At 65.2% G+C, this 57113-nt stretch carries 53 protein-coding genes and 1 pseudogene (1 of these 54 cut by a window edge); 25 read left to right on the plus strand and 29 right to left on the minus strand.

Annotated features, from left to right (window positions below):
- Window positions 1–845 precede the first annotated feature (845 nt).
- Genes flhF through FAZ95_RS00470 form a run of 3 tightly spaced genes read left to right on the plus strand, consistent with a single transcriptional unit; the run spans window position 846 to window position 4426 of the window.
- Window positions 846–2798 (plus strand): flagellar biosynthesis GTPase FlhF, encoded by a 1953-nt coding sequence (gene flhF / locus FAZ95_RS00460; protein ID WP_137330627.1) that lies wholly within the window; start codon window positions 846–848, stop codon window positions 2796–2798.
- Window positions 2791–3672 (plus strand): MinD/ParA family ATP-binding protein, encoded by an 882-nt coding sequence (locus tag FAZ95_RS00465; protein ID WP_137330628.1) that lies wholly within the window; start codon window positions 2791–2793, stop codon window positions 3670–3672. Before flhF ends, FAZ95_RS00465 begins: the two co-directional genes overlap by 8 nt.
- A 22-nt stretch (window positions 3673–3694) precedes the next feature.
- A complete protein-coding gene (locus FAZ95_RS00470) occupies window positions 3695–4426 on the plus strand; it encodes an RNA polymerase sigma factor FliA (protein WP_137330629.1) in 732 nt (243 codons plus the stop codon).
- A gap of 194 nt (window positions 4427–4620) precedes the next feature.
- Here the strand turns inward: FAZ95_RS00470 and FAZ95_RS00475 are convergent, their stop codons facing one another.
- The 3 genes from FAZ95_RS00475 to flgA all read right to left on the minus strand — a co-directional run bounded on the left by FAZ95_RS00475 (window position 4621) and on the right by flgA (window position 7139).
- Window positions 4621–5055 carry a flagella synthesis protein FlgN gene (locus FAZ95_RS00475; RefSeq protein WP_137330630.1) on the minus strand — a complete coding sequence of 145 codons (435 nt, stop codon included), beginning with the start codon at window positions 5053–5055 and terminating at the stop codon, window positions 4621–4623.
- Between the two features lie 139 nt (window positions 5056–5194).
- Entirely contained in the window at window positions 5195–5542 is a 348-nt protein-coding gene (gene flgM / locus FAZ95_RS00480; RefSeq protein WP_137330631.1) for a flagellar biosynthesis anti-sigma factor FlgM, read from the minus strand.
- A gap of 160 nt (window positions 5543–5702) precedes the next feature.
- Window positions 5703–7139 carry a flagellar basal body P-ring formation chaperone FlgA gene (gene flgA, locus FAZ95_RS00485; RefSeq protein ID WP_137330632.1) on the minus strand — a complete coding sequence of 479 codons (1437 nt, stop codon included), beginning with the start codon at window positions 7137–7139 and terminating at the stop codon, window positions 5703–5705.
- A gap of 234 nt (window positions 7140–7373) precedes the next feature.
- Between flgA and flgB the strand changes: the two genes are divergently transcribed.
- From flgB to flgJ, 9 genes are all read left to right on the plus strand, one after another.
- Window positions 7374–7871, plus strand: a complete 498-nt coding sequence (gene flgB, locus FAZ95_RS00490) for a flagellar basal body rod protein FlgB (RefSeq protein ID WP_137330633.1) — start codon at window positions 7374–7376, stop codon at window positions 7869–7871.
- A 124-nt stretch (window positions 7872–7995) separates the two neighbouring features.
- A complete protein-coding gene (flgC, locus tag FAZ95_RS00495; RefSeq protein ID WP_137330634.1) occupies window positions 7996–8421 on the plus strand; it encodes a flagellar basal body rod protein FlgC in 426 nt (141 codons plus the stop codon).
- A gap of 13 nt (window positions 8422–8434) precedes the next feature.
- The gene (locus FAZ95_RS00500; protein ID WP_137330635.1) at window positions 8435–9172 is read left to right on the plus strand and encodes a flagellar hook assembly protein FlgD; all 738 of its coding nucleotides are present in this window, start codon (window positions 8435–8437) and stop codon (window positions 9170–9172) included.
- Between the two features lie 30 nt (window positions 9173–9202).
- On the plus strand, window positions 9203–10438 hold the full coding sequence (gene flgE, locus FAZ95_RS00505) for a flagellar hook protein FlgE (RefSeq protein ID WP_137330636.1): 1236 nt from the start codon (window positions 9203–9205) through the stop codon (window positions 10436–10438).
- 26 nt (window positions 10439–10464) lie between these two features.
- The gene (gene flgF, locus FAZ95_RS00510; RefSeq protein WP_137330637.1) at window positions 10465–11223 is read left to right on the plus strand and encodes a flagellar basal-body rod protein FlgF; all 759 of its coding nucleotides are present in this window, start codon (window positions 10465–10467) and stop codon (window positions 11221–11223) included.
- 58 nt (window positions 11224–11281) lie between these two features.
- On the plus strand, window positions 11282–12070 hold the full coding sequence (gene flgG / locus FAZ95_RS00515; RefSeq protein WP_137330638.1) for a flagellar basal-body rod protein FlgG: 789 nt from the start codon (window positions 11282–11284) through the stop codon (window positions 12068–12070).
- A 62-nt stretch (window positions 12071–12132) separates the two neighbouring features.
- Complete coding sequence (locus FAZ95_RS00520; protein ID WP_137334371.1) at window positions 12133–12846, plus strand: flagellar basal body L-ring protein FlgH; 714 nt, start codon at window positions 12133–12135, stop codon at window positions 12844–12846.
- A 4-nt stretch (window positions 12847–12850) separates the two neighbouring features.
- Entirely contained in the window at window positions 12851–14044 is a 1194-nt protein-coding gene (locus FAZ95_RS00525; protein ID WP_137330639.1) for a flagellar basal body P-ring protein FlgI, read from the plus strand.
- A gap of 9 nt (window positions 14045–14053) precedes the next feature.
- Complete coding sequence (gene flgJ / locus FAZ95_RS00530; RefSeq protein WP_137330640.1) at window positions 14054–14989, plus strand: flagellar assembly peptidoglycan hydrolase FlgJ; 936 nt, start codon at window positions 14054–14056, stop codon at window positions 14987–14989.
- A 4-nt stretch (window positions 14990–14993) separates the two neighbouring features.
- Here the strand turns inward: flgJ and FAZ95_RS00535 are convergent, their stop codons facing one another.
- Window positions 14994–15416, minus strand: a complete 423-nt coding sequence (locus FAZ95_RS00535) for a type VI secretion system amidase immunity protein Tai4 (RefSeq protein WP_137330641.1) — start codon at window positions 15414–15416, stop codon at window positions 14994–14996.
- Window positions 15413–15907, minus strand: a complete 495-nt coding sequence (locus FAZ95_RS00540) for a type VI secretion system amidase effector protein Tae4 (RefSeq protein WP_137330642.1) — start codon at window positions 15905–15907, stop codon at window positions 15413–15415. Before FAZ95_RS00540 ends, FAZ95_RS00535 begins: the two co-directional genes overlap by 4 nt.
- A 330-nt stretch (window positions 15908–16237) precedes the next feature.
- Here FAZ95_RS00540 and FAZ95_RS00545 point away from each other — a divergent pair, with 330 nt between their 5' ends.
- The 5 genes from FAZ95_RS00545 to FAZ95_RS00565 all read left to right on the plus strand — a co-directional run bounded on the left by FAZ95_RS00545 (window position 16238) and on the right by FAZ95_RS00565 (window position 24985).
- Window positions 16238–16993, plus strand: coding sequence for a flagellar brake protein (locus FAZ95_RS00545; protein ID WP_137330643.1), 756 nt, complete (start codon window positions 16238–16240; stop codon window positions 16991–16993).
- 231 nt (window positions 16994–17224) lie between these two features.
- Window positions 17225–19159, plus strand: coding sequence for a flagellar hook-associated protein FlgK (gene flgK / locus FAZ95_RS00550; RefSeq protein WP_137330644.1), 1935 nt, complete (start codon window positions 17225–17227; stop codon window positions 19157–19159).
- 11 nt (window positions 19160–19170) lie between these two features.
- A complete protein-coding gene (gene flgL, locus FAZ95_RS00555) occupies window positions 19171–20415 on the plus strand; it encodes a flagellar hook-associated protein FlgL (protein ID WP_137330645.1) in 1245 nt (414 codons plus the stop codon).
- A gap of 621 nt (window positions 20416–21036) precedes the next feature.
- Window positions 21037–24663, plus strand: coding sequence for an AAA family ATPase (locus tag FAZ95_RS00560; protein ID WP_137330646.1), 3627 nt, complete (start codon window positions 21037–21039; stop codon window positions 24661–24663).
- Between the two features lie 64 nt (window positions 24664–24727).
- A complete protein-coding gene (locus FAZ95_RS00565) occupies window positions 24728–24985 on the plus strand; it encodes a DUF4242 domain-containing protein (protein WP_137330647.1) in 258 nt (85 codons plus the stop codon).
- Between the two features lie 323 nt (window positions 24986–25308).
- Here FAZ95_RS00565 and fliR read toward each other — a convergent pair whose 3' ends face one another.
- The 13 genes from fliR to fliF form a co-directional block, all read right to left on the minus strand.
- Complete coding sequence (fliR, locus tag FAZ95_RS00570; RefSeq protein WP_137330648.1) at window positions 25309–26091, minus strand: flagellar biosynthetic protein FliR; 783 nt, start codon at window positions 26089–26091, stop codon at window positions 25309–25311.
- A gap of 52 nt (window positions 26092–26143) precedes the next feature.
- Complete coding sequence (fliQ, locus tag FAZ95_RS00575) at window positions 26144–26413, minus strand: flagellar biosynthesis protein FliQ (RefSeq protein WP_137330649.1); 270 nt, start codon at window positions 26411–26413, stop codon at window positions 26144–26146.
- Between the two features lie 68 nt (window positions 26414–26481).
- Window positions 26482–27318 carry a flagellar type III secretion system pore protein FliP gene (fliP, locus tag FAZ95_RS00580; protein WP_137330650.1) on the minus strand — a complete coding sequence of 279 codons (837 nt, stop codon included), beginning with the start codon at window positions 27316–27318 and terminating at the stop codon, window positions 26482–26484.
- The gene (fliO, locus tag FAZ95_RS00585; protein ID WP_137330651.1) at window positions 27319–27930 is read right to left on the minus strand and encodes a flagellar biosynthetic protein FliO; all 612 of its coding nucleotides are present in this window, start codon (window positions 27928–27930) and stop codon (window positions 27319–27321) included. It abuts the gene before it with no gap.
- Window positions 27927–28418, minus strand: a complete 492-nt coding sequence (fliN, locus tag FAZ95_RS00590; protein WP_175425483.1) for a flagellar motor switch protein FliN — start codon at window positions 28416–28418, stop codon at window positions 27927–27929. Before fliN ends, fliO begins: the two co-directional genes overlap by 4 nt.
- Window positions 28411–29409, minus strand: coding sequence for a flagellar motor switch protein FliM (fliM, locus tag FAZ95_RS00595; protein WP_137330652.1), 999 nt, complete (start codon window positions 29407–29409; stop codon window positions 28411–28413). The genes fliN and fliM overlap by 8 nt, the downstream gene beginning before the upstream one ends.
- Before the next feature lie 74 nt (window positions 29410–29483).
- Window positions 29484–29987: a flagellar basal body-associated protein FliL gene (gene fliL, locus FAZ95_RS00600; protein ID WP_137330653.1), complete on the minus strand. Its 504-nt coding sequence runs from the start codon at window positions 29985–29987 to the stop codon at window positions 29484–29486.
- Between the two features lie 250 nt (window positions 29988–30237).
- The gene (locus FAZ95_RS00605) at window positions 30238–31758 is read right to left on the minus strand and encodes a flagellar hook-length control protein FliK (RefSeq protein WP_137330654.1); all 1521 of its coding nucleotides are present in this window, start codon (window positions 31756–31758) and stop codon (window positions 30238–30240) included.
- Between the two features lie 75 nt (window positions 31759–31833).
- Entirely contained in the window at window positions 31834–32286 is a 453-nt protein-coding gene (gene fliJ / locus FAZ95_RS00610) for a flagellar export protein FliJ (protein ID WP_137330655.1), read from the minus strand.
- A 15-nt stretch (window positions 32287–32301) separates the two neighbouring features.
- Complete coding sequence (gene fliI / locus FAZ95_RS00615; RefSeq protein WP_137330656.1) at window positions 32302–33990, minus strand: flagellar protein export ATPase FliI; 1689 nt, start codon at window positions 33988–33990, stop codon at window positions 32302–32304.
- The gene (fliH, locus tag FAZ95_RS00620) at window positions 33984–34601 is read right to left on the minus strand and encodes a flagellar assembly protein FliH (protein WP_254699878.1); all 618 of its coding nucleotides are present in this window, start codon (window positions 34599–34601) and stop codon (window positions 33984–33986) included. Before fliH ends, fliI begins: the two co-directional genes overlap by 7 nt.
- 124 nt (window positions 34602–34725) lie before the next feature.
- Window positions 34726–35721, minus strand: coding sequence for a flagellar motor switch protein FliG (gene fliG, locus FAZ95_RS00625; RefSeq protein ID WP_137330658.1), 996 nt, complete (start codon window positions 35719–35721; stop codon window positions 34726–34728).
- Window positions 35722–35800: 79 nt separating this feature from the next.
- Window positions 35801–37597, minus strand: a complete 1797-nt coding sequence (gene fliF, locus FAZ95_RS00630; protein ID WP_137330659.1) for a flagellar basal-body MS-ring/collar protein FliF — start codon at window positions 37595–37597, stop codon at window positions 35801–35803.
- Between the two features lie 215 nt (window positions 37598–37812).
- Here fliF and fliE point away from each other — a divergent pair, with 215 nt between their 5' ends.
- The 7 genes from fliE (at window position 37813) to FAZ95_RS00665 (ending at window position 42242) form a co-directional block, all read left to right on the plus strand.
- Window positions 37813–38142, plus strand: coding sequence for a flagellar hook-basal body complex protein FliE (fliE, locus tag FAZ95_RS00635; protein ID WP_137330660.1), 330 nt, complete (start codon window positions 37813–37815; stop codon window positions 38140–38142).
- Between the two features lie 115 nt (window positions 38143–38257).
- Window positions 38258–38692 (plus strand): flagellar export chaperone FliS, encoded by a 435-nt coding sequence (gene fliS, locus FAZ95_RS00640; protein WP_137330661.1) that lies wholly within the window; start codon window positions 38258–38260, stop codon window positions 38690–38692.
- Window positions 38689–39018 carry a flagellar protein FliT gene (locus FAZ95_RS00645; protein WP_137330662.1) on the plus strand — a complete coding sequence of 110 codons (330 nt, stop codon included), beginning with the start codon at window positions 38689–38691 and terminating at the stop codon, window positions 39016–39018. Before fliS ends, FAZ95_RS00645 begins: the two co-directional genes overlap by 4 nt.
- Before the next feature lie 116 nt (window positions 39019–39134).
- Window positions 39135–40721, plus strand: a complete 1587-nt coding sequence (fliK, locus tag FAZ95_RS00650; protein WP_137330663.1) for a flagellar hook-length control protein FliK — start codon at window positions 39135–39137, stop codon at window positions 40719–40721.
- Entirely contained in the window at window positions 40718–41059 is a 342-nt protein-coding gene (locus FAZ95_RS00655; RefSeq protein WP_175425484.1) for an EscU/YscU/HrcU family type III secretion system export apparatus switch protein, read from the plus strand. The genes fliK and FAZ95_RS00655 overlap by 4 nt, the downstream gene beginning before the upstream one ends.
- 156 nt (window positions 41060–41215) lie before the next feature.
- Window positions 41216–41938 (plus strand): PepSY-associated TM helix domain-containing protein, encoded by a 723-nt coding sequence (locus tag FAZ95_RS00660; protein ID WP_137330665.1) that lies wholly within the window; start codon window positions 41216–41218, stop codon window positions 41936–41938.
- A 61-nt stretch (window positions 41939–41999) separates the two neighbouring features.
- Complete coding sequence (locus tag FAZ95_RS00665) at window positions 42000–42242, plus strand: AbrB/MazE/SpoVT family DNA-binding domain-containing protein (protein WP_137330666.1); 243 nt, start codon at window positions 42000–42002, stop codon at window positions 42240–42242.
- Between the two features lie 40 nt (window positions 42243–42282).
- Here the strand turns inward: FAZ95_RS00665 and FAZ95_RS00670 are convergent, their stop codons facing one another.
- The 8 genes from FAZ95_RS00670 to FAZ95_RS00705 all read right to left on the minus strand — a co-directional run bounded on the left by FAZ95_RS00670 (window position 42283) and on the right by FAZ95_RS00705 (window position 51445).
- The gene (locus tag FAZ95_RS00670) at window positions 42283–43305 is read right to left on the minus strand and encodes an XdhC family protein (RefSeq protein ID WP_137330667.1); all 1023 of its coding nucleotides are present in this window, start codon (window positions 43303–43305) and stop codon (window positions 42283–42285) included.
- On the minus strand, window positions 43278–43892 hold the full coding sequence (locus FAZ95_RS00675; RefSeq protein ID WP_137330668.1) for an SRPBCC family protein: 615 nt from the start codon (window positions 43890–43892) through the stop codon (window positions 43278–43280). The genes FAZ95_RS00670 and FAZ95_RS00675 overlap by 28 nt, the downstream gene beginning before the upstream one ends.
- A 182-nt stretch (window positions 43893–44074) precedes the next feature.
- Window positions 44075–45331: a vWA domain-containing protein gene (locus tag FAZ95_RS00680; RefSeq protein ID WP_137330669.1), complete on the minus strand. Its 1257-nt coding sequence runs from the start codon at window positions 45329–45331 to the stop codon at window positions 44075–44077.
- 3 nt (window positions 45332–45334) lie between these two features.
- Entirely contained in the window at window positions 45335–46231 is an 897-nt protein-coding gene (locus tag FAZ95_RS00685) for an AAA family ATPase (RefSeq protein WP_137330670.1), read from the minus strand.
- Window positions 46232–46251: 20 nt separating this feature from the next.
- Window positions 46252–47052 carry an FAD binding domain-containing protein gene (locus FAZ95_RS00690; protein WP_137330671.1) on the minus strand — a complete coding sequence of 267 codons (801 nt, stop codon included), beginning with the start codon at window positions 47050–47052 and terminating at the stop codon, window positions 46252–46254.
- Window positions 47053–47062: 10 nt separating this feature from the next.
- On the minus strand, window positions 47063–49450 hold the full coding sequence (locus FAZ95_RS00695; RefSeq protein WP_137330672.1) for a xanthine dehydrogenase family protein molybdopterin-binding subunit: 2388 nt from the start codon (window positions 49448–49450) through the stop codon (window positions 47063–47065).
- Window positions 49451–49461: 11 nt separating this feature from the next.
- Window positions 49462–49953, minus strand: a complete 492-nt coding sequence (locus tag FAZ95_RS00700; protein ID WP_137330673.1) for a (2Fe-2S)-binding protein — start codon at window positions 49951–49953, stop codon at window positions 49462–49464.
- 232 nt (window positions 49954–50185) lie between these two features.
- Entirely contained in the window at window positions 50186–51445 is a 1260-nt protein-coding gene (locus FAZ95_RS00705; RefSeq protein WP_137330674.1) for an IS256 family transposase, read from the minus strand.
- A gap of 384 nt (window positions 51446–51829) precedes the next feature.
- On the opposite strand from FAZ95_RS00705, the pseudogene FAZ95_RS00710 reads away from it, so the two are divergent.
- Window positions 51830–52958 (plus strand): annotated as a pseudogene (locus FAZ95_RS00710) (IS110 family RNA-guided transposase).
- Between the two features lie 930 nt (window positions 52959–53888).
- Here the strand turns inward: FAZ95_RS00710 and bcaP are convergent.
- The 3 genes from bcaP to FAZ95_RS00730 all read right to left on the minus strand — a co-directional run.
- A complete protein-coding gene (gene bcaP / locus FAZ95_RS00720) occupies window positions 53889–55289 on the minus strand; it encodes a branched-chain amino acid transporter BcaP (protein WP_137330676.1) in 1401 nt (466 codons plus the stop codon).
- Window positions 55290–55582: 293 nt separating this feature from the next.
- Complete coding sequence (gene rqpR, locus FAZ95_RS00725) at window positions 55583–56239, minus strand: response regulator transcription factor RqpR (RefSeq protein WP_137330677.1); 657 nt, start codon at window positions 56237–56239, stop codon at window positions 55583–55585.
- Window positions 56236–57113: the 3' portion of a sensor histidine kinase gene (locus FAZ95_RS00730; RefSeq protein WP_137330678.1), read on the minus strand. It continues 13 nt past the right edge of the window; 878 of the gene's 891 nt are visible here — the last part of the coding sequence; the start codon falls outside the window, past its right edge; it ends in the stop codon at window positions 56236–56238. Before FAZ95_RS00730 ends, rqpR begins: the two co-directional genes overlap by 4 nt.

Raw genomic sequence — 57113 nt, forward strand, 5'->3', positions numbered from 1 at the left:
CGTCCTGGGCGGACGGCCTGGCCCGGAGGCACTCAACCCTGTTAGTACGGGCGTTCCAAGGGCAAGCGTGGGAAACCGTTATTGCTCGCCGTGCGTCCCGTCAGTCCGCGGCACAGAATTGTGCAGAGCCGAACCAAATCGAAGCTACCGGTTTGCGCGCACCCCCCGTTGCCTACGATTGGAAGCAAGCCCAAGCCCAAGCCCAAGCCCAAGCCCAAGCCCAAGCCCAAGCCCAAGCCCAAGTGCATGGGCCCACCGCAAGACAACTTTCAGATCTTTCCTGACCTCCATCGCCGATTTGACGCGAACGGACGAAATACTGTGCCGCGTGTAAACGGGACGTACGGCGAGCGATAACGGTTTCCCACGGTAGCGCTCGGGATATCGGTACTAACAGGGTTGAGTGCCTCCGGGTAGGCCGTCCGGCGAGGACGCGCTTTTGGTTACTTTTGGCAAGGACAAAAGTAACCCCGGTCCCGGGGAGGGACGGACCATACGGAACGGCGCGAAATCAAAGTTGCACGACAAACCAAGTCGAACGACAAAAACGCGCCGCAGGCAAAAGCCCCGAAACGCCGAAACGCCGAACAGCAAAAAACCCCAGCGGGCCGCCTAGGCCCCATACCCCGAATTACACCCCTTTCCCCGCCTTTATCCGCCGATCGTCGATAGACCTCTCCGGGAATAATTGCTCTCAGTGGAAATCGGCAAGTCACGGCGCCCGCATCGAGGGCCGAGTGGCAGACCGCAGCGGCTTCGAAGGACCGGACCAGCCGCCGCAGCGCAGCAAGGCAACAGTGCCGGATAAGCGCACAAAAAAGTCGTCAACCTCATCGGGGGCTAGCTTGAACATTCGTAAATTCATCGGTGCGACGAGCCGCGACGCACTGCGCCTAGTACGCGAAGCCCTGGGCGCCGATGCGGTGGTGCTGTCCAACCGCACGATGGACGACGGCAGCGTGGAGATCGTCGCGCTAGCCGACAGCGAATTGGCATCGATCGCGCCCAAGGCCGGCAACGGCGCCGCCGCCGCGCTGCCCGCCCCGCGCTCCCAGCTCTCGCAAGCCAATCCCTATGCGAGCGGGATGCCCGATGTGTTCTCCGCCGTGTTCGGCGCGAGCCCGGAAGTGCGCGTGGAAGAGTCGGGCGTCGCCGGTAAGTCGGCCGCTTCGGACTTCGCGAAGCCGGCAGCCGTATCGTCGGGCATCGACTCGCCCGGTGTCGCCACCGCAGCCGCCTTGGTCCGCGCCCTCGATGCCTCCGATCACGATTGGCAAGAGCCGGTCTCGCTCGACGCGCGCGCCGACCGCGCGCAGAACGCCATGCGCCGCGACGCTGCAGCGGATTCGGACGCCGCATCGCGCGGCGAGCAAGGCGCCGACGCGCACACCGGCGATATCACACCGCGCCTGGACGCCGCCGGCGGCCAGGCTTCCTTCGCGCCGACCCGCGTCCTGCCGCCCGTCGGCCCGCGCGCCGAGCAAGCGCCGCGCACGATGGCCGAAACGAACCCCTGGCTTATCGATCACGCCCGCCGCATCGCGGCGCAGAACCAGGGCGCGCACGTTTCGAAGCAGCACACGATGACGCCCGCCGCGGCCGCCGCGAAGGGTCTCGGCGCGCCGGGCAAGGTCCTGACCACCGACGAACTCGCCGCCGCCGCGCAGCCCGATTGGGCGCGCGAAGCGACGCAATCGGCCGCACGCCGCGCCGCTGCGCGCCTCGGCCTGCCGCCGACCGCCGTCGTGACGCCGGCAGGCGACATCGACAGCGCCACGAACGCGATGGCCGAAGCGGTCCGCTCGCGCATGGAGCAGATGGTCGCCGAGACGGTGATGACCGAGCTGTCGGCGATGCGCGGCATGATGGAAGAGCAGTTCGCGGGCTTGCTGTGGGGCGACCGCCAGCGCCGCAGCCCGACGCACGGCGCGCTCACCAAGCATCTGTTCGCCGCCGGCTTCTCCGCGCAGCTCGTGCAGATGATGATCGACAAGATGCCGGCGGTCGACAGCATGGAAGCGGGCATGGATTGGGTCCACACGGTGCTCGGGAACAACCTGCCCGTGATGGAGAACGAAGACGCGCTGATGGAGCGCGGCGGCGTGTTCGCCCTGATGGGACCGACTGGCGTCGGCAAGACGACGACGACCGCGAAGCTCGCCGCGCGCTGCGTGATGCGCTTCGGCGCGAGCAAGGTCGCGCTCCTGACCACCGACAGCTACCGGATCGGCGGCCACGAGCAGCTGCGCATCTTCGGCAAGATTCTCGGCGTCTCCGTGCACGCGGTGAAGGACGCCTCCGACCTCCAGCTCGCGCTCGCCGAGCTGCGCAACAAGCACATCGTGCTGATCGACACGATCGGCATGAGCCAGCGCGACCGCACGGTCTCCGACCACATCGCGATGCTGTGCGGCGCGGGTCAGCCGGTGCAGCGCCTCTTGCTCCTGAACGCGACGAGCCACGGCGACACGCTGAACGAAGTCGTGCAGGCGTACCAGAGCGCACCGGGCCAGCCGGAGCTCGCGGGCTGCATCCTCACCAAGCTCGACGAGGCGACCAATCTGGGCAGCGTGCTCGACACGGTGATCCGCTACAAGCTGCCGGTCCACTACGTGTCGACCGGCCAGAAGGTGCCGGAGAACCTCTACGTCGCAACGAAGAAATTCCTGATCAAGAGCGCGTTCTGCATTCCGCGCGACGGTTCGCCGTTCGTGCCGGACGACGACGATGTTCCCGCGTTGCTGTCGGCGCTGTCCGCGCGCTCGACGGCTGAGCTCCACGAGGTTCGATTTGGATAAGGTCATGGTCGACCAGGCAGAAGGACTGAGGCGGTTACTGAGCAAGAGCGGTTCGCGCGTGGTGGCGGTCACGGGCGGGTCGAGCCATGTCGGTCGCACGTCGACCGTCGTGAATCTCGCGGCGGCGCTGGCGGGGCAGGGCAAGGACGTGCTCGTCGTCGACGAATGTCTCGGCGCGAACTCGGTGTCCGCGATGCTCGGCGGCGTGCGCGGCACGGGCAATTTCAGCGCGGTGATGAAAGGCGAGATGCCGCTCGACGAGGCGGCAGCCCGTCATCCGCTCGGCTTCTCGGTGCTTGCGGCGTCGCGCCATCACAGCGACACGTACAGCGCCGAGCAGCTTGGCGTGGTGCTCTCGGGCCCGGCCGACATCGTGCTGATCGATGCGCAGCTCGATCGGCGCGGCGCGCTGTCCGCGCTGGCGGTGCAGGCGCACGACGTGTTGATCGTCACGCGCGTGGCCGCGCAGGCGATCACCGAGGCGTACGCGTGCATGAAGCGGTTGCACTACGAACACGCGATTGCGCAGTTCCGCGTGCTCGTGAACCACGTGTCGAGCGTGGCGGACGCGCACACCGCGTTCGAAAACCTCGCGCAAGTCGCGGGGCGTTATCTGACGGTGCAGATCACGGATGCCGGTTTTGTGGCCTCCGATCCGCTGATGGAGCGCTCGTTCGAACTATCGCGCTGCGTGGTCGACGCGTTTCCGTCGACGCCCGCCGCGCGCGATTACCGGCATCTCGCCGCCGAGATGCTGTATTGGCCGATGCGGGCCGTGGCGGGCTCGCGTGCGCACAACGACGTGGCGCCGGCGGTGCCTGCCGGCATGCCGCCAACGCGTCATGCCGGCAAGCCGTCCGCGCACCCCGCGTGAGACGAAGGGACAGGAGGACACGATGTACAACGCTCAAGGCAAGATGTCCCAGGAGGACGTGCTGACGCAGTACGCACCGCTCGTGCGTCGGCTCGGCTTGCAGCTCGTCGCGAAGATGCCGGCGAGCGTGGACCTGGACGATTTGATCCAAGCCGGGATGATTGGTCTTCTCGACGCGGCGGGCCGCTACAAGGAAGACCAGGGCGCGCAGTTCGAGACCTACGCGAGCCAGCGTATTCGCGGCGCGATGCTCGACGAACTGCGCAGCAACGACTGGCTGCCGCGCAGCTTGCGCAAGACGTCGCGCGAGGTGGAGTTCGCGGTGCATCAGGTCGAGCAGCAACTGGGCCGCTCGGCGAGCGAGACGGAAATCGCCGAGCAGCTCAAGATGCCGCTCGACGCGTATCAGTCGATGCTGCAGGACTTGCACGGCAGCCAGCTCATCTACTACGAAGACTTCGACCGTTCCGCCGACGACGAGCCGTTCCTCGACCGCTACTGCGTCGATCATTCCGATCCGCTGTCGGCGCTGCTCGACGAGAGCCTGCGCAGCGCGCTGATCGAGGCGATCGAGCGTCTGCCGGAACGCGAGAAGCTTTTGATGTCGCTCTACTATGAGCGCGGCATGAACCTGCGCGAAATCGGCGCGGTGATGGAAGTCAGCGAATCGCGGGTGTGTCAGTTGCACAGCCAAGCCGTGGCACGTCTGCGCACGCGGTTGCGCGAGATGGCGTGGGCGGGCGTCGAAAACTGATTTAGACGGCGTGCCGCACGCGGGGCGATGCGACGTCGATGCCCGATGTGTTGGAGCAGGTGAATTCCCAAATCAACGCATGACAAACAAAGAGCGCGGCGAATGGCCGCGCTCTTTGTTTTTATTCACACGCCGGTGAGCTTCAACACCGCGGCGAACGGGCGCCGCCGCGGTTCAGCGCAAAGCGGCGGGGCTTAGACGCCCGCCATCCGCCCGTCCGGGCCGTACACGGAGGCTTTGCTGGCCGCCCCGCGCAGGATCGCGAGCGCGCTCTGGTTGTAGTTCATGCGCACGCGGATCATGAGGCCGTTGTTGGTGTTCGCGCGCCGTGCGCGCTGCACCACTGCCTGCAAGAGTTTCCAATGCTCGGCGAGGCGCGCGTCTTGAGCGGCCGCGAGCTCCATGCCCTTCCAGCCCGGCGGCAAGCCGAGGTCGCGCAACTGCGCGTCGCGCGATTTTTCGAGCGACGCGAGCTGCTCGGTCAGCTCGGTTTTCTTATCGATGATCGAAGGCAGCACCTCGAGCGGCGAGGCGGCCGTGAGCGCCTTCTCTTCGTAGGCGAGCAGCGAGGCGAACGCCTCGACCGTCGCGTGTTCGTCGATCACAGTGGCAAGCAGGGCATCTTTCATAACGACTCGCTTTCAAGAAAACGCCGGGCGCGAAGACAGGTCTTTCGGCCCTTGTAAAAACAAAAGGGTTCGCGTGTTTGCTGCACGCGAACCCTGGCGCCGGAATGCCGCCCAACAGCTGCTGCGATCAGTGCATGGCTCAGCCGCCGGTCGACGGATTCTTCTGCAACAGGCCGCGCGCCGTTTCCAGCACGCCGTCCGCAATCTTGCTCGTGTCGATCGTCAGCGTGCCGTTCTGAATGGCCTGCTTGATCGACTCGACTTGGCCGACGTCGATATCGGCCGCGCCGGATGCCGCCAGGCTGCGCAACGACGACGACAGCCCCGACAAGTTCACGTTTGCATCGCCTGCGGAACCGCCCGCGCCTTGCGCCGGCGCCGTCGAGGCGCTCGCTGCCGCAGCCGCGGCGCTGTCGCCCTGCTGCGTGCGCTGCGCGCCGTCCTTCAGCGACGACACGCTCGACTTGGTGGTGGAATCGATTTTCACGATTGGCTTCCCGAATGATTTGAGTGTAATAACGGCACACCCCAATCAAACTTTAGCGCAATCGTCCATTCCCTTTTTTCCCGCCTGGCTGGCATTCCAGCGATCCGGCCCCGCTAATTTGCGAACACCGCTGGCTTTGCCGCCGTCGCCGTAACCGTTTTCATAGCTGGATCTCGACCGTGCCGCCGTCCTTCACGACGCCCTGGATGATCTGGCCCGCCGCCGTCTTCACCCGCACCGTCTGCCCGGGCGACGCGTTGTTCATCGCGCTGCCTTCCGACGAAATCGAAAATCCCTGCCCGTTCGCGACGATCCGCACCGTCTGTCCGACCGTCACCGCCGAGGCGCTCCGGATCATGTCCCGCCGCAGCGGCATGCCCTCCGACACGCGCATGAGCGCGACCGAGCCGACCGCCTGCGAGGGATCGATGATGACGGCCATCGGCAGCGTGGTCAGGTCGCCGTCGCGCGCGACGAGGTCGGCGGCCGACAGCACGTCGCCGGGCGCGAGGGCGCGGGCGGAGACGTAGTAGGTGGCCTGCACCGACACGCGCGCTTGCACGTAGAGCGTCCACGGACGGTCGCCGACGCAGCGCACGCCGATCGTCGTGCGGCCCCACATGCGCGAGCCGGTCGGCATGAACGGCGTGAGCGACGCGCAGGCGGCGAGGCCGCGCGGGAAGACTTGATTGACGGTGATGCTGACGTTGCCCGGCAGCCCTTGTGCCTGCTGCTGCAGGAACGCGAGCGCCGCTTGGCGGATCGATTCGCCGTCTTCCTGGCCGGCTGGGGCGGCGGGGTTGGCCGCGCCGGCGGCGGTGACCGGCACGGAGGCCGCTTGCACGGCGCGGACCGGTTGCACGGCGACGCGCGTGACGGCGGCGCTCGCGACCTGAGCGACCTGTGCCGTTTGCGCCGCTTGCGGCAGCGAAGCCGGCGCAGCGTTGACGGCATTGGTGCCGCGCACGTTGCGCACATAGCGCGGGCTCGCGCCCGACGCGAGCTCGGGCGGCTCGCCGCGTGCGGAAAGCGGATCGATCGAGGCGCCGGCGGGCGTGTTCATCGCGACGGCCTGGGCGTTTTGACGCGAGACCTGTGGCGCCGAAGCCACCACGACCGGAATCACCTGACGCGGATTGGCGGCGGCGTTCGCGTTGCCCGCGTAGTTTCCTGGGTTGTTGCCCGTGTAAGCATTCGCGGCGGCGGTTTGCGCCGGATGCTCACCCGGACCTGGGATGACGATCGCGCCGCTTGCGGCGGCGGCGTGAGCGAACTCGTCTTCATGGGAAGCGCTGCGCGTGACGGGGACCGCGGCGGGCATGGCCGGCATCGCTGCCGGCGCGGCAGTTTGCATCCCGGCGCTCTGTGCCATCGCGAGCGCGGCGGCCGGATTCGTTTCGCCGGGCCCGGGAATCACGATCGGGCCGCTGCCGGCCGTCTGCGCGTGAACGAGCGGAGCAGCGGCGACGCATCCCAGGAAGCACGCACCCGCGAGTGCCCAGCGCCTGAGCGCGGGCCACGCGGCCGCCCGCCCACGCCCCGTGCCCGCGCCTTTGGCGCGAACACAGCGCGTGACTTCGGAAGCGGGCCAGGACATCGCGAATCTCCATCGGAATACATCGGTACGCCTCGCATTCTAGAGATCGCCCCTCGCGCGCAAACGTTGAATAGAGGGGCGCTTCCCTGGTTATTCGTCCGATTGCTTCTTGCGCCGTCCTCCTAAGATGCAGTCCATGTAAAAAGGCCTTCGTGCCGGTGCGCCTTTGCCACGGCGCGAACCGGCCGGGTCCCTGCAAACCGCTTGCGCTTGCTTTCGACGGAGAAATGCCCGATGGACAAACTCGATGCCGAATTCGCCTTTGGCCGCCAGTCGCTCGATGTGCGCGCCTACCGGCAGGAATTGCTGTCGTCGAACATCGCGAACGCGGACACGCCCGGCTACAAGGCGCGCGACGTCGACTTCTCGTCGGCGCTTTCGAGCGCGCTCAAGCAGAGCGGCGCGGCAGGCGGCACCGGCATGGCGACGAGCAACGCCCAGCCGCTCGCGCTCGCGCAGCCCGCGGGCGTGACGAGCGGCATGTCGATGGCGACGACGCAGGCCGGCCACATGGCAGGCAACACGAAGCTGATTCCGACCGGCGGTCCGGCCGACAGCTACGGCCAGCTCGCCTACCGGAATCCGGTGCAGCCCGCGCTCGACGGCAACACCGTCGACCTCGACACCGAGCGCGTGCAGTTCGCGGACAACTCATTGCATTACGAATCGCAGATGACATCGATCTCCGGCCAGATCAAGACGATGCTCGCGGCGATCACGTCGGGAAGCTAAGCGGCCAATTGAGCGGCAAACGAGCGGCAAAGACCGCAAGACTCGAGATATCCAACCGGCAGCAGTAACGGAAACGCTATTCACCACCGCACGCAACGGGGTTTAAAGAGAGGTCCAGAAAGCCATGCCATCTTTGATGAACATTTTCGACGTTGCGGGCTCGGCGATGTCCGCGCAGTCGGAACGACTGAACGTCACTGCATCGAATCTCGCCAACGCCGACAGCACGACCGGCCCTGACGGCCAGCCGTACAAGGCCAAGCAAGTCGTGTTCGCCGTAAATCCGCTCGGCGGCGCGCGCACGGCATCCGGCCAGCAGGTGGGCGGCGTGCGCGTGACGGGCGTGGTCGACGACCCGACGCCGATGAAGACCACCTACGACCCGAGCAACCCGGCGGCGAATTCGGACGGCTACGTGACGATGCCGAACGTCGACCCGGTGCAGGAAATGGTGAACATGATCTCGGCGTCGCGCTCGTACCAGGCCAACGTCGAGACGCTGAACACCGCCAAGAACCTGATGCTCAAAACACTCACGATCGGCACCTGAGGAGAAACCCACCGTGACGACCAATACGACTATCGGCAGTACCGGGACGGTCTCCCAGAACCTGCTCAACACGATGAACGGCACGACGGGCACCTCGTCGAGCTCGACCGCCAGTTCGTCCACGTCGAACAACTCGACTTCGGCGGCGAGCCTGCAGAGCTCGTTCCTGCAACTGCTCGTGACGCAGCTGCAGAACCAGGACCCGACCAACCCGATGGACAACTCGCAGATGACGTCGCAGCTCGCCCAGATCAACACGGTGTCGGGCATCAGCCAGCTGAACACGACGCTGTCCTCGCTCGCCTCGCAGCTGACCGCGCAGCAGCAGGCGCAGTCCGCGAGCCTGATCGGCGCGACCGTGCTCACGCCGGGCAACTCGGTGACGGTGAGCAACAGCAGCGGCACCGACACGATCACGCCGTTCGGCGTGACGCTCTCGGGCGCGGCCACCAACGTGCAGATCCAGGTGACGAACTCGTCGGGCCAGGTGGTCAACACGATCAATCTCGGCAAGGAATCGGCCGGCACGGTGCCGGTGAGCTGGACGCCTGTCGATGCGTCGGGCAACGCGCTGCCGGCCGGCAACTACACCATTGCCGCGTCGGCCACGATCGGCGGCTCGCCGGCGACGCCGTCGACGGTCACGGGCGCCGTGGTCGAAGGCGTCCTGCCGCAATCGAGCGGCAACGCGAACCTGGTTTTGTCGAATGGCAATACGGTCGGCCTGTCCACCGTCGCCGGCATCCTCTAATCCATCACAGATTTTGCAAGGGAAACGCTCATGAGCTACGACACCGGTTTGAGCGGTTTGGCCGCCGCGACGAACGATCTCGACGTAATCGGCAACAACATCGCTAACGCCAACACCACCGGCTTCAAGCAAAGCACGGCGCAATTCGCCGACGTGTACGCGAACTCGATCGCGACCTCGGTGAACAACCAGATCGGCATCGGCACGCAGCTCGCGGCCGTGCAGCAGGACTTTTCGCAAGGCACGATCAACACGACGGGCCAGGCGCTCAACGTCGCGATCAACGGCACCGGCTTCTTCCAGATGTCGAACAACGGCTCGCTCACGTACTCGCGCAACGGCGTGTTCCAGCTCGACAAGAACGGCTTCATCACGAACGCGCAGGGCTTGGATCTGATGGGCTACGCGGCGAACGGGACCGGCGTGATCAACACCGCTTCGACCGTGCCGCTGAAAGTGCCGACCACCAACGTTCCGCCGACCGCCACGGCCAACATCACCGCGCAACTGAACCTGGACGCGCAGGACAAGACCCCGACGGTCACGCCGTTCTCCGCGACCAACTCGCAGACCTACAACTACTCGACCTCGATCCAGACCTACGACACGCTCGGCGGCTCGAATCAGGTCAACATGTATTTCGTGAACAACGGCGGCGGCGTGTGGGGTGTCTACGGCGGCACGTCGGGGAGCGTCAGCCAGCTCGGCACGGTGACGTTCAATAGCTCGGGCACCCTGACCGGCACGGCGGCGACCGCCCCCGCGACGAGCGCCGCAACGGGCCAGTTCACGTTCACGATCCCCACGACCGACGGCAGCTCCAACCCGCAGTCGCTCACGCTGAACCTGACCGGCACGACGATGTACGGCAGCGCGGACGGCGTGAACAACCTCGCGCAAGACGGCTTCTCGGCCGGCCAGCTGACCAACTTCTCGATCGGCGCGAACGGCATCCTGACCGGCAACTATTCGAACGGCCAGACCCAATCGCTCGGCCAGATCGTACTCGCCAACTTCAACAACCCGAACGGCCTGCAGGACCTCGGCGGCAACGAGTACGCCGCGACCTTCTCGTCGGGCGTGCCGCAAATCTCGGCGCCGGGCAGCACGAACCACGGCACGCTGACGGGCGGCGCGCTCGAATCGTCGAACGTGGACCTGACGACGCAGCTCGTCGATCTGATCACGGCGCAGCGCAACTACCAGGCGAACGCGCAGACGATCAAGACGCAGCAGACCGTCGACCAGACGCTGATCAACCTGTAAGCGCGACTGCATAGAACGAGCGAGTCATGGACCGACTGATCTACACCGCAATGACGGGCGCCGCCCAGGCGCTCGCGCAGCAGGACGTCGTCGCCAACAACCTGGCGAACACGTCGACCACGGGTTTTCGCGCGCAGCTCGCGAACTTCCGCTCGGCGCCGCTTTCGTTCGGCGACGGCAGCACGGTCAACGACGACACGACTCGCACGTTCGTGCTGTCCTCCACGCCGGGCGCGGACTACACGCCCGGCCCGATTTCGCAGACCGGCAACCCGCTCGACGTCGCCGTGCAGGGCCCGGGCTGGCTGTCCGTGCAGACGGCCGACGGCAACGAGGCGTACACGCGTGCGGGCAATCTGCACGTCGACGCGAACGGCCAGCTGATGACCGCGAACAACTTGCCGGTCATCGGCAACAGCGGGCCGATCGCGGTGCCGCCGGGCTCGGACATCACGATCGGCAAGGACGGCACCGTTTCGGCGCTGGTGGCGGGCGACCCGCCGCAATCGATCGCGGTGATCGACCAGCTGAAGCTCGTGAACCCCGATCCGAACACCCTCGAGCGCGGCAACGACGGCCTCTTCCATACCGCCGACGGCAACCCCGCCGATGCGGACCAGACCGTCGTGCTCGCGCCCGGATCGATCGAAGGCAGCAACGTGAATCCGGTGGCGGCGATGGTGTCGATGATCACCAACGCGCGGCAGTTCCAGATGCAAACGAAGCTGCTGCAAAACGCCGATCAGAACGACCAGTCGGCGAACCAGCTGCTCACGTTCAGCTGAAACGCGGATACCGACCACGCTTGAGTCTCGCTGAAAGAATTATTGGAGAACCACCCAAATGAACCGTTCCCTCTACATCGCCGCCACCGGCATGAACGCGCAGCAGTCGCAGATGGACGTGATCTCGAACAACCTCGCCAACGTGAGCACGAACGGCTTCAAGGGCTCGCGCGCGGTGTTCGAAGATCTCATGTATCAGACGCTGCGTCAGCCGGGCGCGAACTCGACGCAGCAAACCGAGCTGCCGTCGGGCAGCCAGGTCGGCACCGGCGTGCAGCAGGTCGCCACCGAGCGTCTCTTCACGCAGGGCAACCTGCAGCAGACCGGCAACTCGAAGGACGTCGCGATCAACGGCAACGGCTTCTTCCAGGTGCAGATGCCGGACGGCACGATCAGCTACACGCGCGACGGTTCGTTCCAGACCAACTCGCAGGGCCAGCTCGTCACGTCGAGCGGCTATCAAGTGATTCCGGCGATCACGATCCCCGTGAACGCGACCTCGCTCACGATCGGCAGCGACGGCGTCGTGACGATCACGACGCCGGGTTCGACCAACAACCAGACGGTCGGCACGCTGCAGCTCGCCACCTTCATCAACCCGGCCGGCCTCGAGTCGAAAGGCGAGAACCTGTATTCGGAAACGGCATCGTCGGGTACGCCGAACGTCGCCGCGCCGGGCTCGAATGGCTCGGGCACGCTCAACCAGGGCTACGTCGAAGCCTCGAACGTGAACGTCGTGCAGGAACTGGTCAACATGATCCAGACGCAGCGCGCGTATGAGATCAACAGCAAGGCCGTCACGACGTCGGACCAGATGCTGCAGACCTTGAGCCAGATGTCGGTCTGACGCGCAGTTGACGCGTTCGATGCGCAGTTGACGAATAGGCAATGAATAAGGCGGTAAACACGATGTCGCAGCTCTCTCGTATCCCGGTTCCCTTGCGCGCGTTGCGCGCAGCCTCGATGCTCGCATTCACCGGCGTAGTAGCGGCGGGCGTGCTCGGCGGCTGCGCGCAGTTCAAGAAAGAGCCGATCACGCAGCAGCCGATGACAGCGGTTCCGCCGGTGCCCCCGCAGATGAACCCGCCCGGATCGATCTACAACCCGGGCTATGCGGGGCACCCGCTGTTCGAAGATCAGCGGCCCCGCAACGTCGGCGATATCCTGACCATCGTCATTGCGGAAAATATCAACGCAACGAAGTCGTCGGGGTTGAACACCAACCGCAACGGCACGACCAATTTCGGCGCGACGGCGGCCGGGTTTGCGCCCGGCTTCTTCAACCGCGCGAATCTCAATGCGACGGGTGCGAACACGTTCGCCGGCACGGGCGGCGCGAACGCATCGAACACCTTCAGCGGCGTGATCACCGTCACCGTCACGAACGTGCTGCCCAACGGCAACCTCGTGGTGAGCGGCGAGAAGCAGATGCTCATCAACCAGGGCAACGAATTCGTGCGCCTTTCCGGGGTCGTGAACCCCAACACGGTGGCCGGCGACAACAGCGTGTTCTCCAACCAGGTGGCCGACGCGAAGATCGAGTATTCGGCGAAGGGCGTCATCGACGAAGCCGAGACCATGGGGTGGCTGCAGCGCTTCTTCCTGAACCTGGCGCCATGGTGATGCTATGAATTCGAACCTCATTGCCCGCGCCTTGCTGCGCATTCGCTCCTTCGCTATCGCGCCTGTCGTGGTGTCGCTCGCATTCGCCGCGCTGCTCGGCGCCGGCACGTCCGCGGCGCACGCCGAGCGCTTGAAGGACCTCGCGCAGATCCAGGGCGTGCGCGACAACCCGCTGATCGGCTATGGCCTCGTCGTCGGTCTCGACGGCACGGGCGACCAGACGACGCAAACGCCGTTCACGACGCAGACGCTCGCCAACATGCTCGCGAACCTCGGCATCTCGATCAACAACCAGCAGATCGGCGGCACGAACAGCACGTCGACGCTGACCAACATGCAGTTGAAGAACGTCGCGGCCGTGATGGTGACGGCGACGCTGCCGCCTTTCGCGCGGCCGGGGCAGGCGATCGACGTGACCGTCTCGTCGCTCGGCAACGCCAAGAGCATTCGCGGCGGCACGCTGCTGCTGACGCCGATGAAGGGCGCCGACGGCCAGGTGTATGCGCTTGCGCAGGGCAACGTCGCGGTGGGCGGCGCGGGCGCCAGCGCGAACGGCAGCAAGGTGCAGGTCAATCAGCTGGCTGCGGGCCGCATCACCGACGGCGCGATCGTCGAGCGAGCGGTCGCGACACGCGTGAGCGATGCGGGCGGCACGATGCAGATGGAGCTGAACGACACCGACTACGACACGGCGCAGCGCGTCGTGGCCGCGGTCAACAACGCCTTCGGCCAGGGCACGGCGATGCCGCTCGACGGCCGCACGATTCAATTGCGCGCGCCGGCCGATCCGTCGCAGCAGGTTGCGTTCTTGGCGCAGCTGGAGAGCCTCGACGTGAAGCCGGCGCTCGCCGCCGCGAAGGTGATCCTGAACGCCCGCACCGGCTCGATCGTGATGAACCAGATGGTGACGCTGCAAAGCTGCGCGGTGGCGCACGGCAACTTGTCGGTGGTCGTGAACACGCAGACCGTGGTGAGCCAGCCGGGCGCGTTCTCGAACGGCACGACGGTGACCGCGCGGCAATCGCAGATTCAATTGAAGCAGGACAACGGGGCGCTCAAGCTCGTGACCGCCGGCGCGAACCTTGCCGAAGTGGTGAAGGCGCTCAACGCGCTCGGCGCGACGCCCGCGGATCTGATGTCGATCCTGCAGGCGATGAAGGCTGCCGGGGCGTTGCAGGCGGACCTTGAGATCATTTAAGGACGGACGATGAACAACTCGAACGCAAACAATGCCGGACTCGACCTGTCGAATCGCTTCGCGCTCGACACGCAAGGCTTCGACGCATTGCGCGCGCAGGTCAACGCCTCGCCGCAGGCCGGTCTCAAGATGGCCGCGCAGCAGTTCGACGCCGTGTTCATGCAGATGATGCTCAAGAGCATGCGCGACGCGACCCCGGAGGACAGTCCGCTCGATTCGAACGACACCAAGCAGTTCACGTCGATGCTCGATCAGCAGTTGTCGCAGCAGATGTCGTCGAAGGGCATCGGCGTCGCCGACATGATGCTCAAGCAGCTGATGCGCAACTCGGGCATGCAGGTCGGCGCGGGCAACGAGGGCAACAGCGCCGCGCTCGACGCCTTGACGAAGGCGTTCGCGAACGCGAAGGCGAACGGTTCGCTGTCGTCGAGCAACACGCAGTATTCCGCCAATAGCGCATTGACGCCGCCGCTGCGCGGCAACGGCGCATCGCAGAAGGTCGACGCGTTCGTCGACAAGCTCGCCGCGCCGGCGCAGGCCGCGAGCGAGGCGACGGGTATCCCGGCGCGCTTCATCATCGGCCAGGCGGCGCTCGAATCGGGCTGGGGCAAGAGCGAGATCAAGAAGGCCGACGGCTCGACGAGCCACAACGTCTTCGGCATCAAGGCGACGAAGGACTGGACCGGCAAGACGGTATCGACGCTGACGACCGAGTACGTGAACGGCCAGCCGCATCGCGTGATCGAAAAATTCCGCGCCTACGACTCGTACCAGGATGCGATGACCGACTACGCGAAGATGCTGAAGGACAATCCGCGGTATGCGTCGGTGATGAACTCGTCGCACGACGCCACGAGTTTCGCGCACGGGATGCAGCGCGCGGGCTACGCGACCGATCCGCATTACGCGAAGAAGTTGATTTCGATTATGCAGCAGATGGTTTGAGGGTTTATTGGGGGCGGCGAGGTGGTTTGTCGCCTATCCAATCAGGATGAGGCACATATTTGCGCACCTGTTCGGCGAGTTCTTGACTGTGGTACATGTCGAGGCACTTGAGTAAATCGAATCGCGCCCCGGCGTAACCCTCGACCGGATTGCTGTAATTCCTGTTCAGATATTTCTCTATAAGCAGATCCGTTGCCGGGTTGCCTTTGTCGTCATCGTAGTAGGTCCATTCGATGAACGCGCTTTTGGTTGCGTCGGCATCTTTTCCGGCTGACGATCCCTTGTAGGCGGTCGCTATGCAGGTGGCCAATGCCCTGTCCTTGTAGTTTTCCGCGTTCGATCGATGTGTCGCGTTGATGGAATCAGCGGCAGCGGCAGAAAACGATGCATAGAGCAATGTGGCGGCGGCTAGGCGAGCGGCGATCATTTGAGTGCCCAAAAGTTTGCCCTCTCCGTGCGGTATGTCGCACCGGTTTCGTTGAAATAGCAGTGGTCGTAGCAAGTCGACCCGTTGTAGAGCGTTGCATGACCGCTCGCATCGTTCCATCCGCTAACCTCAAAGAGAACGACGCCTTTCCTGCCTGCCAGGGAGCCACCGCCGCTAGGCGGATACGCCACAACTTCCGGTTCGCCCCATCGTTGTCTAAGAAACGCGATCAGGTCTTTTACTCGATAGAAATAGTTCAAACCGCCGTCACCGGTCTTTGTCTTCCCCGGCAGTGCCGGGATGAACACGCCTGATCGATTCAGGATATAGCTCATGCGAACTGCACAGGTGTTCTTCCAAGGATTCTTTTTGTCGCGAATATGGGCCGCGACATTGCCGCCTATCATTTGCGCTACTTTTTCCCCTGTGTGAGTCGGGCTGTAGATCGCTTGTGATTCCGCCCACACCGTTGAGAACGCCGGTTTAGTCATTTCCTGTCTCCCAGTGTCGCCAAAGTTACAAAAGCTCGGCACGCCGATCGAAAATTTGGTGGCCGCCAGCGTAGCACGGGGTTGAAAGGATTTCGTCAGAATCGTGTGTGACTTGGCGTCGCGAGAACGGGTTTCAGCACAGCAGCCGCCCCCTGAACACGGGGTTGCCTCCCTGTTTGCTCCAGAAATATTTCAATATCTGCTATAAACTTCGCCGGTTAGCTGCCGCTAATCAGACAGACCAAGTGCCGGATTCCGCATGAGTTCGGCATAGACGCGCGCCACCGGCCTCGTGGCGCGCCCGCGAGAGAACGGAATACCGGCAAGCCCATGGAAATCAATCAGTCGAATGAAAAGCCGGAGGAATCCGCGGATTCCGGCCCGGACTTCGGCCGTCGCAACCCGCTGGAAATCGGCGTGCAGTTGCGCAACCTCCTCAACCGCGGCGATTTCCTGACCGTCCAGTACAACGGCGGACAGCTCGTCACGCGCATTCTCGACGTCGACGTGCGCGAGCGCGTGTTCGTGTTCGACTGGGGCGCGCTCGCCGAACAAAACAAAGGGATGCTCGCCGCGCAGCGCTGCTTGTTCCATGCGTCGCCGGAAGGCGTGCGCGTCGAGTTCACCACCAGCACGCCGCGCGAGACCCGTTTCGAAGGGCTGCCCGCGTTCGAAGCCGCGTTTCCCGAGGTGCTCTTCTACGTGCAACGTCGCGAGTATTTCCGCGTCGAGGCCCCGATTCTGGACCCGTACGTCTGCAAGGGCCGTCTGCCCGAGGGCGATGCGTTCCGCTGGGAAGTGCACGACGTGTCGCTCGGCGGCGTCGGGGTACGCACGACCGACGAGCGCGTCGCCGAGTTGCCGATGGGCACCGTGCTCGACGACGTCGAGCTGTTCCTCAACACGCACGGCACGCTGTCGCTCGGCCTGCAACTCGTTTCGCATCGCGCCTCGGACATGCCTAACGGCATGCGCCGCTATCAGCTCGGCTTCCGCTTCATGGCGCTGCCCGGCAGCGCGGAAAACACGCTGCAGCGTCTCATCACCCAGCTCGAAATGAAGCGCCGCTCGCTCGTGCGGGCCTGACGTCTTCCCCATCCGCCACGGTTTCTCCGCCTGCTCGTTCGAACGGGCGGAGAATTGGCGATCGATTCACACGCTTATCCGCGTTTTGCCCGCGCTACGTGCTGCCGATAATGCATTGGGAGCCGCGCAGTCTTACCGTTTCTCCCTCAATTTTTTCCGCTCGGCGCCGTTATACAGCTTGTTCACGCAACGCGGCGGACGGATACCATGCCCGCCCATTCAGGATGACGCATGTCCAACAATATCTTCAACATTGGTCTTAGCGGACTTCAGGCTGCCCAGTGGGGCATGACGACGACGAGCCAGAACATCAGCAACGCGTCGACGCCCGGCTACGACGTCGAGAGCGCCGTCTTCGCGGAAGCCAACGGCCAGTACACGGGCTCTGGCTACATGGGCAACGGCGTGAGCACGGCGACCACGCAGCGCGCCTACAGCCAGTACCTGACGACGCAGCTGAACAATGCGACGGCGACCAACAGCTCGCTCACGGCCAACAACACGATGGCCTCGCAATTGAACAACCTGGTGGGTAGCCCGACGGGCGGTATCTCGGCGGCAATCACCGCCTACTTCACGGGACTGCAGAGCGTCTCGAACAATCCGAGCAGCCTTGCTACGCGGCAGACCGCGATCAGTGACGCGCAATCGCTCGCCGACCAGATCAACACGGCCGGCCAGCAATACGACTCGCTGCGCCAGAGCGTGAATCAACAGCTCTCCACGACCGTCACCCAGATCAACACCTACTCGACGCAGATCGCGCAACTGAACACCCAGATCCAGGCTGCGAGCGCGCAAGGCCAGCCGCCGAATCAGCTGATGGACCAGCGCGACCAGGTGGTGTCGAGCCTGTCGCAACTGGTGGGTGTCTCGGTCGTGCAGAACAGCAGCGGCTATAGCCTCTTCCTCGGCGATGGCCAACCGCTCGTGGTCGCCAACCAGAGCTTCTCGCTCTCAGCCGTGACCTCGCCGAGCAACCCGAGCGAGACGGCGATCGCGTACAACGGCATCGCGGGCTCGAGCTCGCCGTCGACCGACTACCTGCCGAGCACCGCGCTGACGGGCGGCACGCTGGGCGGCCTGACGTCGTTCGTGAGCCAGACGCTCGACCCGGCCGAAGCACAGCTCGGTGCGATTGCGACGAGCTTCGCCTCGCAGGTGAACGCGCAGAACTCGCTGGGCCTGACGCTGTCGGGCTCGACCGGCGGCAACCTGTTCACGGTGGCAGGGCCGACCGTCTACGCGAACAAGAACAACACGGGCGCGGAAACGTTGTCGGTGACGCTGACGAACCCGTCCGCGCCGCCGACCGACAACTACTCGCTCGCGTACAACGGCACGAACTACACGCTGACCGACACGTCGACGAACACCGTGGTCAGCTCGACGACCACCGCTCCGACCACCGTCGCGGGCATGACGCTCACGTTGTCGGGCGCGATGACGGCCGGTGATTCGTTCACGATCCAGCCGACCTCGGGCGCCTTGAACAGCTTCGCGCTCGCGACGACGAGCGCCTCCGCAATCGCGGCGCAATCGCCGGCGCTGGCGTCGGCGACGAGCTCGAACACGGGCACGGCGACGATCGGGGCGGCCACGGTGTCGTCCGGCTATTCGCTCGCGAGCACGATCACGCTGACCTACAACTCGGCGACCGGTACGCTGAGCGGCGTTCCGATCGGCTCGTCCGTGTCGATCAATTCGGGGGCGGCGTCGACGAACACCACGGGCACGGTGGCCTACACGTCGGGCAACTCGATTTCGATCAACGGCGTGGCCTTCACGATCAGCGGCACGCCGGCCAACGGCGACACCTTCAAGATCGCGCCGAACACGGGCGGCACGAATGACGGCAGCAACGCGCTCGCGATGTCGAACCTCGTGTCGAACTCGGTGTTGTCGAACGGCACGGCCACGCTGACGGGCGCGTACGCGAACTATGTGAACAACATCGGCAATGCGGCGAGCACGCTGCAGTCGGCGAGCAAGACGCAGAGCGCGCTCGTCACGCAGATCACGTCCGCGCAGCAATCGGTGTCCGGCGTGAACCTCGACGAAGAGGCATCCCATTTGATGCAGTACCAGCAGCTCTATCAGGCGAACAGCAAAGTGATCCAGACGGCGAATTCGATGTTCCAGACCCTGCTCGGCATCTTCCAGTGAGGCGGTAAGCGATGCGTATCTCGACTTCGCAGTACTACAGCTCGAACGTCCAGACGATGGACAACCAGCAGGCTCAGCTCAGTCAGCTGCAACAGGAGCTATCGAGCGGCAACGCGCTGTCCACGCCGGCCGACAATCCGCTCGGCGCGGCGCAGGCCGTCACGTTGTCGATGCAGAGCTCGACGCTCGCGCAGTACACCACGAACCAGAACTCGGCGCTGACGTCGCTGCAGCTCGAGTCCACGACGCTCTCGAGCGTGACGAGCGTGATGCAGAGCATCACCTCGCTGATGGTGCAGGCGAACGACCACTCGCTTTCCGACAGCAACCGCAGCTCGATTGCCACCGAGCTGCAGGGCGACCGCAACCAGCTCCTGACGCTCGCGAACACGACCGATGGGACGGGCAGCTACATCTTCTCGGGCTTCCAGTCGGCGACTCAGCCGTTCACCGACAACGCGGGCGGCGGTGTCACGTACCACGGGGACACCGGCCAGCGCCTGGTGCAGGTGTCGGGCACGCGGCAGATCGTCTCGAACGACAGCGGTTCGAGCGTGTTCATGAGCGTCGCGTCGATCGGTGCGTCGCCGGTGCTGGCGGGTTCGTCGTCGAACACCGGCACGGGCAGGAGCGGCGCGGTGACGATCACCAACCCGGCGGCGACGACGAACACTGACAGCTACTCGATCACGTTCGGCGGCACGGCGGCTGCGCCGACCTACACGGTGACGGACAACACGATCGGCGCGTCGAGCGCCGTGACGACGTCCTACACGGCGGGCACGACGGCGCTGACGATCAACCTCGGCACGGGCATGACGGCGTCGATCTCGGGGACGCCTGCGGTTGGCGATTCGTTCTCGGTGACGCCGGGCACGGCGACGGCGAACAGCAACGTGTTCACGACACTCGACTCGATCATCGCTGCGCTGCAGGTGCCGGTGAGCAACAACCCGACGGCCTACGCGACGCAGCAGAATGCGCTGACCGCAGGCACGACGGCGTTTCAGAATTCGCTGACGAACATCTCGATGGTGCAGGCGTCGGTGGGCGGGCGGACGCAGGAGTTGAACGCGCTGCAGACGGCGACTTCGAACAACTCGTTGCAGCTGCAGAGCAATCTGTCGAATATCACCAGTGTCGACATGGTGTCCACCATCAGCCAGTACGAGGAAGTGCAGAATGCGCTCCAGGCGGCGCAGAAGAGCTTCGTGCAGATCCAGGGGATGTCGTTGTTTCAGTACATCAATCCTTGAGGCTGGCTGATTTCGCCAGCGGGTTTTGATTTGATGCTGGCGGTTTTTTTGCCTTTCGGCGTTTGGTTCTTTTGCCTGGGTTTTCGCGACAACTTTGATTTCACGCCGTTCCGTATAGTCCGTCCCTCCCCGGGACCGGGGTTACTTTTGTCCTTGCCAAAAGTAACCAAAAGCGCGTCCTGGGCGGACGGCCTAGCCCGGAGGCACTCAACCCTGTTAGTACCGGTGTTCCGAGCGCAAGCGTGGGAAACCGTTACTACTCGCCGTGCGCTCCGTTAGCACGTGGCACGCAATGAAGTCCGTGCGAATCAAATTGGGGCTGGCGGTCAGGAAGGGCCTGAAAAGGCTCGTCTTGCAACGCATGCGCCGCAAAACCTCAATCCGCTCTCTCGGGCGTGGCGTCGGAAATAGATAATAGGTCCCAAACGGGCGCTATGGTTAGAGTCAGCTCCAAGGCTGTCTTTGAAGCGTCATTGATACGTTCGCGCGCCTATTATCTAGAGAACACCTTCGTGCACCGCTTCGAACCGTCCAACGCCGCGCATCGCTAGGATGAGCGGCGCGGCGAAGTTCGACGCCGAGTGCCCTGTGGTTTTGACCAATTCGGTGAACGACCACGCAATGTCCGACGACCTGACGAAATGGCTGGTGAAGGCTGGGCTCGGCGCATACGCTCAGACATTTGCGGCCCAGGGGATCGACTGGGATGTGCTGGGCGACCTCTCCGACGCGGATCTGCAAGCGCTCGGGCTGACTATCGGTGACTGCAAACGACTGGCCAAAGCGCTTGCGGGGCTGACACGCGGGCGCGCACCGGCGGTCCAACGAGACATCGAGCGGCTGGATGAGAGGACCTCGTCCCTCGCGGTCCAAGCCACCGAGGCCGAGCGGCGGCAACTCACCGTCATGTTCATCGACCTCATTGATTCGACCTCGCTCGCAGAACGGTTCGATCCCGAGGATCTGCGGGACATGCTGCACGTCTTCCATCAGGCTTGCGCACACGAGATCGACGCCCATGACGGCCATATCGCGCAGTACGTTGGCGATGGGCTCGTCGTCTATTTCGGCTACCCGCGTGCACACGAAGACGACGCCGTGCGCGCGGTACTCGTTGGTCTCGCCGTGGTTTCCGCCCTCGGTCAGGTCAATGATCGTATCGAGGCCGAACATGGCGTGCGTCTTCACATGCGCATCGGGATCGAGACCGGCCTAGTCGTCGCCGGTGAGGTCGGTGCCGGATCGTTACTGGACCACCAGGCCGTGGTCGGCGAAACCCCAATCTTTGCCGAGAGGTTGCAATCCCTAGCTCCACCCGATGCGATCCTGGTCGGCCCAGCCACTGAGCGGTTGATCCGGGACTCATTCCTGCTCGAAAGCATTGGCTTGCGCGCGTTGAAGGGGATTGCAACCCCCGTTCCAGTGTATCGGGTGCTCGCCCGGACAGATGCTCTCGACCGCTTCGAGATCAGGGCGGGCCACGGGATGACCCCGCTGATCGGGAGATCGGCCGAACTCGACATGATCCGGCAACGCTGGAAGCAGAGCACTGACGGCGAAATGCGCTGTGTCATGCTGATCGGGGAGCCAGGGATCGGAAAGTCGCGCATGCTGCGGGCATTCACGGACAGCATCCATGCGGATGTGCACGTGATCGTCTCGTTGCACTGCTCGCCGTACTATCGCAACAGCCCGTTCTGGCCGGTTTTGCAATGGGTGCAGCGCGCATATGGCCTTGATCCAAAGCGTCCTGACGCGTCCGATCTCGAACGACTGGAGTCTGGACTTGGCGTACTCGGCGTCGATGTCGAGGAGATGGTGCTCGTGCTCGCGACCTTGCTCGGAATTCCGACGGGGGAACGGTATGCAGCCGTCGACGCCTCCTCGCCTTCCTTCAAGCACCGAACGTTGAGTGGGCTCGTCACGCTCATTGAGAGGATGACACATCCTCAGCCGGTGCTCGTCATCGTCGAAGATGCGCACTGGATCGATCCTTCGTCGCTCGATCTCGTGCGACTGCTCCTCGAGCAAATGGTGTCGACGCGCCTGATGGTGCTGCTAACGGGGCGGCCTTCGTTCAGACCGGAATGGTCCTATCCTCACCTCGTGCAAATCAATCTCGACCGGCTTTCGCGCCGCGACTGTGCCGCGATGATCGAACGGCTGACCGAGAGCAAGCCCATTCCGCGCGTCGTGTTGGACGAGATCGTCGCCAAAACGGATGGCGTGCCGCTCTTTGTCGAGGAACTGACGAAGACCGTCGTCCGGGGGGGACAGTTGCATGACGCCGGTAGCAGCTACGAACTTAGGAGCATGCAACGTTCCCTCGCCATTCCGGATACGCTGCAGGGGTCTCTGCTCTCGCAACTGGACCGGCTCGAACCGAGCGCCAAGGAGGCCGCGCAGATTGCCGCGACGATCGGACGGGAGTTCGATGCAACGCTTCTCGCCTTGATCGCGTCGAAGCCCGAATCCGAATTGCAGCGGATGCTGGATAGCCTGGTTGCGGCGGAAATTATCGTCCCGGGTCCAGGAGTGCCGGGACACAGCGGTGCTTACCTGTTCCGTCACGCGCTGATTCAGGAGATCGCCTACCAGTCCCTGCTTATCGTGCGGCGGCGCGACTACCATGGCCGGATCGCCCTCGCGCTCGAACAGCATTACCCCGCGGTCGTCGATCGACAGCCAGAACTGGTCGCCGAGAACTTTGCCTTGTCCGACCAGCCGGCCCGCGCAATCGCCTATTGGCAGCGCGCGGGAGAGCGGGCGCTTGCGCGCGCAGCCTACGACGAGGCGTTTTCCCATGCGCAACGCGGACTTCAGATGGCCGAAAGTCTCTCTGCGGGTGGTCGGGATTGGGCGGATGCGATATTGCCTCTGCTCCTGATACGAGGCGGAGCCGAGCACCGGCTGGGGCGCCGCGACGCAATCGAAACTTTCCGGCGCGCCGCACAGGTCGCGCGCGCGGAGAAGCTGTCGTCGTACATGGTTTCGGCGGCATTGGGGTTCGTCACCGCCGAGATGTACCTCGGAGGGACTGGCGAGGTTTCAATTGCCTTGCTGAGGGAGGCGCTGGCTTCTATCGGCAGAGAGGAAACGCTCGAGCGATGCCGGCTGTTGAGCCGGCTGGCCGTTACCCTGCGCATGACGGGTGAGGTCAAACAAAGCGACGAGCTCGCTCGCGAGGCCGTCGCGCTGGCACGACGCCTCGGAGACCGGGCCAGCTTGTTCGACGCACTGGCTTGCGAGGTGATCCAGGTCGGCGCGCAGCATTTGCCGGCGGCGAGATTCGCGGAGCGTCAAGCCGTGCTGGAGCAGCTCAGCCAACTCGCCGAGGAACTCGGCGATGCGCACTTGATCGGCCAGGCATGCGCCCGAAGCCTCACGGGCTACCTTGAAATCGGCAACCTAGAGTGCTTCGAATCGGCGCTTCAGAGATATCAGCAAATCGTCACGAGCGGGAAGCATTTCGTGGACAAGTGGTGCGTGACCGGTGCGCAGGCGATGCGTGCACTCCTAGTCGGCGACTTTGCGCTCGCGGAGCGCAAGGCACAGGAATCCCTGGACTTAGCGGAAAGCGTGGACGCGAAGTTTGCGGCTGGTGTCTATGGCATGCAGATGTTCACGCTTCGCCGGGAACAAGGCAGGCTTGCGGAGGTGGCGCCCCTGGTCAAGCGTTTTCTCGAAGAGCATCCGGAGGATGCGACCTGGCGCCCCGGCCTGATGTTGATTCTGTGCGACCTCGGCTTCGACGCGCAAGCGCTTCACCGGCTGAATCAGGCCGCCGAGGGAGGCTTTCGCATTGCCATGGACAGCAAGCGGCTCATCACGCTCACGTACTTTGCGGAAGTTGCTGCACGGCTTCACGAGACCGAGCACACCGAGCGCATATACGCACTGCTATTGCCTTTCCGGGATCAGGTCGTCACAGTCCCCGCTTTTACCCTTTGCTGCGGGTCCACCGCGCGGTATCTGGGCATGCTCGCGGGCGCACTTGGTGATTGGCCCGCTGCCGAAGCCCATTTCGAATATGCACTGCAGACCGATGAGCGGTTGCGAGCCTGGCCATGGCTCGCGCATACCCGCCGCGAATTTGCGGTCATGCTGTCCCACCGCCATCGCAACGGAGACCTGGCACGCGCGGCGGACCTCGTAGCAGCCGCTGCCGCTACGGCGAAGGAACTCGGAATGTGCATGCTGCTTAATCGGATCGGCGGCGCCGCGAACGGCTCAGGAGCGCAGAATTGATTAAGAAAACGCGCCTTGCATGGTCTAAAGTGCTGTAAGGCAGGCACCATGAAAGGAGCGTCTCATGTCACGTTTCCTGATTGAACGTAACTTCGCCGAGCAACTCGAGCTCTCCGCCGATGCAGCGAACTTGGTCAAGCGGATCAACGAGGAGGAGGGCGTCAAATGGCTTTTCTCTTTTCTCAGCGCGGACAAGAAAAAGACGTATTGTTTGTATGAAGCACCTGACGCGGAGAGCATCCGCCTTGCATCGCAGCGCGCCAACCTGCCATCCGATGTGATCATCGAGGTCACCGATTTGCGGCCAGAAATGTTCAACTGACGGAGGTGATACCTTCAGGTCTTTCCTGACCTGCATCGCCGATTTGACGCGAACGGACGAAATTCTGTGCCGCGTGTAAGCGGGACTAAAGGCGAGCGATAACGGTTTCCCACGGGTGCACTCGGGACATCGGAACTAACAGGGTTGAGTGCCTCCGGGCGAGCCGTCCGGCGAGGACGCGCTTTTGGTTACTTTTGGCAAGGACAAAAGTGACCCCGGTCCCGGGGAGGGACGGACTATACGGAACGGCGCGAAATCAAAGTTGCACGACAGACAAACCCAAGCAAACGAACAAAACCGCGCCGCAGGCAAAACAAATCGCGCTACCGCAACCCACCCGCCACTCGCCCCATCGCATCAACACCGAGATCGAACATTCGCGAGAAAAACGGAATCATATTCGGCAACATCAACTGCACGAGCAGCAAGCCGACGAGCATCGTCACCGGAAATCCGATCTGAAAGACCCCGATCTGCGGCGCCGCGCGATTCAAAATCCCGAGCGCCAAGTTGGCGATCAAGAGCGCCGCCACCACCGGCAACGCAAGCAGCAACCCCGCCGAGAACAACATCCCGCCCCACTCGACGAGCGTGCGCCAGCCCGGCGCGCCGAGTATGTTGGCCGAGATCGGCACCGACTGAAACGTCGCGACGAGCGCCGCGATCATCTGCAAGTGCCCGTCGAAGGCGAGGAAGGCCAGCATCGCGATCGTCCTCAGGAACATGGAGAGCACGTCGCTCGCGTTGCTCGAACCGGGCTCGAAGAACGTCGCGAACCCGAGCCCCATCTGCATCCCGATGATGCCGCCCGTCGTCTCGACCGCGCCGAACACGACCTGCATCGTAAGCCCAAGCGCCGCGCCGATCAGAAACTGGTTCACGATGATCCAGATGCCCGCCGCCGAAAACACCGTTGGCGCAGGCAAGGGTCCGATCGTCGGCGCGACGATGATCGTGATGAACGCAGCGAGACCGATTTTCACGCGCACCGGCACCAAAGCGTGGCCGACCAACGGCGCCGTCGCCACCAGCGCGAGGATGCGCACAAACGGCCACATGAACGCGGTCATCCACGTGTTCAGCTGCGCATAGGTGACGGTGAACATCGCGGCGCGCGGAAAAGAAGAAGTGCGGGTGGAAGAACGCGGGGCGCGAGCGTCAGCCCGCGATCTGCGGCACGCTCGTGAGGATGTGGCGCAGATAGTCGAGCATCATCGTCATCATCCACGGCCCCGCGATCACGAGCGTCACCGCGACCGCCAGCAGCTTCGGGATGAACGACAGCGTCGTCTCGTTGATCTGCGTGGCCGCCTGGAACAAGCTCACGACGAGACCCACAACGAGCGCTACCAGCAAGAGCGGCGCGGCAAGAAGGAGCGCGATCATCATCGCCTGATGGGCGAGCGTCATTACGGATTCTGGCGTCATGATTCAAGCCTGCTTCAAAGTGAGATCTGACTAAGCGGTTCAGGCACGGCGCTCGAAAGCGCGGCCATTCACGTAAAGCTCTGCGCAAGCGAGCCGATCAGCAATTGCCATCCGTCGACGAGCACGAACAGCATGAGCTTGAACGGCAGCGAGAGCGTCACGGGCGACACCATCATCATCCCCATCGACATCAGCACGCTCGCGACCACCATGTCGATGATCAGAAACGGAATGAAGATCGTGAAGCCGATCTGAAAACCGGTCTTGAGCTCGCTGGTCACGTACGACGGCACGAGCAGCGACAGCGGCACGTCGTCGGGCCCCTGCATCGGCGCTGCGTGCGAGATCTTCGCGAAGAGCGCGAGATCGGACTCGCGCGTCTGGCGCAGCATGAACGTCTTGAACGGCGCGACGCCGCGCGTCCAAGCCGTATCCATCGGCAGCGTGCCTTCGGAGAACGGCTTGTAGCCGTCGTTGTACGCCTTGTCGAGCACGGGCGACATCACGAACAGCGTCAGGAACATCGCGAGGCCGACGAGCACCTGGTTCGGCGGCGTCGTCGAGAGCCCCATCGCCTGGCGCAACAGCGACAGCACGATGATGATGCGCGTGAAGCTCGTCATCATCAGCACCATCGCCGGCAGGAACGACAGCATCGTGAGCAGCAGCATCGTCTGCACGCTCAGCGAATAGGTCGTGCCGCCGTTCGGTCCCGGGCTCGTGTTGAAGGCGGGCAGGCCGGCGGTCTGCGCGAACGAAAGCGTCGGCAGCGTAGCGAGCAGCGCCGGAAGCAGCACGGGCAGCGCGGCCTTCGTCAGCGGCAGGATGCGTTGCGGCAGGGAGGCGGCGAAAGGGGCGCGCGCTTGCGCCTGCGCGCCTCGTGTGAGGGTACGGCTTGACGGCATTTAGTTGTCTCCGCTCTCGCGGCGCTGAAAACGTTTGCTCGCCTCGCTCTTCAACGCGCTGCGAAAGCGTTGTCCGAAGGTGCCTGTGAGCGCGGTGCTGGCGTCGTACGGGCCGGAGCGCGAGCCGTGCATGCCGCCGGCGCTCGCACCCGCCGCGCCCTCGGCGCTCGCCGAGCCGGCCGGCATCGTATGCAGCAGACGCACGTTGCCGGGCGCGGCGCCGAGCACGAGCCACGTGTCGCCGATCTCGACGACGGCCACGCGCTCCTTGCCGCCGAGCGAGGTGCCCGCGACGACCTTGACGAGTCCGCCGCGGCTCGACGGCTGCAAGCCGAAGCGGCGCGCGAGCCACGCGCAGGCAAACACGAGGCCGATCACGACGATGAGACCGACGATCGTTTGCAGCACGGCGCCGACGCCCAGCGACGGCACCGCCGTGCCCGCGCCGACGTTGGAAGCGATTTTCGCTGCGTTGTTGACGGCGTTCATGTCGGCGGCGAGCGCTGCGCGCGAGGCCAGCGACGTCACCGCAACCAGAACCGCCGGTGAAGCCCATCCGCCCAGACGCTGGCCAAGCGAAAGCCGCTGGCCACGTTGAAGCGCGAATCTCATCGATTGAGCTTCCGGATGCGCTCGGACGGCGTGATGATGTCGGTCAGGCGAATGCCGAACTTGTCGTTGACGACGACGACTTCGCCCTGCGCGATGAGGCAGCCGTTCACGAGCACGTCCATCGGTTCGCCGGCCATGCCGTCGAGCTCGACGACCGAACCTTGCGCGAGCTGCAGCAGGTTGCGGATCGCGATCTTGGTGCGGCCGAGCTCCACGGTCATCTGGACCGGGATGTCGAGGATCATGTCGATGTCGTTGCGCGTCGACGCGGGCTCGACCTTCGACAGCGGCTGGAACACGCCGGCCGCAGCCGCGTTCACGGTGGTGTTGTCGTTCTGCTCGGCAAGCGCGCTCGCCCAATCGTCCATTCCTGAATCCTCTGTTGCGGCCGCATCGGCCGCTTCGACCATTTCGCTCGCCATGGCCGCTGCCATTTGCGCATCGACATCCGACTTGCCGGACTCCGGCGTCGCGTTCAGCTCAGTCATATCCACCTTCCTTCATCGATTCGCTGGCGCTGATCATCTTCTGGACCCGCAGCGCGTATTGACCATTGAAAATGCCGTAGCCGCATTCCATCACCGGCACGCCATCGACCTTCGCGGTGATGTGCTCGGGGATGTCGATCGGCAGCACGTCGTTGACTCTCATGTTGAGAATCTTTTCGAACGTCACGGGGATTTCCGCGAGGTTCGCCGTCAGCTCCACTTCGGCGGCCTGCACCTGCTGCGACAGCACGCGCACCCAGCGGCGGTCCACTTCGAGCGCTTCGCCCTGGATCGGCGAGGAGAGCACGTCGCGGATCGGCTCGATCATCGAGTAGGGCATGCAGATGTGCAGCGTGCCGCCCGTCGGTCCGAACTCGATCGAGAACTGCGTGACGATCACGATTTCGTTCGGCGTCGCGACGTTCGCGAATTGCGTGTGCATCTCCGAGCGCACGAATTCGAACTGCAGCGGACGCACGCTCTTCCACGACGTCTGGTAGTGCTCGAACACGAGGTTGAGCAGCTTGCTGATGATGCGCTGCTCGGTCTGCGTGAAGTCGCGGCCTTCGACGCGCGTGTGAAAGCGTCCGTCGCCGCCGAACAGGTTGTCGACGACGAAGAACACGAGGTTCGGGTCGAACACGAACAGCGACGTGCCGCGCAGCGGCTTCACGTGCACGAGGTTCAGGTTCGTCGGGATCGGCAGGTTGCGCGTGAACTCGCTGTACTTCTGGACCTTCACGGGGCCGACGGAGATTTCCGCCGTGCGCCGCATGAAGTTGAAGATGCCGACGCGCAACAGGCGCGCGAAGCGGTCGTTGATGATCTCGAGGCCGGGCATCCGGCCGCGCACGATCCGCTCTTGCGTGGCAATGTTGTACGGGCGCACGCCCGAACGGCTGCTGTCGTCGGCAACCGAGTCGGTCTCGCCGGTTACGCCTTTCAGGAGGGCATCGACCTCCTCCTGGGACATGAACTCTTCGTGGCCCATTTCCTAATTCTCGCTAGTGCGTCGTGGCTATCGGATAACGGATCGAAGCGCCGCCGGATGGATGCGGGGGCGCTTCACTGGACTACGAATTCGGTGAACAGCACGTCTTGCACGTGCGCCGGCGCGCCGCCCGCATCGGTCGGCTTCTCGACGAGCGCCTTCAGCTCGCTGGCGAGCGCGTGCTTGCCGTCGAGCGTCGCGAGGTCGTCGGGCTTCTTGTTCGACAGCGCGAGCAGGATGCGGCTGCGGATCTCCGGCATGTGCTCCGTGAGCTGCTCCTGGACCTTCGGGTCGGTGAGCTTCAGCGACAGGCCGACGCGCAGGTAGTGCATGTTGCCGTCGTCGGACTGGAGGTTCACCGTCATCGGTTCGAGCGCGAAGAAGATCGGCGCGGGCGGGGGCACGGGCGTCGATGCCGACGCGTGCGGCATGCCGTCTTTGAGCAGGAAGAAGTACATGCCGGCGGCGGCGCCTAGTGCGGCGATGATCGCAATGATCGTGATCACGATGATGCGCTTGATCTTGCCCGGTGCCGGTGCGGCGGCCTGTTGCTGCTGTGCTGCGGTCGTCGTTGCCATGGGTGTGCCTGCTTTTATTCCGTAGTCTGCATTGTTCGGGATGAGCGGCCTGGGTGATAGGCCGAAAAGAAGGGGGATTTTGGGTTATCTCATGCGTTTGCTGAATGGTTTCTTCTTTGTCTGCATGATGCGATTGCTTACCGAATCTCTCGTTTCGGCGTGTTGCCGCGGCTGGCGATGTAGGGTTCGCCAAAAGCGACGAAGGCGCGCCCCGAGCGGACGCGCCTTTGCCCGTCGATGCCCGGCGGCGTCAGACGAACGTGTCCACCAGCCCGACCGTGCGCTGGACGGCGCCCGTCGCCTGCGTCGCGCCGATCAGGGCGTCCGCGTCGCTCGAGCCGCCGCCGCTTCCCCGGCCCATGCCGCCGGAGCCCTGCTGATACGCCTGCTGCTGCGCCTGGCCCGCGAAGCCGTTGCTCACGCTCGCGCTGCCCAAGCCGATGCCGTTCGATTCCATCGCCTCGCGCAGCTTCGGCAGCGCCGCCTGCACGGCGTCGAGAACCTGCGGGTGCTGCGAGACGAATAGCGCGTGCGCGTGGTTGTCGGCGACTTGCAGCACCACTTGCAGCGGGCCCAGATCGGGCGGGTTCAGCGTCAGCTCCGCCGACTGCTGATGCGCGCTCGACAGGAACACCACCTTCTGGCTCAACGCGTCTTCCCAATCGGACGTGCCGACTTGCGGCGACAGCGACGATGCCGCCGCCGAGGCGCCCGCCTGCGCGCTCGCGGTCAGTGCCGATGCGTTCGGCGTCAGCGACGCCGCCTGCGCCGCTTGAGCGGCCTGTTGCGTCGCCTGCGTCGCGCTCGTTTGGTCCGCCGTCGCTTGCAACGTCGTCGTCGCGTCCTGTGCGCCGCTGCCCGACAAGCTGTTCGCCGCCAGCGAGCTGACGATCGACGTCGCCGTTTCGGCCGCGATCTGCGCGCTTGCGTGCGCCGCCGTGCCGGAGGCGCCGAATTTGCCCTGCGCCAAGGTCGCTGCGGTTGTCAGGTTCTTCGGCGTGAGCGCCGCGTTCAAGCTGTTCGTCGCGCTCGTCGCGGCCGTATCGGTCGACTTGCCCGGCGTTCCCGGCGCGGGCGCGTTGGCTGATGCCTGGCCCGTCACCTGGGCAAGCGCGGCGTCCAACGCTTGCTGCAGCGTCTTGGCCTTGGTCGAATCGGTGGTGCCCGCGGACGTCGCGCCGCCTACGCCGGTCGTTGCGGACAGGCTGTCGGTCGAGGCGTCCGCTGCCGTTGCCGCTGCATTCGGGTCGGTTGCGTTCGCTTGGGCTTGCAATTGCGCCTGCACGGCCGCGGCGGCCGCAGCCGCCTGCGCTGCGGCGTTGCTAGTTGCGTTCGCGGCGTTTGCAGCGTTCGCGTCGGCGTTCGAATTCGCGTTGCTCGTCTTGCTGGTCGTGCCGTTCGATCCGGTGCCGCTCGTGCTGCTCGTCGCGGTCGTGCCGGTACCGCTTGCCGACGCTTGCTGCGATTGCGCCTGCGATGCGTTGTTGTTCGGGGCGTTCGCCACGTTCGAGTTCGCGTTGTTCGAGCCGTTCGCGGCATTGGCCGTCGAGCTGTTCGTCGATGGGCTCGCGCTTTGCGCCGCATTCGACGAGGCATTCGACGAGGCGTTCGACGAGGCGCTAGTCGAGGACTGTTGCTGCTGCGCCTGGGCGAGCGTCTGCGAGAACGGCGTCGACGGCTGCGAGGGTTGCAGCGCGGATGCGCTCGATGCATCGGTCGACGTGCCGGTCGTGCCGAAAAGCGAGCTGAGGAAGGAGAGCGGAGACGTCATGCGTGGCCTCTTAAGGTCGGGCAGAGGGTGGAGCGTCCAAATACGTTCATTACGGTTGCGTGCGCTGAAAGGGCATTACTCGACGCTGTCCGCGCGCATGCGCAGCACCTTCGCCGCGTGCTCGTCGGATTCGCGCTGCTCGATGCGCGCCGCTTTCAGCGCCTGCGCGGCTTCGCCGCGCGCCTGCAGGATTTCGTATGAGCCGAGCTTGCGCTTTTGCTGCTGCCATTCGGGCTTCGCCGCCTCGACGCGCGCGGTGGCCGATGCGAGCAGGCGGCGCTGCTGTTCGATCGCGGCGTCGAGCGTGTCGATGAACGCCTGGAAGTTGCGCCAGTTGCCGGCGGGCATGCCCGATTGCGCGGTCTGCGTGAAGCGCGCGTGGTACTCGTCGCGGTATTGCATGAGCGAGTCGAGCTGCGCTTCCACGTCCGTGCGCTCGCGCTGCACGCGGCCCAGGTGCTTGGTCGCGGCGTCGAGATCGTCCTGCGCGAGATCGATCAGCGTTTGAATCGGAAAGTGCTTGGACATAAGCAGTCAGCCTCCCTATTGCAATAGCGCGTCGAGCGCCGTGACGCTCGGCTCGAACTCGGCGCATTCGCGGAAATGCTGTTGCAGGAACGCTTCGATGCGCGGATACAGCGCGATCGCACGGTCGAGCAACGCGTCGCGCCCGCTGGAATAGGCGCCGACGTTGATGAGGTCGCGGTTGCGCTGGTAGCGCGACAGCATCTGTTTGAAAAGCCGCACCCGGTCGAGGTGGCGGTCGCCGATGAGCGATGTCATCGCGCGGCTGATCGACGCTTCGATGTCGATCGCCGGATAGTGCCCGGCTTCCGCGAGCACGCGCGACAGCACGATATGGCCGTCGAGAATCGCGCGCGCCGAATCGGCGATCGGGTCCTGCTGGTCGTCGCCTTCGGTGAGCACCGTATAGAACGCGGTGATCGAGCCGCCGCCTTCCGGCCCGTTGCCGGTGCGCTCGACGAGCGCGGGCAGCTTCGCGAACACCGACGGCGGGTAGCCCTTCGTCGCGGGCGGCTCGCCGATCGCGAGCGCGATCTCGCGCTGCGCCATCGCGTAGCGCGTGAGCGAATCCATGAGCAGCAGCACGTGCTTGCCCTGGTCGCGGAAAAATTCGGCGAGCGTGGTCGCGTAGGCGGCGCCCTGCATGCGCAGGAGCGGCGAGACGTCGGCGGGCGCGGCGACGACCACCGAGCGCGCCAGACCGTCTTCCCCGAGGATCTGCTCGATGAACTCCTTCACTTCGCGGCCCCGTTCGCCGATCAGGCCGATCACGATCACTTCGGCGCTCGTGTAGCGCGCCATCGTGCCGAGCAGCACCGATTTGCCGACGCCCGAGCCCGCGAACAGGCCCATGCGCTGGCCGCGTCCGACCGTGAGCAGCGCGTTGATCGCGCGCACGCCGACGTCGAGCACTTTGTGGATCGGCTCGCGGTTGAGCGGGTTGATCGACGGCGCCGACAACGGCGCATCGCTCGCGTGGCCGAGCGGGCCGAGCCCATCGAGCGGACGGCCCGACGCATCGACGACGCGCCCCAGCATCTCCCAGCCCACCGGCAGGCGCTTCGCGCCCGCGAGCGGATCGGCGATCGGCGCGTTTTCGAGCGGATAGACGCGCGCGCCGGGCAAGAGGCCGGCGACTTCGGTCGTCGGCATCAGGAACAGGCGCTCGCCGGAGAAGCCGACCACTTCGGCTTCGGCCATTGCGCGCGAGCTGCCCGCGGGCAGCTCGATCATCACTTCGGCGCCGACCGAGAGCCGCAGGCCGACCGCTTCGAGCACGAGGCCCGCGGCGCGCGTGAGGCGGCCGCACGCGCGCATCGGACGCGCGAGCGCGTTGCGGTTTCGCGCGGCGTCGAGGCGCGAGCGCCAGGCGTTCAAATGGGGGTTGTCGGGCGCGACGGTGGGCGATGCGGCGGGGGATGCTTCAGCTTGCGACGGGGCGTCGATTTGCGGTGCGTCGGCGCCGAATTCGGCCCCGTTTGCCGCATCGCCGAACGGCTGGAGTTCGGGCGGTGCGACGCCGCCCGTCAGATCATCGAGCCCGATATGCAGGTGATGCGTCGAAAACGCGTCGAGCGAGGGCGCGATCAGATCGGCCGGCACGGCCGGCGTTCCGTCCGGCAGCGTGCCGAACGAAGCGAGCGCCAATTCCTGTTCGAGCGGCGAGAGGCCGCTACGGAGGATCTCGTCGACGGTCGGCTTCACCATGTGTTCACCTTGCCGAGTGCCGCGGCCACGCGCTCCCAGCGCGTCTTGAGCGTCGCGTCGACCTCGCCGCTTGCGGCCTGCGCGCGGCAGCCGCCGCGCTCGATGGTCGAATCGGTGCGCACGTGCCAGCCGCCGCGCTTCAGTTCTTCCTGCAGGTAAGCCTCGATGATCGGCAAGTCGGCGGGATGCACGATCAGCGTCGGCGCGCCTGTCAACGCGGGCTCGGCGGCGAGCACTTCGCGCGCGGCGTCGAGCAGCGCGGCCGGGTCGTGCGTCACGTGATGGCGCACGGCCTGTTGCGCGATATCGAGCGCGAGCTCGACGAGGTTTTCCGCGAGATGCGCCTCGACGCCCGTGAGCGCCGACTTGAACGCCTGCGCGAGGCTGGCGAGCTTGGCGGCCTCGGCCAGCGCTTCGGCGCGGCCTTTCTCGAAGCCCTGCGCATAGCCTTGGTCGAAGCCGGCCTGATAGCCGAGGGCCTGGCCCGCGACGTGGCCCGAAGCGACGCCCTGCGCGTGCGCGGCATCGCGCAGCCGCTGCAGCTCGGCTTCGAACGCGCCGTCGTCGATCGGCTCTTCGGGCGGGGGCGGCGCCGGGTCGAACGAAGCCATCTCCCAGCGCTGATACGCCGAGAGGGTCTCCTTCGAAGGCACGCCACCGTCAGCACGCGCCGGGCCTCCCCAAGCGTGCTGACTCCCCCCTTGGGGGGGAGCGGAACGCGGGGGGCGGTCAATACTAGACATACGCGTCTTCCGCCTTGCCGCCGAGGACTATCTGACCGCTCTCGGCGAGGTTGCGCACGATCTGCAGGATGCGGCGCTGCTGCGTCTCGACTTCCGACACGCGCACCGGTCCGCGCGAATCGAGGTCTTCGGCGAGCAGTTCGGCCGCGCGCTGCGACATGTTCGACAGGAACTTCTGGCGCAGCGCGGGCGGCGCGCCCTTGAGCGAGATGATCAGCGCCTCCGACTCCACTTCCTTGAGCAGCAGCTGGATCGCGCGGTCTTCCAGGTCGAGCAGGTTCTCGAACACGAACATCTGATCGATGATCTTCTGCGCGAGATCCGCGTCGTACTGGCGGACGTTCTCGAGCACCGATTCTTCGAACGTGCTCGACATGTAGTTGAGGATTTCGGCCGCCGTGCGGATGCCGCCCATCGGGCTGCGCTTGAGGTTGTCGCTGCCGGAGAGGAGGCCGGTGAGCACGTCGTCGAGTTCGCGCAGCGCGGCGGGCTGGATGCCGTCGAGCGTCGCGATCCGCAGCAGCACGTCGTTGCGCAGACGCTCGGTGAAGCATTCGGCGATTTCCGACGCCTGATCGCGATCCAGGTGCACGAGGATCGTCGCGATGATCTGCGGGTGTTCGTTCTTGATGAGTTCGGCGACCGCCGCCGAATCCATCCACTTGAGCCCTTCGATGCCGCTCGTGTCGCTGCCTTGCAGGATGCGGTCGATCAGCACGCCGGCCTTGTCCTCGCCGAGCGCCTTCGTCAGCACCGAGCGGATGTAGTCGCTCGAATCGAGCGAGAGCGCCGTGTGCTTTTCGGCTTCCTTGACGAAGTCCTGCAGCACGTCCTCGACCTGCTCGCGCGTCACGTTCTTGAGCGCGGCCATCGCCGCGCCGATCTTCTGCACTTCGCGCGGCCCGAGGAACTTGAATACCTCGGCGGCTTCTTCCTCGCCGATCGACATCAGCAGGAGCGCGCTCTTGGTTAGACCTTCGGTGTTCATGATGCCTCCCGCTGGGCCGCCCCGAGGGAGGCATCCGCCCCCTCGGGGGGCAGCGAACAATAGTGAGCGTGGGGGCCGTTCATTCAGCCACCCAGTTCTTGACGACCGTCGCGACGATCTTCGGATCCTGGCGCGCGATCGTGCGCGCGTAGTCCAGGTTCCGTTCGAATTTGTGCTTCTCGTTCTCGAACGAGAGCAGGTTCACCTTGACGCCGTCGTCGTCGGTGCCGGCCTTGTCCGCGCCTTCCGCCGGCACGCCGTCGAGCAGAATCGGCTCGCCTGCCGCGCCGAGGGCCATGGCCGTCGTGCCCGGCTCGGCCGCCGGCGGGGGCGGCGGGTACGCGCGGCGCAGCGCCGGCTTCACCATCACGAAGTAGAGGAACAGCGCCACCGCACCGATGCCGAGCCACGTCGCGATCTGCTTGTAGAGCGCGAGCATGTCGGGCGTGCGCCACCACGGGACGTTCGCGAACGGGTCGTCGATCTTCGTGAACGCGCTGTTGACGACGTTGACCGAGTCGCCGCGCTGCGCGTCGTAGCCCATCGCGTCCTTGACGAGCTGATCGACCTTCGTGAGCAGATCGGCCGGCACGGGCTGCATCGTCAAGTGGCCCTTCGCGTCGGTGACCGGCATGTTGTTGATCACGACCGCCACCGACATCCGCTTGATGCTGCCGGTCGCGCCTTCCGTGTGGCGGACCGTCTTGTTGAGCTCGTAGTTGGTCGTCGAATCCTTGTGCTCGGAGATCGGCGTCGCCGACGCGCCGTTTGCGCCGCTCGCGGGCGCATCGATCGGCGCGGACGCCGGCTGCGGCGGCGTGTTCGAGAGCGCGCCCGGCACGCCTTGCGCTGCGCCGGTCGACGATTCGATCGACGAGCTCGTCTGCTGGCTGCGGATCGAGCTTTGCGTCGGGGTGGCGTTCGGGCCGTACAGCTCGGCGGTCTGCTCGTTCTTCGAGAAGTCGATGTCGGCGCTGACCGTCGAGTGCGCGTTGCCTGCGCCGAAGAGCGGGGCGAGGATCGCGTCGATGCGCTGCTGCGTGTCGTGCTCGATCTGGCGCTGATACTTGAGCTGGGTCGGGTCGAGGCCGGCGCTCGACGACGATTGCGTGAGCAGGTTGCCGTCCTGGTCGACGATCGTGACGTTCTTGACCGGCATGTCGGGCACCGCGGACGCCACCATGTGCGTGACCGCGATCACCTGGCCTTCGTCGAGCGCGCGGCCCGGATACAGATTGACGAGCACCGACGCCGAGGGCGCTTCCTTGTCGCGCACGAACACGGACGGCTTCGGGATCGCGAGATGCACGCGCGCCTCGCGCACGGTCGAGATCGATTCGATGGTCTTTTCGAGCTCGCCTTCGAGCGCGCGCTGGTAATTGACCTGCTCGGCGAACTGGCTGATGCCGAACTTCTGGTTGTCCATCAGTTCGAAGCCGACCGAGCCGCCCTTGGGCAGCCCCTGTGCGGCGAGGCGCAGGCGCATCTCGTGCACCTGGTCGGACGGCACGAGGATCGCGCCGCCGGCGTCGGCGAACTTGTACGGGATGTTGGCCTGCTGGAGCGCGGTGATGATCGCGCCGCCGTCGCGGTCCGAGAGGTTGCTGTAGAGCACCTTGTAGTCCGGCGCGCGCGACCAGAGCACGAGCGCGGCGACGACGGCCACGAGCACCGCGACCGCGATGATCAGCGGCGCGCGCGGGTTGCCGCGCATCTGCGAGAGCGTCGACAGGCGCTGCGCAAAACCGTTGCCGCCGCCGAGTTCCGCTGCGCCGACGCCGCCGGGCAGCGCGCCCGCACCTGCCGTGGCAGGTTGCGCGCCCGTGAGGCCCATGCGGGTGTCGGGGTTGATCAAAGAGTTGGCCTGCGAATCCATGCGTCTGGGTTCTCCGGAATGCGGGGAGGTCCTGTTGGCGCGGGCTTTGACGCCCACTTACGGACACTTTCACGAAGGGGATTATCCGCAGGGGGCCGCAACTTCATTGGTTGAATAGAGCAGGGTTTTCCCCCTACTTTCACGGCTTTCGCCAAACGGCCGCTGCTATGCTCGCTGCTATGTTGATCATTGGCCCATCCGGGCTGGGGGAAACCATGACTGTCACTGCGATAAATTCCGCCCTGCAGCAATTGCAGACGCTGGCGGCGCAAGCCACGGACAGCGCCCAAGCGCAAAGCGAAAGCAACGGCGCCGCCACGGCGGGCACGTTCTCGGCGGCGCTCAAGGCGTCGCTCGACAAGATCAGCGACGACCAGCTCAAGGCCACCAATGAATCCAAGGCGTTCGAACTCGGCGCGCCGAACGTGTCGCTCAACGATGTGGTGATCGACGGTCAGAAGGCCAACATCGGCTTCCAGTTCGGACTGCAGGTGCGCAACAAGCTCGTCTCGGCCTACAACGACATCATGCAGATGTCGGTTTGAGCACATAAAAGCACAAAAGCGCACCTAAAGCTTTCGCGGCGCGATCCGATAACCCCGGTACAAGGCACGCTTTTGCGATGCCGTTCACCCAACGAAGAGCACAGGAGGCGCGCCGATGTATTCCCCAGGACACTCTGGAGCGAACGCGTACGCGCGCGTCGGCGTCGAGACCGGGGTCATGGGCGCCAATCCGCACCGCCTGATCGCGATGCTGTACCAGGGTGCACGGCAGGCCATCGCGCAGGCGCGGCTGCATTTTCAGCAGAACAACATCGGGCCGCGCGGCGAAGCAATCGGCAAGGCGATCCGGATCGTCGACAGCGGTTTGCGGGCGTCGCTCAATCTGGAGGCGGGGGGTGAGATCGCAATTCGGCTCGATTCGCTCTACCAGTACATGACCAACCGGCTTTTAGAGGCCAACGTGACGCAAAGCGAATCGATGCTGGTCGAAGTCGACCGGCTGCTTGCGACGCTCGAGGAAGCCTGGATCGGAATTGCCCCAGAAATCGCGAAGATGGCGGCACAGCCATCGCCGGAACGCATTAGATGACTCAGAACGCAGAATATTTTGCGCGATACGAAGCGATCGCGGCGGTGTCGCGCAAGATGCTGACTGCCGCGCGCCGCGCACTGTGGAACGATTTGGTCGGTCTGCAGGAGGAGTACCTGACGCTCGTCGACGGACTGAAGGACGCCGAATCGAACGTGATGCTCGACGACGGCGAGCGCGCGCGCAAGTACGACCTGATCCGGCAGATTCTCGCCGATGATGCGGCGATTCGCGATCTGGCGAGCCCGAGCGTGGCGCGCCTGTCGGCGCTCTTTGCGACCGAGCGTCCGGCGCGCGTGTTGAAGGAGCTGTACGGCGCGCGCTGAGCGCCATTGTCTTTTGGCGCTTTTTGGCGCAGGCAAAATCACGCATCACCCTGCCTCACATCACACTCCATTCAACCTCGTAAGCAGCACGACCTCTTGGCGCGAAAGGACTCGGCATGACCGGAATCGACACTGCCATCGCGTCTTTGCTTGCGAACAGCATCGATAGCCTGCTGACCAACGGCGTCGGCTCGTTTTCCAATACCACGACCGCGCAGACCGGCGCGTCCTCGGTGGCGGTCGATACGACCAACGCCGCGGCTGGCCTTGCCGGCCTGCTTCCCGATGCGCAGGCTTCCGCCCAGACCGTGCTGTCCGAAGTCGCGCTGACGCTCGACGCGATCTCGCGCTTCGGCGGCGAGGCGACGCCCGCAGTGGTCGGCGAGACGCCGATCTGGCCTGCGCCGCCCGCGATCAACGTCGCGGCTGGGACGAGCGCGGAGCTGTTTCCGGCGTTCGATTCCGCGGCGGCTGCCGGCGGCGATGCCGCCGCTTCGGCGTCCGCCGCCTCGCAAACACAAGGCGCGGCGCTCTCGGCATCGACGGTGCCCGTCGGGCTGCTCGCGTCCGCGCTCGCGCAGGCCGTCTCCGACAGCGGCCTTTTCTACGAATCGCATCTCGCGCAATGGCTCACAGGCTTGCGCATGGTCGACTCGCTCGCCGCCGAGCCGCAAACGCGCCTCGCCGCGGGAGAGGTGCAGTTGCCGCTCGCCTGGGGCGGCAGCCCGAGCGCCGCCGATGCCGACGACGCCACCTTGAGTTCATGGCTCGACGGCCAGTTCTCGTCGCTCTTCGGCGGCGGGGACGACGCGCAAGCGCCGGCGAGCGCGGCAGCGGCGCGCAGCGCGCAGAACATGGCGAATGCCTCGCCGGCTGCCGCCAACAACGCGGCCATGCCGGGCTACGCGGCTGCGTCGCGCGCGCCGATGACGTTCGCGACGTCCCCGTTTGGGGCGAGCACGTTCGGCGCGTACCCGACAGGCGGCACGCAAGCCGCCCAGCCGGCTTCCTCCCCTTTCGCTCAGCAGTCGAGCAACAGCGCTTCGCAGGCGAACAGCGCCGCGCAGAGCGCGCCGGCTTCGATCGCCGCATCGATCCATCCGGCGACGATTCCGCTCGTGCGCCAGCAGCTCGATTTGCTCGCGACCGACCAGTTTCGCTGGACCGGCGAAGTCTGGCCCGGCGCCAAGCTCGACTGGACGATCGAGCCCGACGGCGGGCAGCACGCGAACCGCCAGGGCGCCGACCCCTCCGACTACGAGCAGCCGTGGCGCACGCGTCTCACGCTGGCGCTGCCGACGCTCGGCACCGTCGACGCGGAGCTCACGCTGACGGGCACGCGGCTCGTCGCGCGCGTGCAGGCGAGCCCGGGCGGGGCGGCGCGCCTGTCCGCCGAGGGTGACGCGTTCCGGCGCCGGCTGCAGGCGGCGGGTATCGAACTCTCCGGGCTGTCGATTCGCGAGATCGGCGGCACGAGCCCGGCGACAGGTCCGAGCGCCGCGTCGGCGGCCTTTGCGTATGCGCGTTCGGCGGCGGCGAGCGTCGATGCCGACGATGTCGTCGACGCCGAAGTCATCGACAAATCCGCCGCCACAACAAGCGCGGCCGGATCGTTCAAGGCGCCGGACGCGCCCGCGAAACCGGCGAGCACGAGTCCGCTCGATCGTCTTTTCCAAGATCCGTTCGAATGGGGCGGCTCATGAGCCCCGCGCCACGCAGGAGCGCGGCAGCGCTCGTCTACGACACGCAAAACGGCGACGCGGCGCCGCGCGTCATCGCAAAAGGCTACGGCCTCGTCGCCGAGATGATCGTGCAGCGCGCCCAGGAAGCCGGGCTCTACGTGCATACAGCGCCGGAAATGGTGTCGTTGTTGATGCAGGTCGACCTCGATTCGCGGATTCCGCCGGAGCTTTACAAGGCGGTCGCCGAATTGCTCGCCTGGCTCTACCGGCTCGAAAGCGGCGCGGACGAGCGCGCGGCGGGGCAGGTTGTCGAGGTGGCCGGCGTGGTGCTCGATGAGGATCGCGGCGAGAAGGTTTGATGCCGCTGCATGTGCGCAAATAAGAATCGTTCGCATTGTCGGGGCGTGAGCCGGTACAATGGCGAACCTTTCTATTTGTAATTCCTGCCTGGTTACGGCTTTCCCGCAGTAGCGGCGTGCACGGGGCCAACGCAGACGAGCGCATGGAGCCTCCCCTTGAACGCCCCCGAATCGATCGATCTGAAGCCTGCCGCGGGCAGCGCTAACCGGCCCGCCGCCGTTCCCCTTCTCGATGACGCTCCGCAAGCCGAACGCCGCCGCCGTTCGCGCCGCGCGAATTTTCTCAAATGGCTGCGCAAGGTGCATGGCTGGGTCGGGCTGTGGGGCGCGGTGCTGGGGCTCCTGTTCGGCACGACCGGTTTCCTGCTGAATCACCGCGCCGGGCCGCTGCAGATTTCGCCGGGCAAGCCGCAAGTCGAGCAATTGCAGATCGCCCTGCCGCAGCCCGCGCCGCAGTCGCCGGAAGCGCTGGCCGACTGGCTCAAAGGCGAGCTGCAGTTCGACGGCCGTATCGGCAAGGTGAAGAAAGAGCCGGCGCATCCGGTCGCGTGGGGCGACCGCCACACGGTCCAGCCCGAGTCGTGGACCTTCAACCTCGCAGGGCCGCGCAACGGCGTTCAGGCCGAGTACTGGGTGGGCAACGGCTTCGTGTCGGTCAAGCGCTCGCAAAATTCGTTCTTCGCGACGCTCAACAACCTGCATAAGGGCGTGGGTTTGGGCATCGGCTGGGTGCTGCTGATCGATACGCTCGCGGGCGCGATCATCCTGCTGTCGCTGACGGGCGTGCTGCTGTGGACCGAGCTGAATAAGCGGCGCACGGTTGGCGTCGTGCTGGTGGCGGGGTCGGTGGGGGCGGCGTTGCTGGCGGGGCTTTTCTGAGGTTGCTTGCCTTTGATTTTTCCTTACCTTGAAGTAAGGAATGTGGAAATTAGGAGGTGAAATGGTTTCTGCGACCGTAACATCAAAGGGGCAGGTCACAATTCCAGCGGATGTGCGCACCCAACTTGGGTTGTCGGCGGGCGATCGAATCGAGTTCGTCCTCAACGAAGCAACGGGCCGATACGAGGTGATCCCTGCCACTGGCTCGGTCACGGCACTCAAGGGCGTCATCCGCAAACCGGCAAAACTGATTTCGATTGACGAGATGAACGCCGCAATTGTTGAGCAGGGAGCTTCGGCCTGATCAACCTCGGGCTCGCTTGATGCCGCCCGCTCCCCTCGACTCAAACCTCACAAGCCGACCCCGCCCCCGCCGCCATCTCCCGCGCGGCCTTCGCCCCTTCCACCTGCAGGATCATCGGCAGCGACACGCCATTCTTCGCGGCCGTCACCTCGGCGAGAATCGACACCGCAATCTCCGGCGGCGTGCGGCTACCGATATAAATGCCGACCGGCCCATGCAGCCGCGCCAGCTCGGTCTCGCTCAAGTCGAACTCCTTCAGCCGTTCGCGCCGCGCCGCATTGTTGCGGCGCGACCCCAGCGCGCCCACGTAGAACGCCGGCGTCTTCAACGCCTCCATCAGCGCGAGATCGTCGAGCTTCGGATCGTGCGTGAGGGCGATCACGGCGCAGCGTTCGTCGAGCTTCATGTCGAGCACGGTGTCGTCGGGCATCGTGCGCACGATCGTCGTGCCAGGCACGTCCCACTCGTCGGTGTACTCCTCGCGCGGGTCGCACACCGTCACGTGGTAGTCGAGCCCGACCGCAATGTTGCATAGGTAGCGCGACAACTGCCCCGCGCCGATCACGAGCATCCGGTAGCGCGGGCCATGGATCGTCAAGAGGCGCTGCTCGTCGAAGTCGACGCCGTCGGTCGCTTGCGCAGGATCGAGGCGAGCCGCGCCGGTTGCCATGTCGAGCGTGCGCGCGACGAGCTGGCCCGCCTGCACCGCCGCGAGCAATTCGGCGATGCCGCTCGCCTTCGTCAACGGCTCCAGCACGAGCTGGATCGTGCCGCCGCACGGCAGCCCGAAGCGATGCGCCTCTTCGGCCGTGATGCCGTACTTCACCGACTCGGGCCGCTTCTGCTCGATGCCGAGCCGGCGCACGCGATCGATCAAATCGTCTTCGATGCAGCCGCCCGACACCGACCCCACCACGAGCCCGTCGTCGCGCACCGCGAGCATCGCGCCCTCGGGACGCGGCGACGAGCCCCACGTCTTCACCACCGTGACCAATAGCGCACGATGTCCCTCATCGAGCCATCGCGCGCTCGACTTCAGAACTTCGAGATCCACGCTTTCCATGACTTGCTTCCTTTTCCTGTATGAGCCGATTCGCCGGCTTCTTCTTCACCTTCGACTCGGCTTTTTTCGACTTCGTCGTCGTCCGCCTCGTCCGCGTCGTCCGCATTGTCGCCCGCAGCGAGCGCCGCTTCACCGTCCACCACCTCGCCCGTCACCTGCGCCGAAAAGCGCTTGAAGAACTCGCCCGCGATCTTGCGCGCGGCGCCGTCGACGAGCCGCGAGCCGATCTGCGCAAGCTTGCCGCCGATCTGCGCGTGCGCCGTGTACGTGAGCTTCGTCGCTTCGGTGTCCTCGGGCTCCAGCGTGACCTGTGCGCTGCCTTTGCCGAAGCCGGCCGCGCCGCCTTGTCCTTCGAAGACGATCGTGTAGGCATGCGGCGCGTTGATGCCGGTGAGCTCCAGGCGGCCCTTGAAGCGCGCCTTCACCGGGCCGACCGAGACGCTCAGCGATACCGCGTAGGCGTTTTCGCCGTCTGCCTCGATGGCATCGCAACCGGGAATCGACGCCTGCAGAATCGTGGTGTCGTTCAACGCTTCCCACGTGCGCCATTGCGGCACGGGCAGCGTATAGCTTTCCGTCAATTCCATCTCATCGCTCCTTTGTCGATCGGAGTTGGTGCTTTAGCGCCTAGTCCGATCTCATGGCGTGGATGCCTGGAGTTTGTGCTTCAGCACTTACTCCAGGCCCACGGCGGTCGATCGGAGTTGGCGCTTTAGCGCCTACTCCAATCCCATGCTGCGGTTGCTTGTAGTTAGCGCATTAGCGCTTACTACAAGCCCTCAGCGCTGGGATACGTTGATGAAACTGGCGCGCGGCCGCGAGGCGTGCGCGTCAGGTGGGCGAAGTCCCGGCCGAATGCGGCGAGGCTATCCAGATTATGAACCGGACGGTGCGCATCGACATGGGGCAGGATCGCCTGGACGCCGCGCGCCTTCGGCGAGAACTCCGCGAAGCGCAGCAGCGGATTGAGCCACACGAGGCGATGCGCAAAGCGCGCGAGGCGGGCCATCTCGGTGTCGAGGACGTCGATCGCTTCGTGATCGAGGCCATCGGTGACGAGCAGCACCGTCGCGCGGCCGGCGAGGACCCGCCGCGCCCAGCGGCGGTTGAATTCGGCGAGCGCGGCGCCGATGCGCGTGCCGCCCGACCAGTCGACGACCTGTTCCGCGAGCGCCGCGATCGCCACATCGGGATCGCGTTCGCGCAGCGCGCGCGTCGCGTTCGTGAGCCGCGTGCCGAACAGAAAGACTTGCAGCCGTTCGCGCGATTGCAGCAGCGCGTGGCAGAAGTAGAGCACCGCGCGCGAATAGCTGCTCATCGAGCCGGAGATGTCGAGCAGCAAGACGAGCGGCGGCTTGCGCTTCACGGCGGCGCGGTATTTCCAGACCATCCAGTCGCCGCCCGCGCGCACGGCGTGGCGCGAACTCGCGCGCAGGTCCGCGTGCGTGCCGTGCGACGCGGCCTTGAGGCGGCGCGTGGGCTCGGTTGCGAGCGACACGCGCTGGCCGCGGATCAAGTGGCGCAGCGTGCGCCACTCGTCGGCGCTCAAGGTGTCGAAATCGCGATGGCGCAGGTGTTCTTCCGAGCTGAACGTGACGCGCGCGACGAGTTCGCGCGGCGAGCGGTCGGGCGGGTCGCCTTCGCCGCTGGGCGGCTTCTGCTGGCGCCGCGCCGCCAGCGCGTCCGCGAGCCGGTTGTTGCGCACGGGCGGCGGCATGCCGCTTTTCACCTTCGGCAGCATCAGCGCGCGCAGCTTGCCTTCCCAGTCGGGATCGCGCCAGAAGAGGTCGAACGCGGCGTCGAACACGTCGCGCTCGTCGGGCGCGCTGACGACGAGCGCCGCGAGTGCCGCGCGCACGTCGTCGCGCCGCTCGATGCCGACCCAGCGCAGCGCCGCGAGCGCATCGACCGCGTGCGCGGGCGACATCGGCAGCCCCGCGCCGCGCAACAGGCGCACGAAGTGCACGACGTTGCGCGCGAGCATCGGCTGGGCGCCGGTTGTCGATGCGGGTGCGATCGTCGACATGGCTTACTCCGGCGCTGGCGCGTCGGCGAGACACTGCGCGATCCGCGCCGCATCGACGCGCGCGAGATCGTCCTGATACTTGAGCAGTACGCCGAGCGTGTCCTGCACCGACTGCGGATCGAGCTCCGTCACCGACAGCGCCGCGAGCGCGCGGCACCAGTCGATCGTCTCGGCGATGCCGGGCGCTTTGAAGAGATCCATCGTGCGCAACCGATGAACGAAATCGACGGCGCGCCGCTGCAACTCCGCGGCGGCTTCGGGGGCGCGCGCCGCGACGATCGCGAGTTCGCGGTCGCGCTCGGGATAGCCGATCCACTGATAGAGGCAGCGGCGCTTGAGGGCATCGTGAACTTCGCGCGTGCGGTTCGACGTCATCACGACGAGCGGCGCGCGATCCGCGCGCACGGTGCCGTACTCGGGGATCGTCACCTGAAAATCCGACAGCAGTTCGAGCAGGAACGCCTCGAACGGCTCGTCGGCGCGGTCGATTTCGTCGATCAGCAGCACGCGCTGCGCGCCGGGGTGATTCTCGTCGGGCATCAGCGCTTGAAGCAAAGGGCGCTTCAACAGGAATTCGCTTCGATAGAGCGTGTCGTTCGCGGGGCGCTCGCCCGCGGCTTCGGCGAGGCGCAGCGCCATGATCTGGCGCGGATAGTCCCATTCGTAGAGCGCACTTGCCGTGTCGAGCCCTTCATAGCACTGCAGCCGCAGCATCGTCGTGCCGAGCATTCCGGCAGCGGCCTTCGCGAGCTCGGTCTTGCCGACGCCCGGCTCGCCTTCGAGAAACAACGGCCGCTCCATCCGTAGCGCGAGAAACAGTGCGGTCGCCAGTTCGCGGCTCGCGAAGTAGCCGTGCGTGGTGAGCAGGGAGAGGGTTTCATCGATCGAAGTGGGCGGCATGGCTGGGCAAGCGGTCCGCGCTAAGCCGCCCGTTCGACGGCACGCCCCGCGAGCACCGGGATCAAGTGCGCGCGATACGCCGCACTCGCGTGCAGATCGGTGTTGAGATCGTCCGGTGCGACGGTCACGCTGCGCGCGGCCGCCGCCGTGAAGTTCGCGGAGAGCGCGGTCTCCAGCCCCGTCGCGCGAAACACCGACGACCCCGCGCCCGTCACCGCCACGCGCACGCCGTCGGCGCGTTTCGCGACGAATACGCCCACGAGCGCGAAGTGCGACGCCGGGTTCGGAAACTTCTCGTACGCGGCCTTCTCGGGCACCGGAAACTCGACGGCGACGATCAGCTCGTCGGGCGCGAGTGCCGTCTCGTACATGCCGACGAAGAAATCGTCGGCGGCGATGCGGCGGCGGTCCGTTACGACCGTGGCGCCGAGCGCGAGCAACGCGGCCGGATAGTCGGCGGCGGGATCGTCGTTCGCGATCGAACCGCCGATCGTGCCGAGCGCGCGCACTTGTCGATCGCCGATCTGCCCGGCGAGCGCGGCGAGCGCAGGCAGCACGCGGCGAATCTCCGCGTTTTCGGCGACGTCCGCGTGGCACACGGCGGCGCCGACCGTCACCGTCTTGGCGTCGGCGGCGATCTTCTTCAGCTCGGGAATGCGCGTCACGTCGATCAATTGCGCGGGCTGCGCGAGGCGCAGACGCATCGTCGGCAGCAGGCTCTGGCCGCCCGCGAGGTATTTCGCATCGCCGTTCGCCGAGAGCGCCGCGACGGCGGACTTCGGATCGGCGGCGCGCTGATAGTCGAATGAATACGAGTACATGTGGGCTCCCTCAACTCTTCGGATTTTGTGCGGCTTGGATCGCGCTCCACACGCGATGCGGCGACGCCGGCATCTGCAGATCCTTCACGCCGAGCGGACTCAGCGCATCGAGAATCGCGTTGATGACCGCCGGCGGCGAGCCGATCGCGCCCGCTTCGCCGCAGCCTTTCACGCCGAGCGGATTGTGCGTGCACGGCGTGCCTTTCGCGGTTTCGACGGTGAAGCTCGGCAGGTCGGACGCGCGTGGCATCGCGTAGTCCATGTACGAGCCGGAGAGGAGCTGCCCGGTGTCCTTGTCGTAGATGCAGTGCTCGAGCATCGCCTGCCCGATGCCCTGACCGAGCCCGCCGTGCACCTGCCCTTCGACGATCATCGGATTGATCACGTTGCCGAAGTCGTCGACGGCGGTGAAGCGTTCAAACGACGTCTCGCCCGTCTCGGGATCGACCTCGACTTCGCAGATATACGCGCCCGCCGGATAGGTGAAGTTGCTCGGGTCGTAGAACGCGTTTTCGTCGAGACCCGGTTCGAGCTTGTCGAGCGGGTAGTTGTGCGGCACGTAGGCCGCGAGCGAGACGTCGGCGAAGGTCTTCGTGCGGTCGGTGCCCGCGACGCGGAAGATGCCGTCCTTGAACTCGATGTCGTCGGCCGACGCTTCGAGCAGGTGCGCCGCGATCTGCTTGGCCTTGGCCTCGATCTTGTCGAGCGCTTTCATGATCGCCGAGCCGCCCACTGCGATCGAGCGCGAGCCATACGTGCCCATGCCGAACGGAATGCGCCCGGTGTCGCCGTGGACGATCTCGACGTTTTCGATCGGCACGCCGAGCCGGTCGGCGACGACTTGCGCGAACGTCGTTTCGTGGCCCTGGCCGTGGCTGTGCGAGCCGGTGAAGACGGTCACGGTGCCCGTGGGATGCACGCGCACTTCGCCCGCTTCGAAGAGACCCGCGCGTGCGCCGAGCGCGCCCGCGATGTTCGACGGCGCGAGGCCGCACGCCTCGATGTAGCACGAGTAGCCGAGGCCGCGCAGCTTGCCGTTTTGCTTCGACGCGTCGCGGCGCGCGGCGAAGCCCTTGACGTCGGCGAGCTCGATCGCGCGGTCGAGGCAGGGCTCGTAGTCGCCGGTGTCGTAGGTGAGGCCGACGGGCGTCGCGTACGGGAACTGGCGAATGAAGTTGCGGCGGCGGATCTCGGCCGGATCGAGGTTCATCTCGCGCGCGGCCGTTTCGACGAGCCGCTCGACGACATACGTCGCCTCGGGCCGCCCGGCGCCGCGATAGGCATCGACGGGCACCGTGTTCGTGAACACCGCCTTCACTTCGGCGTAGATCGCGGGCGTCGTGTACTGGCCGGCGAGCAGCGTCGCGTAGAGGATCGTCGGCACGCTGGAGGCGAACGTCGACAGGTACGCGCCCATGTTCGCGATCGTATGGACGCGCATCGCGAGGAACTTGCCGTTGGCGTCGAGCGCGAGCTCGGCTTTCGTCACATGATCGCGGCCGTGCGCGTCGGAGACGAAGGATTCGGAACGCTCGCAGGTCCATTTGACCGGGCGGCGCACCTTCTTCGACGCCCACGTCAGCGCGACGTCCTCCGCGTACAGAAAGATCTTCGAGCCGAAGCCGCCGCCGACATCGGGCGCGATGATGCGCAGCTTCGATTCCGGCAGCGCGAGAACGAACGCGCCCATGAGCAGGCGCTCGACGTGCGGGTTCTGGTTCGCGACGTAGACGGTGTAGCTGTCGTCCTGCTTCGAGTAGCTCGCATTCACGGCGCGCGGCTCGATGGCATTCGGCACGAGGCGGTTGTTGACGATCTCGAGCGTCGTCACGTGGGCGGCTTGGGCGAAGGCGGCGTCGGTGGCGGCTTTGTCGCCGTGGCCCCAGGTGTAGCAGGTGTTGCCGGGCACGCTGTCGTGGACCGCGGCTTGGCCTGGATCGGCGGCATGCGCGGTATCGACGACCGCGGGCAGCACGGCGTAGTCGACTTCGATCAGCTCGGCCGCGTCCTTCGCTTCCTTGACCGACGCGGCGACGACGAGCGCGACCTGATCGCCGACATGGCGGACCTTCTCGTGCGCGATCACGGGGTGGGGCGGCTCGTGCATCGGCGAGCCGTCGATGCTGTGGATGAGCCAGCCGCACGGCAGGCCGCCGACGTTCTCGGCGGCGAGATCCGCGCCGGTGAACACGGCGACGACGCCCGGCGCGCGCTTGGCGGCTTCCGTATCGACGTGATTGATGCGGGCGTGGGCGTGCGGCGAGCGCACGAACACGGCGTAGGCTTGTTGCGGGAGGACGACGTCGTCGGTGTATTGGCCGTTGCCGGTCAGAAAGCGGAAGTCCTCTTTGCGCTTGACGGCCGAGCCGATCAGGCGGTGCTCTTCGGGTGCGTTCATCGCGTCGCTCCTTAGCTGGCGGTAACGGCTGCGGCTTCCTTCATGGCGGCGGCGCCGGTGAGGACGGCCTTGACGATGTTGTGATAGCCGGTGCAGCGGCAGAGGTTGCCGTCGAGCTGGCGGCGCACGTCGTCTTCGGTCGCATCGGGCTGCTGGGCGACGAGGGCGGCGGCGCTCATGACCATGCCGGGCGTGCAGAAGCCGCACTGAAGACCGTGGCATTCGCGGAACGCGGCTTGCATCGGGTGGAGGGCACCGTCTTTGGAAAGCCCTTCGATGGTGACGACCTCGGCGCCTTCGGCTTGCACGGCGAGGATGTTGCAGGCTTTGACGGCGCGGCCGTTCAGATGGACGGTGCAGGCGCCGCACTGGGCGGTATCGCAGCCGATGTGGGTGCCGGTGAGGCGGAGATGATCGCGGATGAACTGGACGAGCAGAGTGTGGGATTCGACATCGGCGGTCACGGGAGCGCCGTTGACCGTCAGACTGATGCTGATTGCCATGAACTGTCTCCTTTTCGGGGTTGGGCACTCGTTTGCACTCGTTGGTGCCTCTTTGTGCCGTTCGCCCGGCGATTGGTGCGTTTTTTTAATGTTGCACAGAAAAGTAAAGCACAAGATTGGCGCTTTCGCTGTTACCCGGCTGTTGGGGTTTTTGCCTGCGGCGCGGTTTTGTTCGTTCGCTTGGGTTTGTCTGGGAGGTATCCGGATTTCTGTGTGTGAGGCGGGTTAAGACTCAGATTCCGATATTGAATCGCTCGGGGTAAAGCAGCGCGAACTGTGTCATCGCGCTTTTCCAATCGTGCCGAGAGCCGCTCCATTTGGCAACGACGTTGCGCAGCGCTAGCCAGATCAGCTTGAGCGCGGCCTCGTCCGATGGGAAGTGGCCGCGCGCCTTGATGATCTTGCGCAATTGCATGTGCAGCGACTCGATCGCATTTGTCGTATAGACGATTTTTCTAATCTCGGGCGCGAACGCGAAGAACGGAATCACCTGTTCCCAGGCCCGCCGCCAGAGCGCTGCGATCGGCGGGTATTTGGCGCCCCACGGGCCGGCGTCGAACGCGTCCAGGGCCGCGGCAGCCGCCTCGGCCGTTGGCGCCCGGTAGACCTCCTTGAGCGCTGCCGCAGCCGCTTTGCGATCCTTCCAACTCACGAAGTCCAGCGAGTTGCGAATCAGATGGACGATACAGGTCTGGACCGTCGTTTCCGGAAACACCGTGTTGATCGCTTCCGGAAAGCCCTTCAGGCCATCGACCACGGCAATCAGAATGTCCTGCACACCGCGCAGTTTCAGGTCGTTGACCACTCGTAGCCAGAACTTGGCGCCCTCGGTCTGCTCGATCCATAGGCCCAGCACGTCGCGTGTGCCGTCGCGGCGCACGCCCAGCGCCAGATAGATCGCCTTGTTGCGTACCACGCCTTCGTCACGGATCTTCACGCGCAGGGCATCGAAGAACACCACCGGATACATGGCCTCCAGCGGCCGCTGCTGCCAGTCGCGCACTTCGTTGAGCACCGCGTCGGTCACCGTGCTGATAAAGTCCGGCGACACCTCGATGCCGTACATCTCCAACAGGAAACCCTGAATCTCTCGCACGCTCATGCCGCGTGCGTACATCGCGATGATCTTGTCGTCGAAACCGGTGAAGCGCCGCTCGCCCTTGGCGATCAGCACCGGGTCGAACGTGCCTTCGCGATCGCGCGGAATCTCGACGTCGAACGTGTCGTCGTCGGTCGTGATGCGCTTGCGGCTGGTGCCGTTGCGGTGGTTCGTGCCGCCTTCCGGCTTGGCTTGGCCCTTCTCGTAGCCTAGGTGGTGCGTCAGCTCACCGCCTAGCGCGCGTTCGAAGATCGCCTTCTTGAGCGCAGCCAGTTGCTCGTTAATGGTCGCCCGGTCCAGTGTCCCGGGCACCAGTTGTTTGATCAGCTCCGGGTCCAGGTTCAACCCCTTGCCCGGTTCCACCGTCGTTTCTTCTTTTCGTTTGCGTGGCATAAAGCGGCTCCTTTGCCGTCAGTTTATGCCTCACACACAGGAAATCGGATAGGCTCTTTGTCTGTCGTGCAACTTTGATTTCGCGGCGTTCCGTATAGTCCGTCCCTCCCCGGGACCGGGGTTACTTTTGTCCTTGCCAAAAGTAACCAAAAGCGCGTCCTGGGCGGACGGCCTGTCCCGGAGGCACTCAACCCTGTTAGTACCGGTGTTCCAAGGGCACCCGTGGGAAACCGTTATTGCTCGCCGTGAGTCCCGTTAGTCAGTATGACTCCCGTGAGGTAGAGGCTGGCCCGCCGCGAGGCATCAAACGCGGGTTAGCATCGCTGCCAGAGCCGCACGGTGTGGACAGGGCCACACCCGGCGATGTCCACCGCGGAGGCCAGCATGGAACACGATAGCACTCTGTACGTCGGTCTTGATGTCCATAAGGATTCGATCACGGTCGCCTATGCGCTTGGCGCGGGCGAGGTCGAACTGCTTAGCAAGATCGGTACGACCAAGACGGATATCGATCGCCTGTGCAAGCGCCTGCAGTCGAAGGCGCGGCGCATCGGCATCGTCTACGAAGCGGGGCCGTGCGGCTACGCGCTTTACCGCCAGCTCGCGCAGAAGGGGTTCGACTGCATGGTGTGCGCTCCGTCCTTGATTCCCAGGAAGCCGGGAGAGCGCGTGAAGACCGATCGGCGCGATGCGATCAATTGGTGCAGGCACTGCGTGCCGGCGACCTGTCAGCGGTCTATGTGCCCAGCGTCGAAGACGAAGCATTTCGCGATCTGGCCCGCGCGTGGGCCAGCGCCAGGACGATCTGAAACGTGCACGGCAACGCCTGAAGGGCTTTCTACTCTCGCACGATGTGCGTTATGCCGGCCGAGCCGACTGGGGACCTGCGCACCGGCGCTGGCTGAGCACATTTGCGTTCGACAGCGCCTGGCAGCAACTGGCGTTCGAGGAACATCGGCGCACGATCGAGGATCGTCTCGCGCAATGCGAACGGTTGGAGACCGCGTTGCGCGAGGCGGCCGTCGACTGGCGCTTTTATCCAGCGGTGCTGTGCCTGCAGGCCATGCGCGGCGTGCAGTTCACTACGGCGGTGGGCCTGCTTGCCGAACTGGGCGATCTATCGCGCTTTGCCCAGCCACGCCAGTTGATGGCTTGGCTGGGGGTGACGCCATGCGAGCATTCGTCGGGCGAGAAGCGCCGTCAAGGCAGTATCACCAAGAACGGCAACAGCTATGCGAGAAAGCTGCTTGTCGAAGCCGCTTGGAGCTACCAGCATCCGGCCCGTGTGAGTCCGGAGATTCAGCGTCGCCACGAGGGCATCCCCAAACCCATCGTTGATCGTGCCTGGGATGCGCAGGTGCGCCTGTGTGGGCGTTATCGCAAGCTTGTCGCACGTGGCAAGCCAAAGAACATTGCGGTCGTCGCGCTCGCCCGGGAACTGAGCGGCTTCATCTGGGACATCAGCCGGCTCGCGATGTCGCTCGCCGCGCGGCCCGAGGTGCGCATGGCGTGACGCAACGCCTGCGCGACGCTTGAATTACCCTGGCCACTTGAGAAGGTGTTTCCTGAGGGCGGCGTAGCCCGGCACCTGAGTAACCCGCGAGCGTACTACGCAACGGATTGCATCCGACTTGCGGCGTTAGATAGCGGTAGGCTTATTGGGCGGACATCTGTAATGCGGTAGCCAACCCGCGGATATCAGCGTGATCCACCGTCGAGACTTACTGCTACGCCGCCCTCAGGAAATTCGGACAACATGCAGTTGAAAACTGGAAAACCGATCCCGATTGACAGCGGGAGTCATATCAGTACGCGGCACGTGATGAGGTCCGTTCGAACCAAATCGAAGCTACCGGTTTGCCCGCACCCCCCGTTGCCTACGATTGGAAGCAAGCCGAAGCCGAAGCCGAAGCCGAAGCCGAAGCCGAAGCCCAAGCCCAAGCCCAAGCCCAAGCCCAAGCCCAAGCCCAAGCCCAAGCCCAAGCCCAAGCCCAAGCCCAAGCGCATGGGCCCACCGCAAGACAGCCTCTTTAGACCTTTCCTGACCTCCATCGCCGATTTGACGCGAACGGACGAAATTCTGTGCCGCGTGCTACTGGGCCGCGCGTCGAGCGATAGCGGTTTCCCACGGTTGCCCTTGGAACACCGGTACTAACAGGGTTGAGTGCCTCCGGGCGGGCCGTCCGGCGAGGACGCGCTTTTGGTTACTTTTGGCAAGGACAAAAGTAACCCCGGTCCCGGGGAGGGACGGACTGTACGGAACGGCGCGAATTCAAAGTTGCACGACAAACCCAAGCGAACGAACAAAACCGCGCCGCAGGCAAAAAAAACCGTCGGCTAGACGAAAAAAAGCGGCACCCCCGAATACCCCAGAAGCACCGCTCTTGCACAAACAAGCACCCCAAACACCACCCCTACCGGCGCGGAGCGCAAATAAAAAAACTCAATGCTGCCCAGAATGCGCCAACTTCGAGTGATGCCGCGAATACCCGAAATAAACAACCATCCCGATGACGAGCCAAACCAAGAACGCGATCCAGGTAATGGCTTGCAGATGCACCATCAAGAACAGACAAGAGGCGACAGCCAGAACAGGCACAACAGGCACGCCAGGGCACTTAAAAGCACGCGGCAATTCAGGATGCGTGCGCCGCAGCACAAGCACCGCAATGGACACCATCGAGAAAGCCGCCAAAGTCCCGATATTGATCAGCTCGGCGAGCACATTCAAAGGCACCAGGGCGCCGATGAGCCCAAAAAACAGCCCCACGATCCAAGTCGTCAAAAACGGCGTAGCGAAGCGAGGATGCACTCGCGAAAGCGCCTTCGGCAACAACCCGTCCCGCGACATCGCAAAGATGATCCGCGTCTGCCCGTAGCTCATCACGAGAATCACGGTCAGCATGCCAAGCACGGCGCCCAGGTCGATGAAGCCCGCCACCCACTTCTCTCCCGCCACTTGCAGCACGTACGACACCGGGTGCGAAATGTTCGCGAACTGCGCCGACGGCACGATGCCCGTCACCACCGCCGCCACCGCCACGTACAGCACGGCGCAAACGGCCAGCGACGCGATGATCCCGATCGGCAAGTCGCGCTTCGGATTGCCGACTTCCTCGGCCGCCGACGACACCGCGTCGAACCCGATGAACGCGAAGAACATCACCGCCGCCGCGCCGAACACGCCGTTCATGCCGTGCGGCATGAACGGATGCCAGTTGGCCGGCGTCACATGGAACACGCCCACGGCGATCACGAGCAGCACCACCGTCACCTTGATCGCCACCATGATGTTGTTCACGCGCGTCGATTCGCGCACGCCCACCGACAGCAGCGCGGTGATCACAAACATCACGAGGAACGCGGGCAGGTTGAAGAGCGTCGCGACCCCAGGCAGCGCGCCGGGAGCCGCCGTCAGCGCGACCGGCAGCGAGATGCCGAAGCCCGAGAGCAGCGACTGCAGGTAGCCCGACCACCCCACCGACACCGCCGATGCAGCCAGCCCGTACTCGAGCATCAAGTCCCAGCCGATGATCCACGCGACCAATTCGCCCAAGGTCGCATACGAATACGTATAGATGGAGCCGGCGACCGGAATCGTCGACGCGAATTCCGCATAGGAAAGCGCCGCGAGGCAGCACGCGATCGCAGCGAGCACGAACGACAGCATCAGCGCCGGACCGGCCTGTACGGCGCCCGTGCCGGTCAGCACGAAGATGCCGGTGCCGATGATCGCGCCGATGCCGAGGAAGGTGAGGTCGAGCGCGCCGAGCGCTTTCTTCAAGCCGGCGGCGTGCGCCCCGGCGATCATGTGTTCAACGTTTTTCTTGCGGAAAAGGGACATTTGGGACGAGGTCTCCTGGTTGGCGAGCGAGGCGGCAGGCGCCGCGCGCTTCGCCGGAATTTCGAGAACCCGAGATTTTAGCGGATGTCGCAGCGCACCCTTGCCGGGGTGCGCATGGACGGGTGCGGATGAACGGCTGCGGAAAGACTATCGCCAATCCTCTGACGAGACAGAGCGGCACTTTTGGAGCCGGGATAAAAAAACGGCTCCCTGCGCCGGGCGCGGGAGCCGTTGGGAACCACATCTTTGATCTCGCGCTGCTTGACAGCGTCTTCTGGCGCCCCCCGTGGCGTTTATGCGGTCATCGCCGGATTGAGGTCGACGAGACGATTGCTCATCACGTAGAACGTCAACTCGGCGTTGTTGTTGAGTTTCATCTTTTCCAGCAGTCGCGAGCGGTACACGCTCACCGTCTTCACCGACAGCGACAGTGCGTTCGCGATGTCGGTCAGACGCTTGCCCGACGCGAGCATGCACAGCGTCTGGTATTCGCGGTCCGACAGCTTTTCGTGCGGCAATTGCTCGCCGTCGAACGAGACGTAGTCGGCGAGCGCTTCCGCCATCGCGGGGCTCACGTACTTGCGGCCGGCGGCGACTTGCTGGATCGCCTCGATCATCTGCGCGGCGTTGACCGTCTTCGACAGATAGCCGGCCGCGCCCGCTTTCAGCGCGCGCACCGCGTACTGATCTTCGCGGTACATCGAAAACATCATCACCGGCAGGCGCGGCACCTTGCGCTTCATGCGCTTCAACACTTCGACGCCGTTCATGTCCGGCAGCGAGATGTCGAGCAGGGTCGCGTCGAACACGGTCTTGTCGATGCTCGCGAGCGCTTGCGCGCCGTTGTCGGCCTCGACGACCTCGCGCGCAATGCCGCGATCGAGCAGCAATTGCCGCACGCCCTGGCGAACGATCACGTGGTCGTCGACGAGGAGAATGCGCAGCGTCATCGGGCCGGCCTCACGAACAGCGAGACGTTGCGGCACGGCGCGTCGGCTTCGAGCATCGATTGCCACGCGAAGCGGGCACGCACCGTCGTGCCGCTCGCTTGCGCAGTCTCCTGCTTGCTGTCCGGCTTGGGCGACACGATGCGCAGCTTGCCGCCGAACGCGTCGCAGCGCGCGCGCATGCCGGCGAGGCCGAAGCCGCTCGTGTCCTTGCGGGCGCGGCGTCCGATGCCGCGGCCGTCGTCCTCGACGACCACCGTCAGATGGCGGCGGTCGGTCTCGATGCGCACGTTGGCGCACGACGCGCCGGCGTGTTTCGCGACGTTCGAGAGCGCTTCTTGGGCGACGCGGAAGATCGCGAGCGCCGCGCCGTAGGGGAGTTGGGTGATGCGGACGTCGGCGGCGCAGACGAAGCTCGTCCTGAGCCGCGTGCGGGCGGCGAAGCCCTCGGTCCACTGCGACAGCGCGCTGACGATGCCCGCGTCGAGCGGGCGCGCGTGCAGGTGCTCGACGATGCGGCGGCTCGCATCGCTCGCGGCGTCGAGCGACTGCTGGGCGACGGCGAGGGCCGCCGCACATTGCGGGTCGGCGCCGGCGGGCAGGCGGTGTTCGGCGTTGGCGAGCGCGAAGCGGGCCGCGGTCAGCTCGGCGCCGACGCTGTCGTGCAGCTCCTGCGCCAGATAGGCGCGCGCGTCTTCATGGGCGACCGTCAGCTCGGCCGCGAGCTCGCGCACACGTTTGCGCAGCGCCTCGGCTTCGCGCTCCGCGGCGCGCCGGGCCTCGAGATGTTCGGCTTGGGTGAAGGGGTCGATGCCGTGCGCGCGGCCCGCCTCGCTCGGCAGCGCAAGTGAGGTGATCGCGTTGATTGGTACGACAA

The sequence above is a fragment of the Trinickia violacea genome, assembly GCF_005280735.1.
GTDB lineage: Bacteria > Pseudomonadota > Gammaproteobacteria > Burkholderiales > Burkholderiaceae > Trinickia_A > Trinickia_A violacea.

Coding starts and splice junctions, on each gene's coding strand:
- fliR (WP_137330648.1), bottom strand. CDS start 26,091: ATGTTCACCGTCACCTATGCGCAGCTGAACACGTGGATGACCGCGTTC.
- flgG (WP_137330638.1), top strand. CDS start 11,282: ATGAACCGTTCCCTCTACATCGCCGCCACCGGCATGAACGCGCAGCAG.
- fliO (WP_137330651.1), bottom strand. CDS start 27,930: ATGAGATTCGCGCTTCAACGTGGCCAGCGGCTTTCGCTTGGCCAGCGT.
- flgB (WP_137330633.1), top strand. CDS start 7,374: ATGGACAAACTCGATGCCGAATTCGCCTTTGGCCGCCAGTCGCTCGAT.
- FAZ95_RS00545 (WP_137330643.1), top strand. CDS start 16,238: ATGGAAATCAATCAGTCGAATGAAAAGCCGGAGGAATCCGCGGATTCC.
- FAZ95_RS00685 (WP_137330670.1), bottom strand. CDS start 46,231: ATGCCGCCCACTTCGATCGATGAAACCCTCTCCCTGCTCACCACGCAC.
- FAZ95_RS00535 (WP_137330641.1), bottom strand. CDS start 15,416: ATGATCGCCGCTCGCCTAGCCGCCGCCACATTGCTCTATGCATCGTTT.
- flgE (WP_137330636.1), top strand. CDS start 9,203: ATGAGCTACGACACCGGTTTGAGCGGTTTGGCCGCCGCGACGAACGAT.
- fliN (WP_175425483.1), bottom strand. CDS start 28,418: ATGACTGAGCTGAACGCGACGCCGGAGTCCGGCAAGTCGGATGTCGAT.
- FAZ95_RS00645 (WP_137330662.1), top strand. CDS start 38,689: ATGACTCAGAACGCAGAATATTTTGCGCGATACGAAGCGATCGCGGCG.
- FAZ95_RS00525 (WP_137330639.1), top strand. CDS start 12,851: ATGAATTCGAACCTCATTGCCCGCGCCTTGCTGCGCATTCGCTCCTTC.
- bcaP (WP_137330676.1), bottom strand. CDS start 55,289: ATGTCCCTTTTCCGCAAGAAAAACGTTGAACACATGATCGCCGGGGCG.
- flgL (WP_137330645.1), top strand. CDS start 19,171: ATGCGTATCTCGACTTCGCAGTACTACAGCTCGAACGTCCAGACGATG.
- FAZ95_RS00540 (WP_137330642.1), bottom strand. CDS start 15,907: ATGACTAAACCGGCGTTCTCAACGGTGTGGGCGGAATCACAAGCGATC.
- flgA (WP_137330632.1), bottom strand. CDS start 7,139: ATGTCCTGGCCCGCTTCCGAAGTCACGCGCTGTGTTCGCGCCAAAGGC.
- fliS (WP_137330661.1), top strand. CDS start 38,258: ATGTATTCCCCAGGACACTCTGGAGCGAACGCGTACGCGCGCGTCGGC.
- FAZ95_RS00675 (WP_137330668.1), bottom strand. CDS start 43,892: ATGGAATTGACGGAAAGCTATACGCTGCCCGTGCCGCAATGGCGCACG.
- FAZ95_RS00655 (WP_175425484.1), top strand. CDS start 40,718: ATGAGCCCCGCGCCACGCAGGAGCGCGGCAGCGCTCGTCTACGACACG.
- fliK (WP_137330663.1), top strand. CDS start 39,135: ATGACCGGAATCGACACTGCCATCGCGTCTTTGCTTGCGAACAGCATC.
- flgF (WP_137330637.1), top strand. CDS start 10,465: ATGGACCGACTGATCTACACCGCAATGACGGGCGCCGCCCAGGCGCTC.
- FAZ95_RS00680 (WP_137330669.1), bottom strand. CDS start 45,331: ATGTCGACGATCGCACCCGCATCGACAACCGGCGCCCAGCCGATGCTC.
- fliH (WP_254699878.1), bottom strand. CDS start 34,601: ATGGCTTCGTTCGACCCGGCGCCGCCCCCGCCCGAAGAGCCGATCGAC.
- fliQ (WP_137330649.1), bottom strand. CDS start 26,413: ATGACGCCAGAATCCGTAATGACGCTCGCCCATCAGGCGATGATGATC.
- FAZ95_RS00665 (WP_137330666.1), top strand. CDS start 42,000: ATGGTTTCTGCGACCGTAACATCAAAGGGGCAGGTCACAATTCCAGCG.
- FAZ95_RS00475 (WP_137330630.1), bottom strand. CDS start 5,055: ATGAAAGATGCCCTGCTTGCCACTGTGATCGACGAACACGCGACGGTC.
- FAZ95_RS00605 (WP_137330654.1), bottom strand. CDS start 31,758: ATGACGTCTCCGCTCTCCTTCCTCAGCTCGCTTTTCGGCACGACCGGC.
- fliJ (WP_137330655.1), bottom strand. CDS start 32,286: ATGTCCAAGCACTTTCCGATTCAAACGCTGATCGATCTCGCGCAGGAC.
- rqpR (WP_137330677.1), bottom strand. CDS start 56,239: ATGACGCTGCGCATTCTCCTCGTCGACGACCACGTGATCGTTCGCCAG.
- FAZ95_RS00700 (WP_137330673.1), bottom strand. CDS start 49,953: ATGGCAATCAGCATCAGTCTGACGGTCAACGGCGCTCCCGTGACCGCC.
- fliM (WP_137330652.1), bottom strand. CDS start 29,409: ATGGGCCACGAAGAGTTCATGTCCCAGGAGGAGGTCGATGCCCTCCTG.
- fliE (WP_137330660.1), top strand. CDS start 37,813: ATGACTGTCACTGCGATAAATTCCGCCCTGCAGCAATTGCAGACGCTG.
- flgK (WP_137330644.1), top strand. CDS start 17,225: ATGTCCAACAATATCTTCAACATTGGTCTTAGCGGACTTCAGGCTGCC.
- FAZ95_RS00565 (WP_137330647.1), top strand. CDS start 24,728: ATGTCACGTTTCCTGATTGAACGTAACTTCGCCGAGCAACTCGAGCTC.
- FAZ95_RS00470 (WP_137330629.1), top strand. CDS start 3,695: ATGTACAACGCTCAAGGCAAGATGTCCCAGGAGGACGTGCTGACGCAG.
- FAZ95_RS00560 (WP_137330646.1), top strand. CDS start 21,037: ATGTCCGACGACCTGACGAAATGGCTGGTGAAGGCTGGGCTCGGCGCA.
- FAZ95_RS00690 (WP_137330671.1), bottom strand. CDS start 47,052: ATGTACTCGTATTCATTCGACTATCAGCGCGCCGCCGATCCGAAGTCC.
- fliF (WP_137330659.1), bottom strand. CDS start 37,597: ATGGATTCGCAGGCCAACTCTTTGATCAACCCCGACACCCGCATGGGC.
- fliG (WP_137330658.1), bottom strand. CDS start 35,721: ATGAACACCGAAGGTCTAACCAAGAGCGCGCTCCTGCTGATGTCGATC.
- fliI (WP_137330656.1), bottom strand. CDS start 33,990: ATGGTGAAGCCGACCGTCGACGAGATCCTCCGTAGCGGCCTCTCGCCG.
- fliL (WP_137330653.1), bottom strand. CDS start 29,987: ATGGCAACGACGACCGCAGCACAGCAGCAACAGGCCGCCGCACCGGCA.
- flgJ (WP_137330640.1), top strand. CDS start 14,054: ATGAACAACTCGAACGCAAACAATGCCGGACTCGACCTGTCGAATCGC.
- FAZ95_RS00695 (WP_137330672.1), bottom strand. CDS start 49,450: ATGAACGCACCCGAAGAGCACCGCCTGATCGGCTCGGCCGTCAAGCGC.
- flgC (WP_137330634.1), top strand. CDS start 7,996: ATGCCATCTTTGATGAACATTTTCGACGTTGCGGGCTCGGCGATGTCC.
- FAZ95_RS00670 (WP_137330667.1), bottom strand. CDS start 43,305: ATGGAAAGCGTGGATCTCGAAGTTCTGAAGTCGAGCGCGCGATGGCTC.
- FAZ95_RS00520 (WP_137334371.1), top strand. CDS start 12,133: ATGTCGCAGCTCTCTCGTATCCCGGTTCCCTTGCGCGCGTTGCGCGCA.
- FAZ95_RS00705 (WP_137330674.1), bottom strand. CDS start 51,445: ATGCCACGCAAACGAAAAGAAGAAACGACGGTGGAACCGGGCAAGGGG.
- fliP (WP_137330650.1), bottom strand. CDS start 27,318: ATGCCGTCAAGCCGTACCCTCACACGAGGCGCGCAGGCGCAAGCGCGC.